The organism is Streptomyces tirandamycinicus (genome assembly GCF_003097515.1).
In the GTDB taxonomy this organism is placed as follows: domain Bacteria; phylum Actinomycetota; class Actinomycetes; order Streptomycetales; family Streptomycetaceae; genus Streptomyces; species Streptomyces tirandamycinicus.
The window spans coordinates 2,413,308-2,469,641 of the sequence record NZ_CP029188.1 but is presented as its reverse complement, the minus strand read 5'-3'; the positions used below and the strand labels follow the sequence as shown (position 1 = coordinate 2,469,641).

General features: G+C 72.9%; 54 protein-coding genes, 3 pseudogenes and 1 riboswitch (2 of these 58 running past the window's edge). Of the genes and pseudogenes, 35 read left to right on the top strand and 22 right to left on the bottom strand.

The genetic code is table 11. The annotated features are described in order from the left end of the window. The 5 genes from DDW44_RS10905 to DDW44_RS10885 all read left to right on the top strand — a co-directional run. Positions 1-726: the 3' portion of an FHA domain-containing protein gene (locus DDW44_RS10905; protein ID WP_199786801.1), read on the top strand. The gene continues 207 nt to the left of window position 1, outside the view; 726 of the gene's 933 nt are visible here — the last part of the coding sequence; the start codon falls outside the window, past its left edge; the stop codon is at positions 724-726. A 13-nt stretch (positions 727-739) separates the two neighbouring features. Next, positions 740-1,477, top strand: coding sequence for a transcriptional regulator FtsR (gene ftsR, locus DDW44_RS10900; protein WP_018891052.1), 738 nt, complete (start codon positions 740-742; stop codon positions 1,475-1,477). A gap of 75 nt (positions 1,478-1,552) precedes the next feature. Further along, positions 1,553-2,026: a bifunctional nuclease family protein gene (locus DDW44_RS10895; RefSeq protein WP_026281837.1), complete on the top strand. Its 474-nt coding sequence runs from the start codon at positions 1,553-1,555 to the stop codon at positions 2,024-2,026. A 226-nt stretch (positions 2,027-2,252) separates the two neighbouring features. Then, a complete protein-coding gene (locus DDW44_RS10890) occupies positions 2,253-2,852 on the top strand; it encodes a MerR family transcriptional regulator (protein WP_411354581.1) in 600 nt (199 codons plus the stop codon). Between the two features lie 64 nt (positions 2,853-2,916). Next, positions 2,917-4,425 (top strand): DNA polymerase IV, encoded by a 1,509-nt coding sequence (locus tag DDW44_RS10885; RefSeq protein WP_108906298.1) that lies wholly within the window; start codon positions 2,917-2,919, stop codon positions 4,423-4,425. Positions 4,426-4,571: 146 nt separating this feature from the next. Here the strand turns inward: DDW44_RS10885 and DDW44_RS33515 are convergent. Then, positions 4,572-4,643: pseudogene (locus DDW44_RS33515) on the bottom strand (PRC-barrel domain-containing protein); the annotation flags it as partial. A gap of 189 nt (positions 4,644-4,832) precedes the next feature. Next, a riboswitch (glycine riboswitch) is annotated at positions 4,833-4,928 on the top strand. A gap of 177 nt (positions 4,929-5,105) precedes the next feature. Between DDW44_RS33515 and gcvP the strand changes: the two are divergent. Further along, complete coding sequence (gene gcvP, locus DDW44_RS10875) at positions 5,106-7,994, top strand: aminomethyl-transferring glycine dehydrogenase (protein WP_108906297.1); 2,889 nt, start codon at positions 5,106-5,108, stop codon at positions 7,992-7,994. Positions 7,995-8,153: 159 nt separating this feature from the next. On the opposite strand, the gene DDW44_RS10870 is transcribed toward gcvP, so the two are convergent. Then, on the bottom strand, positions 8,154-8,351 hold the full coding sequence (locus DDW44_RS10870; protein WP_026165387.1) for a DUF5999 family protein: 198 nt from the start codon (positions 8,349-8,351) through the stop codon (positions 8,154-8,156). 291 nt (positions 8,352-8,642) lie between these two features. Further along, positions 8,643-9,233, bottom strand: a complete 591-nt coding sequence (locus DDW44_RS10865; protein ID WP_017948511.1) for a hypothetical protein — start codon at positions 9,231-9,233, stop codon at positions 8,643-8,645. Between the two features lie 481 nt (positions 9,234-9,714). On the opposite strand from DDW44_RS10865, the gene DDW44_RS10860 reads away from it, so the two are divergent. Next, positions 9,715-11,217: a glutamate-cysteine ligase family protein gene (locus tag DDW44_RS10860; protein ID WP_017948510.1), complete on the top strand. Its 1,503-nt coding sequence runs from the start codon at positions 9,715-9,717 to the stop codon at positions 11,215-11,217. A gap of 85 nt (positions 11,218-11,302) precedes the next feature. Beyond that, on the top strand, positions 11,303-12,106 hold the full coding sequence (locus tag DDW44_RS10855; RefSeq protein ID WP_017948509.1) for a CPBP family intramembrane glutamic endopeptidase: 804 nt from the start codon (positions 11,303-11,305) through the stop codon (positions 12,104-12,106). A 132-nt stretch (positions 12,107-12,238) separates the two neighbouring features. On the opposite strand, the gene DDW44_RS10850 is transcribed toward DDW44_RS10855, so the two are convergent. Continuing rightward, a complete protein-coding gene (locus tag DDW44_RS10850; protein WP_167455485.1) occupies positions 12,239-13,060 on the bottom strand; it encodes a PhzF family phenazine biosynthesis protein in 822 nt (273 codons plus the stop codon). 139 nt (positions 13,061-13,199) lie between these two features. On the opposite strand from DDW44_RS10850, the gene DDW44_RS10845 reads away from it, so the two are divergent. The 3 genes from DDW44_RS10845 (at position 13,200) to DDW44_RS10835 (ending at position 16,478) form a co-directional block, all read left to right on the top strand. Next, a complete protein-coding gene (locus tag DDW44_RS10845) occupies positions 13,200-13,805 on the top strand; it encodes a PadR family transcriptional regulator (RefSeq protein ID WP_026165385.1) in 606 nt (201 codons plus the stop codon). Between the two features lie 371 nt (positions 13,806-14,176). After that, a complete protein-coding gene (locus DDW44_RS10840; RefSeq protein ID WP_244224001.1) occupies positions 14,177-15,241 on the top strand; it encodes an EamA family transporter in 1,065 nt (354 codons plus the stop codon). A 244-nt stretch (positions 15,242-15,485) separates the two neighbouring features. Continuing rightward, positions 15,486-16,478 carry a DMT family transporter gene (locus tag DDW44_RS10835; RefSeq protein WP_108906294.1) on the top strand — a complete coding sequence of 331 codons (993 nt, stop codon included), beginning with the start codon at positions 15,486-15,488 and terminating at the stop codon, positions 16,476-16,478. Between the two features lie 187 nt (positions 16,479-16,665). Here DDW44_RS10835 and DDW44_RS10830 read toward each other — a convergent pair whose 3' ends face one another. Beyond that, the gene (locus DDW44_RS10830; protein WP_108906293.1) at positions 16,666-17,400 is read right to left on the bottom strand and encodes a pyridoxamine 5'-phosphate oxidase family protein; all 735 of its coding nucleotides are present in this window, start codon (positions 17,398-17,400) and stop codon (positions 16,666-16,668) included. 36 nt (positions 17,401-17,436) lie between these two features. Here DDW44_RS10830 and DDW44_RS10825 point away from each other — a divergent pair, with 36 nt between their 5' ends. Further along, positions 17,437-18,771, top strand: a complete 1,335-nt coding sequence (locus tag DDW44_RS10825) for an aminotransferase class I/II-fold pyridoxal phosphate-dependent enzyme (protein WP_108906292.1) — start codon at positions 17,437-17,439, stop codon at positions 18,769-18,771. A 46-nt stretch (positions 18,772-18,817) separates the two neighbouring features. Here the strand turns inward: DDW44_RS10825 and DDW44_RS10820 are convergent, their stop codons facing one another. Beyond that, entirely contained in the window at positions 18,818-19,864 is a 1,047-nt protein-coding gene (locus DDW44_RS10820; RefSeq protein WP_108908800.1) for a DMT family transporter, read from the bottom strand. A gap of 74 nt (positions 19,865-19,938) precedes the next feature. Between DDW44_RS10820 and DDW44_RS10815 the strand changes: the two genes are divergently transcribed. Further along, positions 19,939-20,838: a LysR family transcriptional regulator gene (locus tag DDW44_RS10815; protein WP_017948501.1), complete on the top strand. Its 900-nt coding sequence runs from the start codon at positions 19,939-19,941 to the stop codon at positions 20,836-20,838. A 265-nt stretch (positions 20,839-21,103) separates the two neighbouring features. On the opposite strand, the gene DDW44_RS10810 is transcribed toward DDW44_RS10815, so the two are convergent. Continuing rightward, positions 21,104-21,571 carry a pyridoxamine 5'-phosphate oxidase family protein gene (locus tag DDW44_RS10810; protein ID WP_108906291.1) on the bottom strand — a complete coding sequence of 156 codons (468 nt, stop codon included), beginning with the start codon at positions 21,569-21,571 and terminating at the stop codon, positions 21,104-21,106. Between the two features lie 224 nt (positions 21,572-21,795). Here DDW44_RS10810 and DDW44_RS10805 point away from each other — a divergent pair, with 224 nt between their 5' ends. Next, the gene (locus DDW44_RS10805) at positions 21,796-22,446 is read left to right on the top strand and encodes a cysteine hydrolase family protein (RefSeq protein ID WP_108906290.1); all 651 of its coding nucleotides are present in this window, start codon (positions 21,796-21,798) and stop codon (positions 22,444-22,446) included. 27 nt (positions 22,447-22,473) lie between these two features. Here DDW44_RS10805 and DDW44_RS10800 read toward each other — a convergent pair whose 3' ends face one another. Further along, on the bottom strand, positions 22,474-22,959 hold the full coding sequence (locus DDW44_RS10800; RefSeq protein ID WP_018891068.1) for a Rieske (2Fe-2S) protein: 486 nt from the start codon (positions 22,957-22,959) through the stop codon (positions 22,474-22,476). A gap of 302 nt (positions 22,960-23,261) precedes the next feature. Here DDW44_RS10800 and DDW44_RS10795 point away from each other — a divergent pair, with 302 nt between their 5' ends. The 7 genes from DDW44_RS10795 (at position 23,262) to DDW44_RS10765 (ending at position 29,325) form a co-directional block, all read left to right on the top strand. Next, entirely contained in the window at positions 23,262-24,116 is an 855-nt protein-coding gene (locus tag DDW44_RS10795) for a HipA family kinase (RefSeq protein WP_108906289.1), read from the top strand. Next, positions 24,113-24,508, top strand: coding sequence for a DUF3037 domain-containing protein (locus DDW44_RS10790; protein WP_108906288.1), 396 nt, complete (start codon positions 24,113-24,115; stop codon positions 24,506-24,508). Before DDW44_RS10795 ends, DDW44_RS10790 begins: the two co-directional genes overlap by 4 nt. A 201-nt stretch (positions 24,509-24,709) precedes the next feature. After that, positions 24,710-25,471 carry a 3-oxoacyl-ACP reductase FabG gene (gene fabG, locus DDW44_RS10785; RefSeq protein ID WP_017948464.1) on the top strand — a complete coding sequence of 254 codons (762 nt, stop codon included), beginning with the start codon at positions 24,710-24,712 and terminating at the stop codon, positions 25,469-25,471. A 16-nt stretch (positions 25,472-25,487) separates the two neighbouring features. Beyond that, positions 25,488-26,261, top strand: coding sequence for an SDR family oxidoreductase (locus tag DDW44_RS10780; RefSeq protein ID WP_018891071.1), 774 nt, complete (start codon positions 25,488-25,490; stop codon positions 26,259-26,261). 118 nt (positions 26,262-26,379) lie between these two features. Further along, on the top strand, positions 26,380-27,960 hold the full coding sequence (locus DDW44_RS10775; RefSeq protein WP_108906287.1) for an ABC transporter substrate-binding protein: 1,581 nt from the start codon (positions 26,380-26,382) through the stop codon (positions 27,958-27,960). Between the two features lie 101 nt (positions 27,961-28,061). Continuing rightward, positions 28,062-28,745, top strand: coding sequence for a uracil-DNA glycosylase (gene ung, locus DDW44_RS10770; RefSeq protein ID WP_018891073.1), 684 nt, complete (start codon positions 28,062-28,064; stop codon positions 28,743-28,745). A gap of 109 nt (positions 28,746-28,854) precedes the next feature. Then, on the top strand, positions 28,855-29,325 hold the full coding sequence (locus DDW44_RS10765; RefSeq protein WP_108906286.1) for a hypothetical protein: 471 nt from the start codon (positions 28,855-28,857) through the stop codon (positions 29,323-29,325). 59 nt (positions 29,326-29,384) lie between these two features. Here the strand turns inward: DDW44_RS10765 and DDW44_RS10760 are convergent. Continuing rightward, positions 29,385-29,792 (bottom strand): annotated as a pseudogene (locus tag DDW44_RS10760) (TetR/AcrR family transcriptional regulator); the annotation flags it as partial. Here DDW44_RS10760 and DDW44_RS10755 point away from each other — a divergent pair. After that, positions 29,792-30,373 (top strand): annotated as a pseudogene (locus DDW44_RS10755) (FAD-dependent monooxygenase); the annotation flags it as partial. The pseudogenes DDW44_RS10760 and DDW44_RS10755 sit on opposite strands and share 1 nt — an antisense overlap. Positions 30,374-30,407: 34 nt before the next feature. Then, entirely contained in the window at positions 30,408-31,313 is a 906-nt protein-coding gene (locus DDW44_RS10750; protein WP_208647956.1) for a Gfo/Idh/MocA family protein, read from the top strand. On the opposite strand, the gene lnt is transcribed toward DDW44_RS10750, so the two are convergent. The 7 genes from lnt to DDW44_RS10715 form a co-directional block, all read right to left on the bottom strand. Beyond that, positions 31,237-32,844 carry an apolipoprotein N-acyltransferase gene (gene lnt, locus DDW44_RS10745; protein WP_108906284.1) on the bottom strand — a complete coding sequence of 536 codons (1,608 nt, stop codon included), beginning with the start codon at positions 32,842-32,844 and terminating at the stop codon, positions 31,237-31,239. The genes DDW44_RS10750 and lnt overlap by 77 nt on opposite strands. A 72-nt stretch (positions 32,845-32,916) precedes the next feature. Beyond that, positions 32,917-33,375 carry a nuclear transport factor 2 family protein gene (locus DDW44_RS10740; RefSeq protein WP_170812891.1) on the bottom strand — a complete coding sequence of 153 codons (459 nt, stop codon included), beginning with the start codon at positions 33,373-33,375 and terminating at the stop codon, positions 32,917-32,919. A 132-nt stretch (positions 33,376-33,507) separates the two neighbouring features. Next, the gene (locus DDW44_RS10735) at positions 33,508-35,520 is read right to left on the bottom strand and encodes an APC family permease (protein ID WP_108906283.1); all 2,013 of its coding nucleotides are present in this window, start codon (positions 35,518-35,520) and stop codon (positions 33,508-33,510) included. A gap of 417 nt (positions 35,521-35,937) precedes the next feature. Then, complete coding sequence (locus DDW44_RS10730; protein WP_108906282.1) at positions 35,938-36,336, bottom strand: type II toxin-antitoxin system VapC family toxin; 399 nt, start codon at positions 36,334-36,336, stop codon at positions 35,938-35,940. Further along, a complete protein-coding gene (locus DDW44_RS10725) occupies positions 36,333-36,617 on the bottom strand; it encodes a hypothetical protein (protein WP_108906281.1) in 285 nt (94 codons plus the stop codon). The genes DDW44_RS10730 and DDW44_RS10725 overlap by 4 nt, the downstream gene beginning before the upstream one ends. A 245-nt stretch (positions 36,618-36,862) precedes the next feature. Next, positions 36,863-37,735, bottom strand: coding sequence for an undecaprenyl-diphosphate phosphatase (locus DDW44_RS10720; protein ID WP_027732785.1), 873 nt, complete (start codon positions 37,733-37,735; stop codon positions 36,863-36,865). 344 nt (positions 37,736-38,079) lie between these two features. Continuing rightward, positions 38,080-38,787 (bottom strand): TVP38/TMEM64 family protein, encoded by a 708-nt coding sequence (locus DDW44_RS10715; protein WP_108906280.1) that lies wholly within the window; start codon positions 38,785-38,787, stop codon positions 38,080-38,082. A gap of 491 nt (positions 38,788-39,278) precedes the next feature. Here DDW44_RS10715 and DDW44_RS10710 point away from each other — a divergent pair, with 491 nt between their 5' ends. From DDW44_RS10710 to DDW44_RS10695, 4 genes are all read left to right on the top strand, one after another. Further along, a complete protein-coding gene (locus tag DDW44_RS10710; RefSeq protein WP_108906279.1) occupies positions 39,279-39,524 on the top strand; it encodes a hypothetical protein in 246 nt (81 codons plus the stop codon). A 112-nt stretch (positions 39,525-39,636) separates the two neighbouring features. Next, on the top strand, positions 39,637-40,806 hold the full coding sequence (gene tuf / locus DDW44_RS10705) for an elongation factor Tu (RefSeq protein WP_108906278.1): 1,170 nt from the start codon (positions 39,637-39,639) through the stop codon (positions 40,804-40,806). Positions 40,807-40,872: 66 nt separating this feature from the next. After that, positions 40,873-41,778: a patatin-like phospholipase family protein gene (locus DDW44_RS10700; RefSeq protein ID WP_108906277.1), complete on the top strand. Its 906-nt coding sequence runs from the start codon at positions 40,873-40,875 to the stop codon at positions 41,776-41,778. A gap of 236 nt (positions 41,779-42,014) precedes the next feature. Continuing rightward, positions 42,015-42,860 (top strand): spermidine synthase, encoded by an 846-nt coding sequence (locus DDW44_RS10695; RefSeq protein WP_108906276.1) that lies wholly within the window; start codon positions 42,015-42,017, stop codon positions 42,858-42,860. Positions 42,861-43,048: 188 nt separating this feature from the next. On the opposite strand, the gene DDW44_RS10690 is transcribed toward DDW44_RS10695, so the two are convergent. Next, a complete protein-coding gene (locus tag DDW44_RS10690; protein WP_108906275.1) occupies positions 43,049-44,356 on the bottom strand; it encodes an MFS transporter in 1,308 nt (435 codons plus the stop codon). Between the two features lie 211 nt (positions 44,357-44,567). Continuing rightward, positions 44,568-45,644: a DUF8017 domain-containing protein gene (locus DDW44_RS10685; RefSeq protein ID WP_108906274.1), complete on the bottom strand. Its 1,077-nt coding sequence runs from the start codon at positions 45,642-45,644 to the stop codon at positions 44,568-44,570. Positions 45,645-45,739: 95 nt separating this feature from the next. On the opposite strand from DDW44_RS10685, the gene DDW44_RS10680 reads away from it, so the two are divergent. From DDW44_RS10680 to DDW44_RS10670, 3 genes are all read left to right on the top strand, one after another. Next, positions 45,740-46,195, top strand: coding sequence for a DUF4442 domain-containing protein (locus tag DDW44_RS10680; RefSeq protein WP_208647955.1), 456 nt, complete (start codon positions 45,740-45,742; stop codon positions 46,193-46,195). A gap of 250 nt (positions 46,196-46,445) precedes the next feature. After that, entirely contained in the window at positions 46,446-46,982 is a 537-nt protein-coding gene (locus DDW44_RS10675) for a gamma carbonic anhydrase family protein (RefSeq protein WP_108906272.1), read from the top strand. 448 nt (positions 46,983-47,430) lie between these two features. Continuing rightward, positions 47,431-47,604, top strand: coding sequence for a CsbD family protein (locus tag DDW44_RS10670; RefSeq protein ID WP_017948441.1), 174 nt, complete (start codon positions 47,431-47,433; stop codon positions 47,602-47,604). A gap of 126 nt (positions 47,605-47,730) precedes the next feature. On the opposite strand, the gene DDW44_RS10665 is transcribed toward DDW44_RS10670, so the two are convergent. After that, on the bottom strand, positions 47,731-48,948 hold the full coding sequence (locus DDW44_RS10665; protein WP_108906271.1) for an FUSC family protein: 1,218 nt from the start codon (positions 48,946-48,948) through the stop codon (positions 47,731-47,733). Positions 48,949-49,291: 343 nt separating this feature from the next. On the opposite strand from DDW44_RS10665, the gene DDW44_RS10660 reads away from it, so the two are divergent. Then, positions 49,292-50,029 (top strand): acyltransferase, encoded by a 738-nt coding sequence (locus DDW44_RS10660; protein WP_017948439.1) that lies wholly within the window; start codon positions 49,292-49,294, stop codon positions 50,027-50,029. A gap of 116 nt (positions 50,030-50,145) precedes the next feature. Here the strand turns inward: DDW44_RS10660 and DDW44_RS10655 are convergent, their stop codons facing one another. Continuing rightward, positions 50,146-51,012 (bottom strand): DMT family transporter, encoded by an 867-nt coding sequence (locus DDW44_RS10655; protein WP_108906270.1) that lies wholly within the window; start codon positions 51,010-51,012, stop codon positions 50,146-50,148. A gap of 92 nt (positions 51,013-51,104) precedes the next feature. On the opposite strand from DDW44_RS10655, the gene DDW44_RS10650 reads away from it, so the two are divergent. Further along, entirely contained in the window at positions 51,105-51,677 is a 573-nt protein-coding gene (locus tag DDW44_RS10650) for a helix-turn-helix domain-containing protein (protein WP_108906269.1), read from the top strand. 199 nt (positions 51,678-51,876) lie between these two features. After that, positions 51,877-52,434 (top strand): YbaK/EbsC family protein, encoded by a 558-nt coding sequence (locus DDW44_RS10645; protein WP_108908799.1) that lies wholly within the window; start codon positions 51,877-51,879, stop codon positions 52,432-52,434. Positions 52,435-52,627: 193 nt separating this feature from the next. Here DDW44_RS10645 and DDW44_RS10640 read toward each other — a convergent pair whose 3' ends face one another. Together DDW44_RS10640 and DDW44_RS10635 are read right to left on the bottom strand one after the other, a co-directional pair. Continuing rightward, positions 52,628-53,035, bottom strand: coding sequence for a CoA-binding protein (locus tag DDW44_RS10640; protein WP_108906268.1), 408 nt, complete (start codon positions 53,033-53,035; stop codon positions 52,628-52,630). 219 nt (positions 53,036-53,254) lie between these two features. Further along, positions 53,255-54,451 (bottom strand): IS30 family transposase, encoded by a 1,197-nt coding sequence (locus tag DDW44_RS10635; RefSeq protein ID WP_425275691.1) that lies wholly within the window; start codon positions 54,449-54,451, stop codon positions 53,255-53,257. 413 nt (positions 54,452-54,864) lie between these two features. Between DDW44_RS10635 and DDW44_RS10630 the strand changes: the two genes are divergently transcribed. After that, entirely contained in the window at positions 54,865-55,491 is a 627-nt protein-coding gene (locus DDW44_RS10630; protein ID WP_017948434.1) for a YigZ family protein, read from the top strand. A gap of 256 nt (positions 55,492-55,747) precedes the next feature. Continuing rightward, positions 55,748-56,334: the 5' portion of an exonuclease SbcCD subunit D gene (locus tag DDW44_RS10625; RefSeq protein WP_108906267.1), read on the top strand. It continues 577 nt past the right edge of the window; the window shows 587 of its 1,164 coding nt (coding positions 1-587); its start codon is at positions 55,748-55,750; the stop codon falls past the right edge of the window.

Genomic DNA, 56,334 nt, shown 5'->3' with positions numbered 1-56,334 from the left:
GAGCGCCCGCTCTTCCGGGACGAGATCGCCGGTGGTGACATTCCCGGCGGTCAGGGCGCGTCTGCTGTTGACCCTGCCGGTCCCGGCCGCATAGGTTTCGGGGAACCGTCAACCTCAAGTACGGGTGGAGGGTTTGCCCCGGACCCGTACGCATCCCATGCCCCCGCGGGGCAGCCGCGGCAGGAGGACCTGTCCATGCCGGTGTGTACGCGATGCGGCAACCGCAACGCCGAGACCAGCCGCTTCTGCTCCAACTGCGGCGCGCCGCTGCGGTCCGGAGCTCCGGCGGAACGGGCCTCGGAGACCACCTCGACGATCTCCATCTCGGGGATCGAGGCCTACGAGGCGGAGGCCACGGGGCAGACGCCCCTCCCCTCGCTCTCGCCGGAGGCCCAGGCGGCCGTCGAGGCCCTCCCGCTGGGCTCGGCCCTGCTCGTGGTGCGACGCGGGCCGAACGCGGGCAGCCGCTTCCTCCTGGACAGCGAGCTGACGACGGCGGGCCGCCACCCCCAGAGCGACATCTTCCTGGACGACTTCACCGTCTCGCGCCGCCATGTGGAGTTCCGCAGGGCGGCCGACGGCACCTTCACCGTCACGGACGTCGGCAGCCTCAACGGCACATACGTCAACCGCGAGCCGATCGACTCGGTCGTCCTGGCGAACGGTGACGAAGTTCAGATCGGCAAGTACCGGCTGGTCTTCTACGCGAACCAGCGGGGCATCTGACTCAGGGGCGTCCATGCGGCGAACTCCGGCGGGCGGTGCCGGCCACGGCACCGCCGGTGGCGACCGGCTGGTCAGCATCGGTTCGGTGCTGCACCAGCTGCGGGAAGAGTTTCCCGAAGTCACCATCTCCAAGATCCGTTTTCTGGAGGCCGAGGGGCTCGTCGAGCCGCAACGCACACCGTCCGGCTACCGCAAGTTCAGCCCCGGGGACGTCGAGCGGCTCGCGCAGGTGCTCCGCATGCAGCGGGACCACTATCTGCCGCTGAAGGTCATCCGCGAGCACCTCGACGCCCTGGCGCGGGGGGAACGCCCCCCGCTCCCGTCCCAGGGCGGGCCGGTGGGATCCGGCGAGGCGGGCGAGTGCCGCTCCGAAGGGCCCACGGCGGCGCGCGTAGGGCGGTCGGAGCTGCTCGCGGCCGCGGAGGTCACCGAGGAGAAGCTCGGCGAGTGGGAGGCCTACGGTCTGATCACTCCTTCGGCGGACTCCTCCTACGAAGCCGAGTCCGTGACGGTGGCCAGACTGATCGCCGACCTGGGCAGATTCGGCCTGGAGCCGAGGCATCTGCGGGCGATGAAGGCTGCCGCCGACCGTGAGGCGGGTCTGGTCGAACAAGTGGTCGCACCGCTTCGCCGGCACCGCAACCCGCAGACCAGAGCGCATGCCGAGGCGACCGCGAAGGAGCTGGCGGCGCTCTCCGTCAGGCTGCACTCGGCGCTGGTGCAGACGGCGCTGGGGGTACGTCTGCCCTGAAGGCGGGGCGGACTCGCACCGATCTCGGCGGAACCCGACTACCCAAACCTGCCGGGCACGTCCTAGGGTTGCTGTGTGAACGAGCTCGACGTTGTGGGTGTCCGGGTGGAAATGCCCTCCAACCAGCCGATCGTGCTCCTGCGCGAAGTGGGAGGCGATCGGTACCTCCCCATCTGGATCGGACCGGGTGAGGCGACCGCGATCGCCTTCGCGCAGCAGGGGATGGCACCGGCCAGGCCGCTCACCCACGACCTGTTCAAGGACGTCCTGGAGGCCGTCGGGCAGGAGCTCACCGAGGTGCGGATCACCGACCTGCGGGAGGGCGTCTTCTACGCGGAGCTGGTCTTCGCCAGTGGCGTGGAGGTCAGCGCCAGGCCGTCCGACGCCATAGCGCTGGCGCTGCGCACCGGTACGCCGATCTACGGCAGCGACGGCGTGCTGGACGACGCCGGCATCGCGATCCCGGACGAGCAGGAGGACGAGGTCGAGAAGTTCCGCGAGTTCCTCGACCAGATCTCGCCGGAGGACTTCGGCTCCAGCAGCCAGTGACGTGTGGGCCGGTGCCGCGAGCCGTGCCCACGCGCGGCGTCGCGCCCGGACCGTGGGCGTGGCCGAAACGGTACTCCGCGGGCCATCCGGCCACAATTTCCCCGAAATGGGGCACGCAAAACCACTCTCAGGGTGATTATCACTCGGCGTGCCGAGTGTGGCGATCGTTGACGCGCCCCGGGCGACTCCCTACCGTCGAGAAGGCAGGTCAAGGACGGAGGTCGGCGTGAGAAGCAGCGGCGACGGTACGGCAGCGGGTTCGCACGGGCGCGGTCCCGTGGAGGGCCTGACGTATGCGCTTCACGACGGTGCGCCGGCCGATGCGACGCCCGAGACCGTGGGCTACCGGGGGCCTACCGCGTGCGCGGCGGCGGGCATCACCTACCGGCAGCTCGACTACTGGGCGCGCACCGGTCTGGTCGAACCCAGTGTGCGACCCGCCCACGGCTCGGGCACCCAGCGGCTCTACAGCTTTCGGGACGTCGTCGTCCTCAAGATCGTCAAGCGTTTCCTGGACACCGGGGTCGCCCTGCAGAACATCCGGGCGGCGGTGCGGCATCTGCGGGCCCGCGGCTTCGCGGACCTCGAGCGGATGACCCTGATGAGCGACGGCGCGACGGTGTACGAGTGCTCGTCGCCGGACGAGGTCGTGGACCTCCTCCAGGGCGGGCAGGGCGTGTTCGGGATCGCCGTCGGGGTGGTGTGGCGGGACGTCGAGGCGGCGCTCTCGCAGCTGCACGGGGAGCGTATCGACACCGGTGAGACGCTGATCGGCCACGACCCGGGCGACGAGCTGGCCAGGCGCCGCCGCGAGCGCGCCGGCTGAACCCTCCGAGCGGCTCGTACGTCTGTGCGGGCGATTGTCGGTGCGGTAGGGCAGCATCGAAGCCGTGAGACCCGCGCCCACCATCCTGCATCTGGACATGGATGCGTTCTTCGCCGCCGCGGAGCAGGCGGCGAAGCCGAGTCTGCGCGGCAAGCCGGTCGTCGTCGGCGGTCTGGGGCCGCGCGGCGTGGTCGCCACCGCCTCGTACGAGGCCAGACGGTTCGGTGTGCACTCCGCGATGCCCATGGCGCAGGCGCGAAGGCTGTGCCCGAACGCCGCCTACCTGGTGCCGCGCTTCTCGCTCTACCGGACGGTGAGCGACCAGGTGATGGAGCTGCTGGGCCTGCTCTCACCGCTGGTGGAGCCGCTGAGCCTGGACGAGGCCTTCGTGGACCTGGAGGCGGGTGGGGCGGCCGACGACTCCCGCTCGGCCCGGGAGGCCGGTGAGCGGCTGCGCAGGGACATCCTGGCGGCCACCGGGCTGACGGGTTCGGTGGGACTGGCGGGATCCAAGATGCTGGCGAAGATCGCCTCCGAGCAGGCCAAGCCGGACGGGCTGGTGCTCATCGAGCCGGGCACCGAGCGGGAGCTGCTGGGGCCGATGCCGGTGCGGACGCTGCCGGGGGTGGGGCCGGCGACGGGGGAGCATCTGCGGCGGGCGGGCATGACCACGGTGGCGGATCTGGCCGAGGCGGGCGAGGACGAGCTCGTCAGGCTGCTGGGCAAGGCGCACGGGGGTGCGATCTTCCGTATGGCGATGGGCCGGGACGACCGCCCGGTGGTCGCGGAGCGGGACGCCAAGTCCGTGTCGGTGGAGGACACCTTCGACGTGGACCTGCACGACCGGGTCCGCATCCGGACCGAGGTGGAGCGGCTCGCGGACCGCTGTGTGCACCGGCTGCGCGCCTCCGGGCACTCGGGGCGGACGATCGTGCTGAAGGTGCGGCGGTTCGACTTCTCGACGCTGACCAGGTCGGAGACGCTGCGCGGGCCCACCGACGATCCCGCGGTGGTGCGGGAGGCGGCGACGAGACTGCTGGACGCGGTGGACACCACGGGCGGGGTGCGGCTGCTCGGCGTGGGCGTGAGCGGCCTCGCCGACTACACGCAGGAGGATCTCTTCGCCCAGGCCGCGGCGGGGGACCGGCCCGAGGGGGACCCGGCGGCGGAGCCGTCCCGGCGGCAGGCGCCGGCGGAGGACCGGCCGCCGGACCGGGAGGCCGCCCCGGGTGCCGTGCGGCGCTGGGCCGCCGGCCAGGACGTCCGGCATGCCGACCACGGCGCCGGATGGGTGCAGGGCAGCGGACTGGGGAGGGTCACCGTCCGCTTCGAGGAACCGTGGTCGGCCCTGCCGGGCCGGGTGCGCACGTTCGCCGTGGACGACCCCGGTCTGGAGCCTTCGGACCCGCTGCCGCTGGTGCGGCCGCCGGAGGGTCAGTCGTCAGGGCCCGCGGGCCGCCCGAGGCCGCGGTCCCCGGCGGACCCGGTGCCCGAGTCGGGGCCGTCCCCCTCGCCGCCGGGGGCCGGCGAGGCGGTGGGCCGCTCCGGCGGTGACGGCAGGTCGAGACCGTAGTGGTGGTAGAGCTGCAGCTCCTGCTCGGGGGAGAGATGGCGGCCGACCCCGAAGTCGGGCGCATCCTTGATCAGAGCGCGCTCGAACGGTATGTGGAGGCCGTCGCCCTCGAGCTCGCTGGGCTCGAGGGGGACGAACGCGTCCCGGCTGAACAGCCCGGTCCGTACGGCCGCCCATTCGGGGACGCCCGTCGCGTCGTCGAGGTACACCTCGTCCACGGTCCCGATCCTGGTGCCGTTGCGGTCGAACGCCTTGCGGCCGATCAGGCTGCGCGGATCGATGTCGGTCTGCACGGTCCCTCCAAGCAGGTCGCGCGGGTTCGCTGCACACTACGAAAGTGCACATCCCGGGCGTCGTCCACTCGAAAGTCCCCGGTGAGACCGCGCTGGTACGCTGGCAGCGGCTGCTGACCCCGTGCGGGAGAGCGCCCCGGTGAAAGCCGGAGCCGCCGAAGGAGCAAATCCTCCCCGGAATCTCTCAGGCCCCTGTACCGCACGGACGAGGTCACTCTGGAAAGCAGGGCGGGCGTCGGACGGCATCCGCTCTCACCGACGGTGAAAGCCGGCGCGCCCGAGGGCGCGCCGGTGAAGCTCTCAGGTTGAGATGACAGAGGGGGAGGCCGTCCGGGCACCCGCGCCGTGGTGCCCCTCGCAGGTCGTCACGACCAGGAGGCCTCCGCAATGACCGCCAACCGCATTCCGCTCTCCCGACTGGAGCGAGGCACCCCCTTCGAGCAGCGCCACATCGGCCCCGACACCGAGGCCCAGGCGAAGATGCTGGCGCAGGTCGGCTACGGCTCGCTGGACGAGCTGACCGCCGCCGCCGTGCCGGACGTGATCAAGAGCGCCGGGGCCCTGGGGCTGCCCGGCGCCCGTACCGAGGCCGAGGTGCTCGCCGAGCTGCGCGGCCTCGCCGACCGCAACCAGGTGCTCGCCCCGATGATCGGCCTCGGCTACTACGGGACCTTCACCCCGCCGGTCGTCCTGCGGAACGTGATGGAGAACCCGGCCTGGTACACGGCGTACACGCCGTACCAGCCGGAGATCTCGCAGGGCCGTCTGGAGGCGCTGCTCAACTTCCAGACCATGGTCGCCGACCTGACCGGGCTGCCCACCTCCGGCGCCTCGCTGCTCGACGAGGGCACCGCAGCCGCGGAGGCCATGGCGCTGTCCCGGCGCATCGGCAAGGTCAAGAACGGCGTCTTCCTGGTCGACGCCGACGCACTGCCGCAGACCATCGCCGTGATCGAGACCCGGGCCGAGCCGACCGGCGTCGAGGTCGTCGTGGCCGACCTCGGCGAAGGCATCCCCGCGGAGATCGCCGAGCGCGGCGTCTTCGGCGTCCTGCTCCAGTACCCGGGCGCCTCCGGTGCCGTCCGCGACATCAAGCCGGTCATCGACCAGGCGCACGAGCTCGGCGCGATCGTCACCGTCGCCGCCGACCTGCTGGCGCTGACCCTGCTCACCTCGCCCGGCGAGCTCGGCGCGGACATCGCCGTCGGCACCACCCAGCGCTTCGGCGTCCCCATGGGCTTCGGCGGCCCGCACGCCGGCTACATGGCCGTCCAGGAGAAGCACGCCCGCAGCCTGCCCGGCCGGCTGGTCGGCGTGTCCGTCGACGCCGACGGCAACAAGGCGTACCGCCTCGCGCTGCAGACCCGCGAGCAGCACATCCGCCGCGAGAAGGCCACCAGCAACATCTGCACCGCCCAGGTGCTCCTCGCCGTCATGGCCGGGATGTACGCCGTCTACCACGGCCCCGAGGGCCTGCGGACCATCGCGCGCCGGACCCACCGCTACGCCGCCATCCTCGCCGAGGGGCTGCGCGCCGGCGGCGTCGGGCTGGTGCACGGCACCTTCTTCGACACGCTGACCGCCCGCGTCCCGGGCCGGGCGGCCGAGGTCGTGGCCGCGGCCCGCGCGGGCGGCGTCAACCTGCGCCTCGTCGACGCCGACCATGTGTCGGTCTCCTGCGACGAGACCACCCTGCGGGCCCAGGTGTCCGCCGTCTGGGCGGCCTTCGGCGTCGAGGGCGACATCGACGCGCTCGACGCGACCGCCGAGGACGCCCTGCCGGCGGCGCTGCTGCGCGAGGACGACTACCTCACGCACCCGGTCTTCCACGCGCACCGCTCCGAGACCGCGATGCTCCGCTACCTGCGCCGGCTGGCCGACCGCGACTACGCGCTGGACCGGGGCATGATCCCGCTCGGCTCCTGCACGATGAAGCTGAACGCGACCACCGAGATGGAGCCGGTCACCTGGCCCGAGTTCGCCCAGATCCACCCCTTCGCCCCCGCGGAGCAGGCCGAGGGCTATCTGACCCTGATCCGCGAGCTGGAGGAGCGCCTCGCCGAGGTCACCGGCTACGACAAGGTCTCCATCCAGCCGAACGCCGGGTCCCAGGGCGAGCTGGCCGGCCTCCTCGCCGTCCGCGCGTACCACCGCGCCAACGGCGACGAGCAGCGCACCGTCTGCCTCATCCCGTCGTCCGCGCACGGCACCAACGCCGCCAGCGCGGTGATGGCCGGCATGAAGGTCGTCGTGGTGAAGACCGCCGACGACGGCGAGATCGACGTCGAGGACCTGCGCGCCAGGATCGAGCAGCACCGCGACGAGCTGGCCGTCCTCATGATCACGTACCCGTCGACGCACGGGGTGTTCGAGGAGCACGTCGCCGACATCTGCGCCCGGGTGCACGAGGCCGGCGGCCAGGTGTACGTCGACGGCGCCAACCTGAACGCGCTGGTCGGGCTGGCGAAGCCCGGCGAGTTCGGCGGCGACGTGTCGCACCTCAACCTGCACAAGACGTTCTGCATCCCGCACGGCGGCGGCGGTCCGGGTGTCGGTCCGGTGGCCGTCCGCGAGCATCTCGCGCCCTATCTGCCGAACCACCCGCTCCAGCCCGCCGCCGGGCCCGCCACGGGCGTCGGCCCGATCTCGGCCGCCCCCTGGGGCTCCGCGGGCATCCTGCCGATCTCGTGGGCGTACGTCAGGCTGATGGGCGGTGAGGGCCTGAAGCGCGCCACCCAGGTCGCGGTGCTCGCGGCGAACTACATCGCCAAGCGCCTCGAGCCGCACTACCCGGTGCTGTACACCGGCCCGGCCGGCCTGGTCGCGCACGAGTGCATCGTCGACCTGCGGCCGCTGTCGAAGGCCACCGGTGTGAGTGTCGACGACATCGCCAAGCGCCTCATCGACTACGGCTTCCACGCTCCGACGATGTCGTTCCCGGTGGCCGGCACGCTGATGATCGAGCCCACCGAGAGCGAGGACCTGACCGAGATCGACCGGTTCTGCGACGCGATGATCGCCATTCGTGCGGAGATCGAGAAGATCGCCTCGGGCGAGTGGCCCGCGGAGGACAACCCGCTGCGGAACGCCCCGCACACCGCGGCCGTGCTCGGCGGTGCCTGGGAGCACGCCTACAGCCGCGAGGAGGCCGTCTTCCCGGCCGGAGTCCAGGCGGCGGACAAGTACTGGCCGCCGGTGCGGCGGATCGACGGAGCCTTCGGCGACCGCAACCTGGTCTGCTCCTGCCCGCCGCTTGACGAGTACGAAGGCCAGTAACCCTCCCGGCGGGCTCCGGCGGGTCGCCCGCAGCGGCTCGGGGAACGCGTGAGGGCCGGCTCGGAGATCTCTCCGAGCTGGCCCTCTGCGCTTCCGCGCCGACGTGCACCGGGAGCCGCTGACGGCGGTCCCGGTGCCCGCGCCGGCCGGGCGGCGGCGTCAGGCCGCGGTCACGATGCGTACCGGCCGGTGCGGAGCGATGATCTGCCCGTCCGGGAGCAGCTCGCCCGTGTCCTCGAAGAGCAGTACGCCGTTGCACAGCAGGCTCCAGCCCTGCTCCGGATGGTGCGCCACGAGGCGGGCGGCCTCCCGGTCGGCGGAGTCTGCTGTCGGGCACGGTGGCTGGTGCTGGCACATGGATGGGTTCTTTCGCTGCGATGTGGTGAGAGTCCTGCGGCTCGATGCGGTGCTCATGGCCGCCCCCCGTATCTGTCGTCGATCCCAGTGTTGCCCCACGGGCGTCGGTTCCGCAGGGATTTCACGGCAGCTCGTCCTACCGGTTAATGACGTGTCACCCCGGCGGGCGGTTCAGCTCGACCGCACCGTCCCTTCGGATGGTTCGCACTGGCCGGAGTGGGCTAGTCCATCAGGGTCATGAACATGCCCCGTGACTCGGCGTCACGGGGCATCGGCGTTCGGTGGCTCCGCTCAGGCCGGGAACCCGAGCAGGGGGAGGGGCGTGACCCTCGAGGTCATCACCGGCAGCAGATCGGCGACCCGGTGCGGCCGGTGGGCGGCGATTCCCGGGGGTGCGGGAGCGAGCGGCACGAGCAGGTCGGCGGGGGCCGGCCGGCCTTTCGCCGGATCCGCCTCGCGGTCGCCGTGCAGCCAGAGCGTGAGCATGTACAGCTCCGGGACGGAGAGCAGCCGCGGCTGGTAGCCGCCGGGGAGCGCCTCGGCCTGCTGCAGGGCCCGTTCGGTCGACGCGATGTACGGGCCCTCGAAGAAGTGCGAGAAGGCCCAGCCGTCGGCGGTCAGCATGGTGTCCGCCGCGGCGATGGCGCGGTCGCCGCAGCGGATCAGGAACCGCCAGCCCGCCAGCCGGGTGCGCGGCCTGCGGTCGCCCTGCGGCACCACCTGGTCCAGGACGTGTACGGGAAGGGGGAGTTCGGCGGTGACCGATCCCTGGGCGGAACGGAGGGCGGGAGTGCGCGCCTCGCGGACCGCGGAGGGGGATCCGAGTGCCGTGAGGACGGTGCGCAGCGCGGGCGGGGGAGCCGGGGGGACATGCAGCGGCATGGTGGGTCGCCTCTCACTCAAGAGACAGGGTGATGCGGGGGAGGACACGGGCGGCTGTGTCGGCGTGGGCCTGAGGGGGCCGGATTTCCGTGGCCGGGTGCCGACTTTCTGCCTCGTTCGCGTGAGTTTATACGACGCGTGTTCACTCAGTGTTTCTGCTAGCTGTCCCCGGTATTGCGGTCAAGGTCGAATCAGGCCCTATTTCCCGCGAAGTTCGAGGGGATTTGCGTGAACGCCCCGCCGTCACCTGGTGTGTTACCCCGCGAGTGCCCGGCCGAATCTCGTCGGAGTTTTTCACCACATCCCCGGAACTGGTAAATGCGCGCTGCGTCATGCCGACGGAATGTGCCGCGCGGGCGCCGCACCAGACTAGCGGTCCACCGGTCCCGTGCGGGACGTTACGGATCCCTTCATCTGGGCATTATCGTCCGTGACACGAGCAGCCCGGCCGCGGACTGCCCACTCGAGGAGGGACCCTTCGATGGGGGAGAAGATCGTGGCAGGCGGGTTCGACCTGTCCGATCGGCAAAGGTACCGGAGAAAGCTCCAGCAGTGCCTCGCGGGACTGGGGAGACTCCTGGCGGAGAAGAGGTTCGACCGCCCCCGGAATCTGATGGGGCTGGAGATCGAACTCAATCTCGCGGGCTCCGACGGCCTGCCCCGGATGATGAATGCCGAGGTGCTCGACCGGATTGCCAGCCGTGATTTCCAGACCGAGCTCGGAATGTTCAACCTGGAGGTCAACATTGCGCCGCACCGGCTCGGCGGGCGGGTTCTCGACCAGCTCGCCGAGGAGCTGCGCACCGGCCTGGGGTACGCCCACCGCAAGGCCGCCGAGGTCGACGCCGGAATCGTGATGATCGGCATCCTGCCGACCCTCGACGCCGGTGACCTGGTCTCCGCGAACCTGTCGGACGTCGACCGCTATGTCCTGCTCAACGACCAGATCGTCACCGCCCGGGGCGAGGACTTCACCCTCGACATCGAAGGGGTGGAGCGTCTCAGCTGCACATCGTCCTCGATCGCGCCGGAAGCCGCCTGCACGTCGGTGCAACTGCACCTCCAGGTGACCCCGGGACGGTTCGCCCGGGTGTGGAACGCGGCCCAGGCCGTGGCGGCGGTCCAGATCGCCGTCGGGGCGAACTCCCCGTTCCTGTTCGGCAAGGAGCTCTGGCGCGAGTCCCGGCCGCCGCTGTTCCAGCAGGCCACGGACACCCGGCCGCCCGAGCTCCAGGCCCAGGGCGTGCGGCCCCGGACCTGGTTCGGCGAGCGATGGGTGGGCTCCGCCTACGAGCTCTTCGAGGAGAACCTGCGCTTCTTCCCGGCCCTCCTGCCGATCTGCGACGACGAGGAGCCGCTGCGGGTGCTCGACGACGGCGGCGTGCCGCGGCTGCAGGAACTCGTCCTGCACAACGGCACGGTCTACCGCTGGAACCGGCCCGTCTACGGTCTCGCCGACGGCGTGCCCCATCTGCGCGTCGAGAACCGGGTGCTGCCGGCCGGGCCCACCGTCACCGACGTCGTGGCCAACGCGGCCTTCTACTACGGGCTGGTGCGGGCACTCGCCGAAGAGCCGCGACCGCTGTGGACCCGGATGCCGTTCGAGACCGCCGCCGCGAACTTCGAGAACGCCTGCCGGCACGGTATCGAGGCCGAGCTGGAGTGGCCGCGCCCCGGCCGGGGCGGCGGGCTCACCCGTGTTCCCGCGGTCAAGCTGGTACGGGACGAGCTGCTGCCGCTCGCCGCGGCCGGGCTGGAGGCCTGGAACGTGGAACCCGCGGACCGCGACTTCTACCTGGGGGTCATCGAGGGCCGGTGCCGGCGCCGGGTGAACGGCGCGTCCTGGCAGGTCGACGCCTTCCACCGGGCGCTGGACAGCGGGCTCGACCGGCGGGCCGCCCTCGCCGCGGTCACCCGGCGCTACAGCGTGCTGATGCACGCGGACGAGCCCGTGCACACCTGGCCGGCCGGGCCGGGGGACTGACCGCTCCGCACCGGCCCCCGTCTTCGACCTCCGGCCCGCGGTCGGGCAAGCTGTGACCGCGGGACCGAGGCGAACGGGAGGCAGTGTGCGGGCTGATGCGGGACGGGTAGCGGGATCGGTACCCGACGGGGGGCTGCCGCGCGCGGTCCTCCGGTCCGAGACCCTGATCGTCCTGGCGCTCTCGCTGGGCGCCAGCGCGGTGTCGTCGCTCATCAGCTTCGTCGGGGCGCTGACGAAGCCCGGCGGTCTCAAGGACCAGGCCGCGAACCTCAACAGCTCCTACGCGCCGGGCAGGCCGTGGCTCGACCTGGCCTGGCAGCTGTTCGGGATCGCGACGGCGCTGGTGCCGGTCGTCCTCGTCGCCCATCTGCTGCTGAGGGAAGGCGCCGGCGGGCTGAGGGCCATCGGGTTCGACCGCACCAGGCCGTGGCCCGACCTGGGGCGCGGCGCGCTGCTGGCGGCCGGCATCGGCAGTACGGGGCTGGCGTTCTACCTGGTGGTCAGGGCCGCGGGGGCCAACCTCACGGTGGTCCCGGAGTCGCTGCCCGACGTGTGGTGGAAGTACCCGGTCCTCGTTCTCTCCGCGGTGCAGAACTCCGTGGTCGAGGAGGTCATCGTCGTCGGGTATCTGCTGCGCAGGCTGGACCAGTTGGGCTGGAGCCCGCTGGGCGCGCTCGCCGCCAGCTCGGTGCTCCGCGGCTCGTACCACCTCTACCAGGGGATCGGCGGCTTCGTCGGCAACATGGTCATGGGCGTGGTCTTCGTGCTGCTGTACCGCCGCTGGGGCCGGGTGGGGCCCCTGGTGGTCGCCCACGCGCTCCTCGACATCGTCGCCTTCGTGGGCTACGGACTGCTGGCGGGGAAGGTGGGCTGGCTTCCCACGGCATGAGCCGTTGCCCGGCTTCCAGCGGCATGGGCCGTTGCCCGGCTCCCCGCGGCAATGGGCGTTGCCCGGTCTGCGCCGGGGGGCGTGCGGACCCCGCACGCCCCCACGCGGCCGCGCCGCCCGGCCGCGTCCCGGTCAGGGGCCGACGAGCAGTTCGCCGTCGACGACGGTCACCGCTCCGCCGGTGAGCAGGACGCGGTCGCCGCGCAGCGCCGTCCGCACCAGCCCGGAGCGCGCGGAGGCCTGCAGGCCGGTCAGCTCCGGGCGCCCCAGCCGCGCCGACCAGAACGGCGCGAGGGCCGTGTGCGCGCTGCCGGTGACCGGATCCTCGTCGATGCCGACGTTCGGGAAGAAGCAGCGGGAGACGTAGTCGTACCCGCTGCCCGGGTCCGCGGCCGCCGCCGTCGCGATGATCCCTCGCTGCGCGTGCGCGGCGAGAGCCCTGATGTCGGGCCGCAGACGGCGCACGGTCGCCTCGTCGGCGAGTTCGACCAGGAGGTCGCCGATGTGGTCCGAGGTGTCCAGGACCGAGAGCGGATCGGCCCCGAGCGCCTCGGCGATGCCGTCCGGGGTGTCCACCGCGGTCAGCGACGACACCGGGAAGTCCAGGGTGATCGCACCGTCCTCGTGCACGGTCGCCGTGAGGAGACCGCAGCGTGCGGCGAAGCGCACGGTGCCGCTCGCGGTGCCGGTGCTGTGGAGGACGTGGGCCGTGGCGAGCGTCGCATGCCCGCACATGTCCACCTCGGTGGCCGGTGTGAACCAGCGCAGTGCCCAGTCCGCCTCGCCGCCGGCGGGCAGCGGGTGGGCGAAGGCCGTCTCCGACAGGTTCATCTCCGTCGCCACCTGCTGGAGCCAGCCGTCGTCGGGGAAGGCGCCGGTGCCGAGCAGCAGCACTCCGGCGGGATTGCCCGAGAAGGGGCGGTCGGTGAAGGCGTCCACGATTCGAATCCGCATGGCGCCGACCGTAGGGCTCCGGTGAGGCCGCGGACCAAGGCCAATCGCCGGAATCTGGACCGGTCGGCGATTGTCAGGCGACGCATTCCGATATATCGTTGAAGCATCGCGACGGATCGACGATGGAAGGAGCGTAGCGATGCGTTCACATGGACACGGCTTCGGATCCGGACCCGGGGAGAGCCACTGCGGGCCCGGACATCGAGGCCGGGGTGAGTACGAGGGCCGCCGGGCCGCCTTCGGTCCCTTCGGGCCCGGCTTCGGCGGGCCCCCGTGGGGCGGCGGCCGCGGCCGCGGCCGGGGGAGGGCGCGCCGCGGTGATGTGCGCGCCTCGATCCTGGCCCTGCTGAAGGACCGCCCGATGCACGGGTACGAGATGATCCAGGAGATCGGCGAACGCAGCGGCGGGGCCTGGAAGCCCAGCCCCGGCTCGGTCTATCCCACGCTCCAGCTGCTGGAGGACGAGGGGCTGATCGCCAGCCGGAGCGACGGGGGCAAGAAGCTCTTCACGCTCACCGACGCCGGGCGGGCCGAGGCGGATTCGGTCCCCGACGCTCCCTGGGAGGAGGCCGGCCGAGGGATCGACTGGGACTCCGTGAACGAGATACGGCAGGCCGGATTCGGGCTCATGGAGGCCTTCGGCCAGGTCTGGAAGACGGGCACCGCGGATCAGCGGCAGAAGGCGATCGCGGTGATCGGCGAGGCGCGCAAGAAGCTGTACCTGATCCTGGCCGACGAGGACTGACGGCCCGTCCGCCCGGCCGCGGCGGGTGCCGGGCGGTGGACGACCGCCGCCCGGCCGGGACCGCGGCGCCGGCGACGGGGCCCGCCCGCGCCGGGCGCGGGCGGGAAGGCCCACGGCCGACGCCGGCGGTCCGCCCCGGCTGGGCGCCCGTGGTCGCGGCGGTCCGCCGTCCCAAGTCGGCATCAGCCGGCATCAGTCGGCATCAGTCGGCATCAGTCGGCATCAGTCGGCAGCGCTGAAGGCGATTTCGGTGCCCGGGATCCCGCCGGTCGGGCGCGTCCGCCCCGGAGTGATCGGCAACCGGATCGGTGAGCCGTCTCAACAGGTGTCATGGATGTGACGCTCCTGACGCCGGCTGCCATGATGTGCCGATGCACGCGTCTCGGGAAAGGAACGCCGGGCTGGGACTGGCCTTGGCCTCGGCGTTCGCCTTCGGTGGTTCAGGTGTGGCGGCGAAGCCGCTCATCGAAGCAGGGCTCGACCCCCTGCATGTGGTGTGGATCCGGGTGGCCGGCGCCGCCCTCGTCATGCTGCCGGTCGCCTGGCGCCACCGCGATCTGCTGATACGCAAGCCGGCGCTGCTCGCCGGCTTCGGCATGCTCGCGGTCGCCGGTGTCCAGGCCTGCTACTTCGCCGCCATCTCCCGCATCCCCGTGGGCGTGGCCCTGCTCATCGAGTACCTGGCCCCCGCTCTCGTCCTCGCCTGGGTCCGCTTCGTCCAGCGCCGACCGGTCACCCGCGCCGCCGCCGCCGGTGTCGTCCTCGCCGTCGGCGGTCTCGCCTGCGTCGTCGAGGTCTGGTCGGGCCTCGGCTTCGACCCGATCGGCGTGCTGCTGGCGCTCGGGGCGGCCTGCTGCCAGGTCGGCTACTTCGTCCTGTCCGGCCAGGGTGCCGACGGCGACGACGCGGCCGACCCGCTCGGCGTCATCGCGTACGGACTGCTCGTCGGCGCACTCGTGCTCACCGTCGTCGCCCGCCCGTGGGAGGCCGACTGGCAGGTGCTCGCGGGAGGCGCGGCCGTCGCCGGCACCGTCGTCCCCGCTGCCGTGCTGGTCGGGTGGATCGTCCTGGTCGCCACCGTCGTCGCCTACGTCACCGGCGTCGTGGCCGTCCGCAGGCTCTCGCCGCAGGTCGCCGGAGTCGTCGCGTGCCTGGAGGCCGTGATCGCGACGGTACTGGCCTGGGTGCTGCTGCGCGAGCATCTCTCCGCACCCCAGATCGTCGGCGGCGCCGTGGTGCTCGTCGGCGCGTTCATCGCCCAGTCGTCCACCCCGAAGGCCGCGTCCGGGCCGGTGGCGGGCGGCGCCGGCGCCGTGACCGGGGCGGCCGAGGGGGACGTGGCGCCCAAGGGCGGCGTGGTGGCAGAGGGGGATGTGCCGCCCGAGGGGGATGTGGTGGCCGAGGGCGACGTGGCGTCCGAGCGGGCGACCGTCTAGGGTGGCGATCATGCATTCGACCGTTCTGCCGCCGCCCGCCGCCTAGCGCGGGCGGTTCTCCGCTGACGAAGACCTGGTCCGGGGTGCCGGTGTCCCCCGGACGGTTCGTCGCTGCCCGCGTGTGGAGTCCAGCGGCCGACCGACTGTCTTCCGGCCCGTCGTGGGACGCGTTCCCCACCCCTCGAGACCCCTCGAGGGACGGGCCCCGGGATCGATTCCCGGACACCCAGCACGGAGTACCCACGTGTCGAATCCTTCATCGGCTGCCGTCGCCGGCCTGCCCGTCGGGCGCAGCCTGCTCTACCTCGTCGTGGCCGGTGTGGCCTGGGGGACCGCCGGGGCGGCCGCCTCACTGGTCTTCGAGGCCAGTGATCTGGGCCCGCTCGCCCTGTCCTTCTGGCGCTGCCTGGGCGGGCTGCTGCTGCTCGCGGGCGTGCTCGCGCTGCGCGGGCGCCGGTCGGTGCGGACCGGCGCCGCCGTCGCGGCCGGGCCCGAGACGCGCCGCCGCAGAGTGCTCCGCATCCTCGCCACCGGCACCTGCCTGACCGTCTTTCAGAGCGCCTACTTCGCCGCCGTCGAGCAGACCGGTCTCGCGGTGGGCACGGTCGTCACCCTGGGCGCCGGTCCCGTACTGATCGCCCTCGGTGCCAGGCTCACCCTGGGGGAGCGGCTCGGGCGCGGCGGTCTCGCCGCCGTCGCGGGGGCGCTGACCGGGCTCGTGGTGCTGGTCCTGGGCGGCGGGAGCAGCGGCACGGTAGTGCCGCTGGGCGTGCTGCTGGCGGTCGTCTCGGCGGCGGGCTACGCGGCTGTCACCCTGATCACCCGCAGGCTGGGCCGGGACGGAGCCGGTCCCGATCCCCTGTCGACGACCATGTGGACGTTCGTCGTCGGTGCCGTCGGACTGCTGCCGCTGGCGCTCGCGGAAGGGCTGATGCCGCACACCGCGGAGCCGCTGCGGGTGCTGGGGCTGCTGGTGTACGTGGCCGCGGTGCCCACGGCGCTCGCCTACGCGCTGTACTTCGCGGGTGCGGCGGTCGTCCGGGCCGCCACGGTTTCAGTGATCATGCTTCTGGAGCCGGTGAGCGCGGCGGTCCTGGCGGTGACCGCGCTGAACGAACGGCTGACATCGGCCACGGTGGCGGGTACCGCCCTCCTGCTGACGGCCGTCGTCGGGCTGGCCTGGCAGGAGTCCCGGCCGGAGGCGCGGCGGCGCGAAGCCGTGGACGCGCTGACCTGACTCGGGGCACCGTGCCGCCCGGCCCCGCGACGGGCCCGGAACCGGCCGGTTCCGGGCCCGTGGGGTGGCCGCGGCCGGGGCGTGCACCGCCGCGGCCCCCGGCCGTCCTGCCCCCGGCCGTCCTGCCCCCGGCCGTCCTGCCCCCGGCCGTCCTGCCCCCGGCCGTCCTGCCCCCTGCCCCCGGCCGCTACGACGCGGAGAGGTAGGCGGGCAGCGTCACCGACGGTGCCAGGTCGTCCGCGGGGACCGGTGCGCCGTAGCCCCGTACCAGCGGGACGACTCCGGTCCAGTACGGCAGCGCCAGGTCCTCGGGGTCGTCGACCGGACCGCCCGTGCGGACCTTCGCGGAGACCTCGTCCAGATCCAGCCGGAGCACGGCGGTCGCGGCGAGTTCCTTGGCGTTGGCCGGGCGCGAGTCGGCGGAGCGCCCGGGGACGACATGGTCGACCAGGGCGTCGAGTGCGGTGCGCTTCTCCTCCGGGTCGGTGACCTGGTACGCGGTCCCGTGGACCACCACCGACCGGTAGTTGATCGAGTGGTGGAACGCCGAGCGGGCCAGCACCAGGCCGTCGACATGGGTGACGGTCAGACAGACGTCCAGACCGGGAGCGGCCCGACCGGCCTCACCCGCCTGACCTGCCTGACCGGCCTCACCTGGGTGAACTGCCTGGCCTGCCTGACCGGCCATGCGCAGCGGGCGGGATCCGGTCGAGCCGTGCACGTACAGCGTGTCACCGACCCGGCCGTAGAGCGTCGGCAGGACCACGGGCGCCCCGTCGCGGACGAAGCCGAGATGGCAGACGGAGGTCTCGTCGAGGATCGCGTGCACCAGTTCGCGGTCGTGGGAGGCGCGCTCCCGCGCCCGAGTGGGAACGGTCCGGTCGGTGGCCCGGTAGGAGGGCGGCGCCTGCGGCGGTGTCATTGGACATCTCCATTGCACTAGTGCATACTGTTCTTTGTGCTAGTAGACTATGGCATCGAAGGCCGCGGCGCATCGGAGATCGCGGCCAGCATCGAGCGCGGCGTCGCGTCGGGGCGCCTCGCGCCCGGGCAACTGCTCCCGCCCATGCGGAAGTTGGCGGCCTCCCTGGGTGTCAACCCGAACACCGTCGCCGCCGCGTACCGGACCCTGCGCGACCGCGGCGTGATCGAGACGGCAGGCCGCAACGGCAGCCGGGTGCGGGAACGGCCGGCCAGTACGGCGCGCGGCTCGCTCACGATCGACGCCCCGCCCGGCGTACGGCAGATCTCCGAGGGCAACCCGGACACGGCCCTGCTGCCCCCGCTCCACGACGCCTTCGCGGCGGCGGCACGCCACCACGACGCGCGGCCGGTGCTTTACGGGCAGTCCCCCGTCGACCCCGAGCTGGCGCGGCTGGCCCGGGCCGCACTGGACGCGGACGGCGTGCCGGACGGCCCGGTCGCCGTCACCTCCGGGTCGCTCGACGCCGTCGAGCGCGTGTTCCACGCCCATCTGCGGCCCGGGGACGCGGTGGCCGTGGAGGACCCCGCCTGGGCGAGTCTGCTGGACCTGGTCCCGGCACTCGGACTGCGGCCGGTTCCGGTCCCCGTCGACGACGACGGCCCGCGCCCCGAAGCCGTGGAACGGGCGCTGCACCGCGGGGCGAGGGCCCTGATCGTGACCGACCGGGCCCAGAACCCCACGGGTGCCGTGGTCTCCGCGTCGCGCGCCGGCGAGCTCCGCGACGTGCTCGGCCGGTATCCGCGGACCCTGCTCGTGGAGGACGACCACGGCTACGCCATCGTCGGCACGCCGCTCCATCCCCTGGCCGGTGTCACGGACCACTGGGTGCTCGTACGGTCGGTCGCCAAGGCGTACGGGCCCGATCTCAGGCTCGCCGTGCTCACCGGGGACCGCGTCACCCTCGACCGGGTCCAGGGGAGGCAGGCGCTCGGCCCCGGCTGGGTCAGCCGGCTGACCCAGCGCGCAGTCGTGGAGCTGTGGACCTCCGGGGCCGTCGACCCGGTGGCCGTGGCGGCCGCCTACGGGGACCGGCGTGACGCACTGCTGGGAGCGCTGGCCGAGCGCGGTGTCGGGGCACACGGGCGCAGCGGGATGAACGTGTGGGTGCCCGTGGCCGACGAGACGGGAACGGTGGCCCGCCTGCTGCACGCTGGCTGGGCCGTCGCGCCCGGGGCCCGCTTCCGCATCGCGTCGCCACCGGCGGTGCGGCTCACGGTGTCGGGCCTGACGGCCCGTGACATCGGCGTGCTCGCCGACGCGGTGGCCGCCGCGGCCGCGCCGCCCGTACAGCCGCGCAGCTACGGCTGAGCGGCCGTACGGCCGGTCCCGCCGGAACGCCTTCGCGGCCCTTCGGTCAGGGCCGCCCCGGGCGCGCCCGCGGTCGCCCGAGGCCCTTCCCCGACGGTGCCCGCCCGGCCCTGCCCTGGGTGAGCGCGGCGCCCGCCAGCACGATCAGGGCACCGACGGGGGTGTTCCAGCCCAGCCGCTCGCCGAGCAGTGTGACTCCCGCGACGGTCGCGATGACCGGGATGAAGTACGTGACCATCGTCGCGGTCGTGGGCCCGACCTCGGCCACCAGCCCGTACTGCAGCAGCATGGCGACACCGGTGCCCAGGGCGCCCAGCGCGACCACCGCGAGCAGCGGAACCACCGGGAACGCGCTCGGCGCGCTCGTGAACAGCGGTGTCACCACCGCCAGCTGGAGGGTCGCCAGCGTCAACTGCGCCCCCGTCAGGGACAGGTGGGAGGAGGACGAGCCCGCGAGCGTACGGCGCACGTATATCCAGCCGACCGGGTAGCTCAGCGAGGCGAGCAGGGCCATCGCCGTCCCGCCGACATCGAGCCCGGAGAAGCCCTGCCAGGCGCCCAGCACGGTGAGCACACCGAGGAACCCGATGCCCAGACCGGCGACACGGCGGCGGGTGGGCCGGTCCTCGGACAGTGCCACCAGCGACAGCGCCATGCCCCACAGCGGGGACGTGGCGTTGCAGATCCCGGCCAGCGTCGAGGGGATGGTCAGCTCCGCGTAGGCGAAGAGCGAGAACGGCAGCGCGTTGAGGAAGAAGGCCGCGACGGTCAGATGCGCCCAGGTGCGTGCGCCGCGCGGCAGCCGCTCCCGACGTACCGCCATCGCGGCGGCCAGCACCGCCGTACCGAACAGCAGCCGGCCGAAGGTGACCTGGAACGGTGCGTAGCCCTCCGTGCCGACCTTGATGAGCAGGAAGCTGAAGCCCCAGATCAGGGCGAGGGCGGCGAACCTCAGACGCCAGCCGACGGCCGGGTGCCCGCGGCCGGTGGAGGGCGGGGCCGCGGGGGTCGCTGGGGGAGAGGCGGGCGCGGAGGGCGCGGTCGCGGACCCCGTGGCGGGATCCGTGCCGGACGGCGGCGTGACGGTGGTCATGGCCTCCACCCTGGGGCCCCTTTCCTCTTAGAACAAGCGAGACTTCTTTCAGTCGTTCGATTAGCATTGCTTACATGTTGAATTTGGAGCGCCTGCGGACCCTGGACGCCCTGGCCCGGCACGGTTCCGTCAGCGCCGCTGCCGACGGGCTGCATGTCACGACCTCGGCCGTGTCGCAGCAGATGGCCAAGCTGGAGCGCGAGGTGGGCCAGCAGCTCCTGGCCAGGAACGGGCGCGGGGTGCGCCTCACGGACGCCGGGCGCCTGCTCGCGGACCACGCCGCCCGGATCCTGTCGCAGGTCGAGCTCGCCCAGTCCGACATCGAGGCGCAGCGCGGCCGGGCCGTCGGCGAGGTGCGGCTCGGGGCGTTCCCGACGGCCGCCCGGGGGCTCTTTCCCGCGGCGCTCACGGCCCTGCGCGCCGACCACCCCGACCTGCGGGTGCGCACCAGCGAACTGGAGCCCGAGTACGCCCTGCGCGAGGTGGTCCGGGGTGATCTCGACCTGGCGGTGGCGCTGGACTGGAGCAACAAGCGGCTCCCCGTCCCGGGCGGACTCGCGCGCGAGCCGCTGCTCGACGACGCCGCCGACGTGGCCATGCCCGCGGACCACCCGCTCGCCGGGCGGGCGCACGTGGACCTGGAGGACTTCGCCGACGACGACTGGGTCTCCTGGCCCGAGGGCGAGTTCTGCTACGAGTGGCTGGTGTTCACCCTGCGCGCCAAGGGCATCGAACCCCGTATCGTCCATCTCGCCGGCGAACACCACACCCAGCTGGCCCTGATCGCGGCGGGTCTCGGCGTCTGTGTCACGCCGAGGCTGGGCCGGGGGCCGGTCCCCGACGGGGTCAGCCTCGTCCCGGTGCGTCAGAAGGTGCGGCGGCACATCTACGCGGTCTGGCGTACGGACGCGGACCGCAGGCCCTCGATCCGCGCGGCGCTGGCGGCGCTGCGGTCGGCCGCGGCGGCGGCCTGACCCCCGCCGGGTGCGGGCCGCGCCGCCCGTGGCCGCGCGTGCCGTGGGTAGGGGAGTGGTGGCCGCGTCCCTGCCGGGCCGCGGGCGGCGGCCCTTCACCGGCCCCACCAGCCCCCACCGGCCCCACCAGCCCCCACCGGCCTCACCAGCCCCTCGGGCGGCCACAGCCCCCTCGGGCCGCCACCGGCTGCCCCTCACCGGCCGCCCTCACCGGCTCGGGCGCGTCGCCGGGCGCGTCACCGGGCGCCAGGGCGGCGCCCGGGGCTCACCACCCGGTCAGCTTGCGGAAGTCCCACGACACGACCGCCTCCGGCGTGAGCCGCAGCCACCCGTGCCGGCCGTCGTGCGGCATCGAGTCCAGGCCGAAGTTCTTGCGGGCGAACAGCCGCTCGGGGACGTCGAGTTCCGGGCAGGGTTCGCCGGTGCGGGGGGCTTCGCCCACGAAGACCGCGGTGCCGGACAGTTCCACTCCGCGCAGCTCGCCGTACTCCTCCCCGGCGTCCACCACGACCGCGATCCGCGGATCGCGGCGCAGCTCGGACCACCGCCGGCTGCGGGTGATGGAGTACAGCCACAGCGACGTACCGTCCCACGCGAACCAGAGGGCGCTGACGTGGGGCGCGCCCTGGGGCGAGACCGTCGCCACCCGGCAGGTGCGCTGCCCGCTGAGGAAGGCGTCCACTTCGGCGGGCGACATCATGATGCGCCGGCCCCGGCGCTGTGCGGCGGCCATCGGCGCCCCTTCCCGCGAGCCGCCGGGCAACGGCAGCCAACTGATGTGGTGTCAGAAATCATGGACGCTCTTCCGCCGTGGCGCAATGCCCGTTACCGTCGCGCCCCGGTCACCCGGAACATCCCGGGGCCCGCGCCACCGTCCGCCGCCCGTCGCCGCTGCCCGCCCCCGCGGGGTGGGCCGTCGTCGGTGCACCGGGCGAACAGGTACGGAAGGTGAAGTGAATGCCTCGACCCGAACAGCTGGCGGCGCAGCTCGATCCGTCCGGCGCGGTGCTGCTCACCGTCGAATGCCAGCAGGGCGTCGTCGGCCGGGACAGCGCCCTGCCGGAACTGGCTGCGCAGGCACGGTCGTCGGGAGCCCTGGAGAACGTCGCCCGGCTCGTGGACGTGGCCCACGCGGCCGGGGTGCAGGTCCTGCACGCCGTGGCGGAGCGGCGTCCCGACGGGCGCGGGGCCGGCAGCAACGCCCCACTGCTCCGTGCCGCCGGGCGGCTGCCGGTGCAGCAGCACTCGGGCAGCAGCGCGGTCCGCGTCGCCGAACCCATCGAGGTCGCGGACGAGGACATCGTCGTGCGCCGGCTCCACGGCCTGTCCCCGATCGCCGGCACGGGGGTGGACGCGCTGCTGCGCAATCTGGGCTGCCGCACACTGGTGGTCACGGGCGTCTCGGCCAACGTGGCGATACCGAACGCCGTCTTCGACGCGGTCAACCTCGGCTACACCGCGGTCGTTCCCGCGGACGCGATCGCGGGGGTGCCCCCCGAGTACACCCCCGCGATGATCAGGAACACGCTCGCCCTCGTCGCCACCGTCACCACCACCGACGACGTGCTCGCGTGCTGGCGGGCGCCGCGCCGGGCCGCACGCACCTGAGCGCGCGGCCCGACCGGGCGCCCGCCGTCAGGCGAGCCTGATCGAGTCGCCCTCCACCACGATCTCCGCGGGGGGCAGCGGGGCGGTGGCCGGGCCGCTCTTCACACTGCCGTCGCCCGCGTCGAAGTTGCTGTTGTGGCAGGGGCAGTTGATCAGGCCGTCGGCGACGTTCTTGACCGCGCAGCCCTGGTGCGTGCACTTGGACGAGAAGGCCCTGAACTCACCCGCCCTCGGCTGCGTCACCACGATGTCGCCGATGACCTTGCCGCCGCCCTCCGGGATGTCGGCGACACCGGCGATGACCTTGCCGCCGCCTCCGCCCGTCGTGCCGCCCGTCGTGCCGCCGGTTGAACCGGCGGTCGTGCCGCCGTCCGCGGGACTCGCCGTCCCGCTGTCCGCCCCCTCCGATCCGCCGCACGCCGTCAGCGCCGCGGCGAGCCCGGCACCGCCGGCGGCCGTGAATACGGTACGACGCGCCACTGCGGTGCGCGACGGTCCCTGCGTTCCGGTCATGCCGCTCCCTTTCCACGGTCGGCCCTCGTACCGGGCCGTTCGTGTTGTTCTACGGGACCGGGCCGCCGGTCGTTCATCGGGCACGCCGGAACGCCGCGAAGTGACCCCGGGTGCCCCTCTCCGTCACCACGGCAGCTCCGCTGCACGCCACGGCCCGGCGTCCGGGCGGGCCCGCCCCCGGGCGTCGCGCAACGCCCCGGCGTCCGTGGGCCGCCCAGGGCTGATGGGGCATGACTCCCCGGATGCGGGCCTCTTGCCCGTTCCGTGGATTGCCAGGGGAGCGGGCCGGATAGCCTGGCAAGATGCTCTCAGAAGTGATCGCGACCCGCTATGTCACGCCTCTGCGTGAGGGCGGTTCGCTCCCGGGCATCGTCGAGGCCGACGACCTGGGCACCTACGTCATGAAGTTCACCGGGGCCGGGCAGGGGCGCAAGACCCTGGTGGCCGAGGTCGTCTGCGGCGGGCTCGGGCGCAGGCTCGGGCTGCGCGTCCCCGAGCTGGTCCGGATGCAGCTCGACCCGGTCATCGGTCTCTCCGAGCCCGACCAGGAGGTGCAGGAGCTGCTCAAGGCCAGCGGCGGGCTGAACCTCGGGATGGACTTCCTGCCGGGCTCGATCGGCTTCGACCCGCTCGCCTACGCGGTGGACTCCGCGGAGGCGGGCCGCGTCGTCTGGTTCGACGCGTTGATCAACAACGTGGACCGCTCCTGGCGGAACCCCAACATGCTCGTGTGGCACGGCGACCTGTGGCTCATCGACCATGGTGCCACCATGATCTGGCACCACAACTGGCCGGGCGCGGCGGCCTCCGCCGCGAAGCCCTACGACGCCTCCGACCACGCCCTGGCGCCGTTCCGGCCCGATGTCGAGGGCGCGGCCGCCGCGCTGGCACCGCTGGTCACCCGCGATCTGCTGACCGAGGTGACCGCGGACGTCCCCGACGAGTGGCTCGTGGACGAGCCCGGATTCGACTCCACCGACGCGGTCCGCCGCGCCTATGTCGAGGCCCTGCTGCCGCGGGCGGCCACGATCCACGAGCGCATCACCCTGAACGCGCCCACCGGGCCCCGGCCGTCCCAGGCCCCGGGCTGGCTCACCGGGCACCTCGGCTCCTGGCCGCACACCACCGCACAGAGCGCGAAGGACGGTGGCCGATGACCGGGCAGAACCCGACGCGGGACGTGTTCGAGTACGCGCTGCTGCGCGTCGTCCCGAGGGTCGACCGCGGTGAGTGCTTCAACGCGGGCGTGGTGGTCTACTGCCGTGCCCGGTCCTTCGTGGCCGCCCGTACCGAGCTGGACGAGACCAAGCTGAGGGCGCTGGACCCGGGGGCGGACGTCACCGGCGTGCGGGCGGCGCTGCGCGCCGTGGAGGGGGTCTGCCGCGGCGGGGAGGAGGCCGGGCAGGCGGCTCGGGACGACGCGGGCCGGCGCTTCCGGTGGCTGATCGCCCCGCGCTCCACCGTGGTCCAGCCGGGTCCCGTCCACACCGGGCTGACCGCCGATCCGGAGGCCGAGGTGGAGCGGCTGCTGGACGCCCTGGTGCGCTGAACGAGCGCATCGGGGGCGGCGCGTGACCGGCGGGCACCCGGTGTGCCGTTGACACCGGGTGCCAGGGCTTCTAGCGTCTCGACTGCTGAAGGTACTAAGCGGTCGCTCACCCTTCGGGGGGAGTCGACGGGCCGTGCCGGGCGAGCCGTATCCACCGGGCGAGCCGAATCCAAGCGATCCCAGGGCGAGGAGAACCAAACCATGTCCACCAACGAGCAGCGCGTCGCCATCGTGACGGGGGCGGCGCGCGGCATCGGCGCCGCCACCGCCGTGCGCCTGGCGGCCGACGGCCGCGCCGTGGCCGTACTCGACCTCGACGAGGCGGCGTGCAAGGACACCGTCGAGAAGATCACCGCCATGGGCGGCAAGGCGATCGCCGTCGGCTGCGACGTCTCGGACTCCGCCCAGGTCGAGGCGGCCGTGGCGCGGGTCGCGGCCGAGCTCGGCGCGCCGACCGTCCTCGTCAACAACGCTGGCGTGCTCCGCGACAACCTGCTGTTCAAGATGAGTGAGTCCGACTGGGACATCGTGATGAACGTGCACCTCAAGGGCGCGTTCCTGATGGCCAAGGCATGCCAGAAGCACATGGTGGACGCCGGCTTCGGCCGTATCGTCTCCCTCTCCTCCAGTTCCGCGCTGGGCAACCGCGGCCAGGCGAACTACTCGGCGGTCAAGGCCGGCCTGCAGGGCTTCACCAAGACCCTCGCCAAGGAGCTCGGCAAGTTCGGCGTCACCGCCAACGCCGTCGCTCCCGGGTTCATCGTCACCGAGATGACCGCCCAGACCGCCGCCCGGGTCGGCATGGGCTTCGAGGAGTTCCAGGCGGCGGCCGCCACGCAGATCCCCGTCCAGCGGGTCGGCCGCCCGGAGGACGTCGCCAACGCGATCGCGTTCTTCACGGGCGACGACGCCGGATTCGTCTCGGGCCAGGTCATGTACGTGGCCGGCGGCCCGCTCAACTGAACGGGAGGGGACTGGGATGACCGCACAGGAACGAGAGCTTCCGCCGCTGTCCGGCAAGGTGGCGCTGGTGACGGGCGGGAGCCGTGGCATCGGCTACGGCGTCGCCGAGGCGCTGGTCGCCCGCGGCGACCGGGTGTGCATCACCGGCCGCGGTGAGGACGCGCTGAAGGAGGCCGTGGAGAGCCTCGGCGCGGACCGGGTGATCGCCGTCGCGGGCAAGGCCCACGACGAGGCGCACCAGGCCGCCGCCGTGGAGCGGGTGATGGAGGCGTTCGGGCGGGTCGACTTCCTCGTGAACAACGCCGGCACCAATCCGGTCTTCGGGCCCATCGCGGAGCTGGACCTGGGTGTCGCCCGCAAGGTCTACGAGACGAACGTGATCTCGGCGCTGGGGTTCGCCCAGCAGACCTGGAAGGCCTGGCAGAAGGAGCACGGCGGCGCGATCGTGAACATCGCGTCCATCGCGGGGCTCTCCGCGTCCCCGTTCATCGGGGCGTACGGCATGAGCAAGGCGGCCATGGTCAATCTGACCCTCCAGCTGGCGCACGAGTTCGCGCCCGCCGTGCGGGTCAACGCCATCGCCCCCGCCGTGATCAAGACGAAGTTCGCCGAGGCGCTGTACGAGGGCCGGGAGGCCGAGGCGGCGGCCGTCTATCCGATGGGCCGGCTCGGCGTCCCGGCGGACATCGGCGGTGCCGTGGCCTTCCTCACTTCGGACCAATCGGACTGGGTCACGGGGCAGACACTCGTGGTCGACGGCGGTATTTTCCTCAAAGCCGGAGTCCACTGAGTCGATTTCCTCCTGAATGGCCAAGAATCGCCTCAAGTGCCCCGCCGGACCACCTCGTTGTCCCGGTGGGGCGCTGCGGTATTGTTCGCCGACCCATGGCTGAACGAGGAGCGTGCACGTGTTCAACCGGACGATGCTGCGGGCGGCTGCAGCCCTTGCGTCCATGTCCCTGGTGACGGGATGCAGTCTGTTTTCGGACGATGACGCCGATAGGGCGCAGCCCGTAGTGGTCGGCACGACCAGCGCCCCCAGCACACTCGACCCCGCCGCCGCCTGGGACAGCTCGTGGGAGCTGTACCGGAATGTCTTCCAGACGCTCCTGAGCTTCCCCACGGCGAGCACCGCGCCGCAGCCGGACGCCGCGGAGCAGTGCAAGTTCACCGACCCCACCAACACCGAGCTGCGCTGCACCCTCCGCGAGGGACTGACCTTCTCCAACGGGCACACGCTGGACGCGGCCGCCGTCAAGCACTCGATCGACCGCATCCGCACCATCGACGTGAACGGCGGGCCCAACGGTCTGCTCGGCTCGCTGAAGGAGATACGCACCGAAGGGCCGCGCACCGTCACCTTCAAGCTGACCAAGCCGGACGCCACGTTCCCCTTCGTGCTCGCCACTCCCGCGATGTCCCTGGTCGACCCGGCCGAGTACCCCGCGGACAAGCTGCGGGAGGACGGCGGGCTCACCGGATCGGGCCCGTACGTCCTGGAGTCCTACGAGGAGGGCTCGAAGGCCGAGCTCAGGAAGAACACCAGCTACAACGGGTTCGCGGACCGTAAGAACGACGCCGTCACGATCCGCTATTTCGCACAGTCCGAGGCCATGGTCTCGGCGCTCAAGCGGAAGGAGATCGACGCCACCTACCGAGGCCTCACCGCGGAGGAAGTCGTCGATCTCCAGGAGAAGAAGGAGGCCAACGAGGGCCTCCAGCTCGTCGAGACGACCGGTGCCGACATCAGGTACCTGGTGTTCAACCCCAAGGACCCCTCCGTCCGCGAGGTCGAGGTGCGCCAGGCGATCGCCCAGCTGATCGATCGCGGCGAGCTCATCAACAAGGTGTACCGGGGCACGGCCGAGCCGCTGTACTCCATGGTTCCCAAGGGCATCGCGGGCCACGCGACCAGCTTCTTCGACAGGTACGGCGACCCCAGCGCGGCAAAGGCGCGGGACATCCTCGAGGAAGCGGGCGTCGAGACGCCGGTCAAGCTCGACCTCTGGTTCACCACCGACCGTTACGGCTCCGCCACCGCCGACGAGTTCGCCGAGATCAAGCGGCAGCTGGAGCAGTCCCAGCTGTTCCAGGTCACGATCCAGGGCAAGCCCTGGAAGGAGTTCCAGCAGGGCTACCAGAAGGGCAGCTACCCCGTCTTCGGCCGAGGGTGGTTCCCCGACTTCCCCGACCCGGACAACTTCGTCGCGCCGTTCGTCGGCAAGGACAACGTGCTGGGCACGCCGTACGAGAGCACGGAGATCACTCAGCAGCTGCTCCCGCAGACCCGCCGGCAGAGCGACCGTGGTGCGGTGTCCAAGCAGTTCGAACGGGCGCAGACGATCCTCCTGGACGACGTCCGGCTGCTGCCGCTGTGGCAGGGCAAGACGTACGTGGCGACGAAGGAGGAGATCGCCGGCGCCGAGCGCGCCCTCGACCCCCAGACGGTCATGCAGCTCTGGGTGCTGCACCGCCAGACCAGCTGGTAGCGGCAGGCCGCCCGCCGGGCCGCCCTCACCGGCGGGCGCGCTGTCAGTGCCCGAGGGTAGGTTCGGTGTCGGTAACTGATCGCACACCGGAGGTTGTTGACGTGACCGACACCGACATGCTGCCCGCGTCGTGGCGCGGCGTCCTCGGCGAGGAGCTCCAGAAGCCGTACTTCAAGGAGCTCGTCGACTTCGTCGAGGACGAGCGCGCCCGGGGGCCGGTGTACCCGCCGCGCGAGGAGGTCTTCGCGGCGCTGGACGCCACGCCCTACGACCGGGTGAAGGTGCTGGTCCTCGGGCAGGACCCGTACCACGGGGAAGGTCAGGGGCATGGTCTGTGCTTCTCCGTGCGTCCCGGTGTCAAGGTGCCGCCCTCGCTGCGGAACATCTACAAGGAGATGGCGGAGGAGCTCGGTCTGCCGGTACCGGACAACGGCTATCTGATGCCGTGGGCCGAGCAGGGCGTGCTGCTGCTCAACGCGGTGCTGACGGTGCGCGCCGGCGAGGCGAACTCGCACAAGGGCAAGGGCTGGGAGAAGTTCACCGACGCGGTGATCCGCGCGGTCGCCTCACGGCCGGACCCGGCGGTCTTCGTGCTCTGGGGCAACTACGCCCAGAAGAAGCTGCCGCTGATCGACGACACGCGCCATGTCGTGGTGAAGGGCGCGCACCCCTCCCCGCTGTCCGCGAAGCGGTTCCTCGGGTCGCGCCCGTTCACCCGGATCAACGAGGCGGTGGCCGCGCAGGGCCACGAGCCCATCGACTGGCGCATCCCCGACCTGGGCTGACGGTCGGCGCACCCGGCTGACAGGTTCGGGCCGCCGCCCGAGCCTGTGCCGGATCGCCGCCGGTGGCGGCTAGCGTCTGAACGACGGGTCGAGGGGCTGGAGGGCCGCAGTGGTGGAGCAGCAGGGGACGTCGGGCGACGCGGTCACGACCAGGATCGGGCAGGCGATCATGCTGCTCCACGGCGGGGACCGGGAGGAGGCGCGCAACCGGTTCTCCGCGCTGTGGGAGCAGCTGGGGCAGGACGGCGACCTGCTGCACCGCTGCACCCTCGCCCACTATCTGGCGGACACCCAGGACGATCCCGGCGACGAGCTCGCCTGGGACCTCAGGGCCCTCGCGGCCGCCGAGGCGCTCGGCGAGCGGCCGGAGCGGCCGGGGGCCGAGGTGGCCGCCCGCGGGCTCTATCCGTCGCTCCACCTGAACCTGGCCGCCGACTATCTGAAACTCCATCGCCCCGAGGCCGCCCGGGCCCATCTGGACCAGGCCAGGGCGGCCTCGGTGGCCCTCGGGGACGACGGGTACGGCAACGGCGTGCGCGCGGCCATCGACCGGCTGGACCGCCGGCTGTCCGGTCTCTGACGGCTGTCGGATCTCCGGCCCGGTGGGCGGTCCGTTCTCTGGCGGGCGGGCGGCCGGACTCACGGCCCGAGCATGCCGCCGATCAGCTCGGCGAAGCCCCTCCTCAGCTCGTCCCTGCCCGGTACGGAGGCGTGGTGGGAACCGACGGCGCAGGAGAACATCAGCCCCTCGCACCAGGCCACCAGCGAGAGCGCGTGCCGCTCCGGCTCCGCCGATCCCGCTCCGGCCATCAGCTCCACCAGCGGCTCGCGGAACGCGGCCCCCGCGCGGTCGTAGAAGACCCGCAGCTCCGGGCGGCGGGTGGCCTCGAGGGCCAGTTCGTAGCGGCAGACCAGCAGCCGGCGGTGATCGGTCAGATAGCGGTGCAGGGCGAGGGCGAGCGCGTCGGTCAGCTCTGCCGTGCCGCCGCGCGGCGAGGGCATCCGGGCGGGTGTGAGCACCCGGGCCTCGCGCTCGGCCAGCCTGCGCCTATGCCGCGGCCGTCACCCCCGCCGGCGGTCACGCCGCCGACGGCGAGAAGGCCGAACTGCTGCGCCGCTTCGGCGACTGGCACGACCCCGTCCCGGCGATCATCGCGGCCGCCGAACCCGGCGGTGTGCTCCGCCACGACGTCCACCACATGGCCGAGCCGCTGCCCGCCCATCACCACGGCCGGGTCGCCCTGCTCGGCGACGCGGCCCACGCCATGCAGCCCACCCTCGGCCAGGGCGGCAACCAGGCCGTCGAGGACGCGATCGTCCTGGCCCACCACGTCGGCGGCGGGGACGACGTCGTGGGGCGGCTCCCCGCGTACACGAGGGACCGGCTGCCGCGCACCACGGCCGTCGTGCGCCAGGCCACCAGGACGGGCCGGATGGCCCTGCTCGGCGGAGCCGGCGCCGTGGCCGTGCGCGACGCCCTCATCAGAGGCGTCTCCCGGCTGGGGCCCGGCATCGTCCTGCGCGGTTTCGACGGCATCGCCGACTGGCGGCCGCCCGGGGGGACGTATGCTGCCGGGGCGGATCGCACGACGGCACTTGCGGCGGCACCGGAGGCGGCACCGCGCTGACGGCGTACAGGACAGGGCGGACCGGGAGGCCCGGATGAAGGTCGGCTGCATCGGGCTCGGGGACATCGCGCAGAAGGGCTATCTGCCGGTCCTCACCACCCGGCCGGGCGTCGAACTGCATCTGCAGACCCGGACCACGGCCACCCTCGACCGGGTCGCCGCGGCCCACCGCATCCCCGGCCGCCAGTGCCACACCACCCTGGACTCCCTCCTCGCCGCCGGGCTCGACGCCGCGTTCGTCCACGCCCCGACCGACGCCCATCCGGGGATCGTCACCCGGCTGCTGGAGGCCGGCGTCCCCACCTACGTCGACAAGCCCCTCGCCTACGAACTCGACGACTCGCAGCGGCTGGTGGAGCTCTCGGAGCGGGCGGGCACGGGCCTCGCGGTCGGCTTCAACCGCCGGTTCGCCCCCGCGTACGCGCAGTGCCTGGAGCACCCCCGCGATCTGATCCTGATGCGCAAGAACCGGGTCGGCCTCCCCGAGGACCCCCGCACCCTCGTGCTCGACGACTTCATCCACGTCGCCGACACCCTGCGCTTCCTGCTCCCCGGGCCCGTCGAGCACACCGCCGTGCGGGCCCGGGTCCGCGACGGGCTCATGCACCACGTGGTCCTGCAACTGTCGGGGGACGGGTTCACCGCCGTCGGCATGATGAACCGGATGAGCGGCTCCGCCGAGGAGATCCTCGAGGTCTCCGGACAGGACGCCAAACGCGAGGTCCTCAACCTCGCGGAGGTCGTCGACCACAAGGGCCAGCCGTCCGTGCGGCGCCGGGGCGACTGGGTACCCGTCGCCCGGCAGCGCGGTATCGAGCAGGCCGTGCTGGCCTTCCTCGACGCCGTCCGCGGAGAGAGGTTCCTCAGTGCCCGCGACGCGCTGGCGACCCACGAGCTGTGCGAGCGGGTGGTGCGGGAGGCGCTGGAGCAGGCCTCCTGAGGGCACGCAGGCCCTCCGCCCCGCAGAACACCACCAGCACCGCCAGCGCACCGTACACCGCCCAGTCCCCGAACCGGACGTACGGCGTCGTACCCCGGGCGAGCGGGATCTCGTAGACGGCCGCGGTGCTCTCGTCCGTGCCGAGCCGCGGCCCCAGCGGCTCCCCGTCCGGCCCGTGCACCGCGCTCACCCCCGTCAACGTGGCGTGCACCATCGGCCGGCCCGTCTCCGCGGCCCGCAGCGCCGCCAGCGAGGCGTGCTGCGCCGGCGCCCAGCTGTCCTGGAACGTGGACGTGGCGGACTGCGCCACCAGAAGCTCGGCGCCGCTCCCGGCCAGGCTTCGGCTCATGTCGGGGAACGCCGACTCGAAGCACACCAGCGGCCCCACCCTCAGCCCCGGGCGGTCCGCGTCCGCCGGCAGCGCCATCACCACCTGGCGGCCGCCCCGCATCCGGTCCTCGCCCGCGGCCTCGCCCACCGACGTGACCCAGCCGAGGACCGAGCGGAACGGGACGTACTCGCCGAAGGGGACCAGCCGCATCTTGTCGTAGCGGTCCCCGGTCGGACCGCCGGGACCCACCAGCACACTGCTCTTGAAGATGCCCGGCCGGTCCGAGCGCCGGGCGTCCACGTTCACCAGCACTTCGGCGCCCACCTCCCGCGACAGCGCGGCGAGCCGTGCCGCCAGGTCGCGCCGCGCCGCCAGATCCGCGCCGACACTGCTCTCCCCCCACACCACGAGGTCCAGCCGCTGCCCCGCCAGCCGCCGGGTCAGCTCCTCACTCAGGGCGAACCGCCGCTCCGCGCCGCCGAGGCCGTTGACGACCCCCGGCTGGACGACCGCCACCCGGACCACCCCGCCCGGCCGGTCCGGCCCCGGCGCCCACAGCCACACCGCGCCCACGGCCAGGGCGCACCCGCACAGGGCCGCGACCGCGGGAATCCGCGCCGGGGGCACGGCCACCAGCACGGCCACCGCGGTGTTCACCGCCACCACCAGCAACGTCACCAGCCACACGCCGCCCAGCGAGGCGAGCCGCAGCGCCGGCGGGACCTGCCACTGGCTCGCGCCCAGCAGTCCCCACGGGCCGCCCAACCCCTCCCAGGAGCGGACCAGTTCGATCGCCAGCCAGCCCGAGGGGACGACGGCGACCGCCACCGCCGCCCGCCCGGCGCGGGGACGGCCGCCCAGCACCCGGTGGACCAGCAGCCCCCACGGGGCCCACAGCAGTCCGAGCAGGGCCGCCAGGACGACGATGAAGACATGCAGGTTCGGCATCAGCCAGTGGTGCACGGCGAGCATGAAGCCGGTGCCGCCGAGCCAGCCGTCCAGCGCGGCCCGGCGGGCCGAGGCGGCGGTACGGACGAGCAGCAGCCACGGCACGAGGGCGACGAACGCGAACCACCACAGCCCCGGGTCGGGGAACGCGAGCGCGGGCAGCGCGCCCGCCGCCACCGCGGCCGCGCCCCGCCACCACGGCGACGACAACGGCCGCCGCGGCTGCTCCCGCCGGCCCACCGGAATCCGCATGCAGCGCCTCCACGAGAGCGGTGTCTGCCTCCAGTGTGGAGGAGCGGCCGGGCCCGGGACAGGCCATGTCGATCATTCGGCCGCGCGGAGGGCCGCGGCACGCCGCCACTTCTCCCGGACGGCGACCGAGCGCAGCCGCCAGCCGTCGTCACCGCGCGCCAGGCCGAACGCGTACCGGCCGCCGGCCAGGAAGCCGTCGCCGGACTCCAGCCGCATCGGGCTGACGTAGTCCGCCTGCACGTCCGCCCGGTCTCCCGGGTACCCGTCCACCTCCCGCAGTCGCACCCGCCGGTTCACGATCAGGTGCTGGCGCACCGGGAACGGCCGCATCGTCTCCGCGAGCCAGTCCGCCACCTCGGCGGCGGGCCCCTCGACGCCACCGGCACCGCGGTAGTCGGCGCGTCCGTCGTCGGTGAACAGCGCCCGGTAGGCGGTCCAGTCGCCGTCGTCCACGGCCACCGCGTACCGGGTGACCACCTCGTCGACGGCCAGCCGGTCCATCACGGTCGCGAGATCCACACGCTGCGTCATCGGCCAAGTGTCGGGCAGCGGGCCCGCCACGCCAAGAGGACCGGCCGCCGAGGACCGGCCGCCGACGACCGGCCGCCGACGACCGGCCCGGTCGGTTGCCTGCGGTCGGAGCCGGGCCGCGCCGAGGACCGGTCAGCGCCTGGGGGGCGGTACCGGTTCGCCGCGGCGCACCGCTCCGGGGGCGCGGGCGGCGGGACGGTCGGCGCGGGCGGCGGACTGCAGCTGCCAGGGGACGCTCGTCACCATCACCCCGGGTGTGAACAGCAACCGGCTCTTCAGCCACAGCGCGGACTGGTTGTGCAGCAGGTTCTCCCACCAGTGGCCCACGACGTACTCGGGGATGAACACGGAGACGACGTCCCTCGGGCTCTCCCGCCGGATCGAACGCACGTACGCCAGTGCGGGTTTGGTGATCTCCCGGTAGGGCGAGTCGAGGATCTTCAGCGGCACGTCGATCCCCGCCTCCTCCCACTGCCGCCGGAGTTCCCGGGCGTCGTCCCGGTCGACGGCCACGGTCACCGCCTCCAGCCGGTCCGGGCGGGTGGCCCGGGCGTACGCCAGGGCCCGCAGCGTCGCCTTGTGCAGCCGGGAGACCAGGACCACGGTGATGACCCGGGAGGGCGGCGCGAGTTCCCTGCCCGGGTCGGTGACGGCCAGCTCCGCGGACGTGGCGTCGTAGTGCCTGCGGATGCTGCGCATCGCCACCCACAGCACCACGGCCGCGAGGACCGCCAGCCAGGCGCCCTCGGTGAACTTGGTGACCAGCACGATCACCAGGACGAGCGCCGTGATGGCCGCGCCCGTCCCGTTGACGATCCGCGAGGTGCGGTGGCGGCGGCGCAGCGCCGGGTCCGTCTCGGTGCGCAGTTCGCGGGACCAGTGCCGGACCATGCCGCTCTGGCAGAGCGTGAACGAGGTGAACACGCCGAGGATGTACAGGTGGATGAGGCTGGTGACGTTCGCCCCGTACGCCCACAGCAGCGCTCCCGCGACGACGGCGAGCGCCAGGATGCCGTTGGAGAAGGCGAGCCGGTCACCCCGGTTGTGCAACTGGCGGGGCAGGTAGCGGTGCTGCGCGAGGATCGAGGCGAGCAGCGGGAATCCGTTGAAGGCGGTGTTGGCGGCGAGGATCAGGACGAGGGCGGTGGCGGCCTGGACGTAGTAGAAGCCGAAGCTGCTCTCCCCGCCGAACACGGAGGCGGCCAGTTGCGCGATGACGGTGCGCTGCGTGTAGTTCTCGCAGTCGGGCAGCCCCGTCAGCCGGCAGGCGTCGTCGGCGATGCGGACGTCGGCGACGATCGCCAGCGTGGTGACACCGGCGAACATCGCGACGGCGATGAGTCCCATCACGGCCATGGTGGTCGCCGCGTTGCGCGGCTTCGGCTTGCGGAACGCCGGCACGCCGTTGGAGATCGCCTCGACACCGGTGAGGGCCGTGCAGCCGCTGGAGAACGCCCGCAGGACCAGCATCACCAGGGCGAGGCCGACGAGATCGACCTCGGCGGGGTCCGGCTCGATCCCGTACTGCGCGGTCGCCGCCACCGGGGGATCGCCCAGGAGGTAGCGCAGCAGTCCCGTCCCGCACATCAGCAGCACGCCGGTGACGAACAGGTACGTCGGCGCGGCGAAGGTACGGCCGGACTCGCGCACCCCGCGCAGGTTGGCGGCGGTCAGCAGGCCGACGAAGACCAGCGCCATCGGCACCCGGTGCTCCGCCAGCGAGGGCACCGCCGAGATGATGTTGTCCACTCCGGAGGCCACGGAGACGGCCACTGTCATGACATAGTCGACCAGCAGCGCCGCGGCGACCACGAGACCGGCCGAGGGCCCCAGGTTGGCCGAGGCGACCTCGTAGGAGCCGCCGCCGCTCGGGTAGGCGTGCACCACCTGGCGGTACGACAGCACGACGACGACCATCAGGAACACGACCGCGGCCGCGATCCACGGGGTGAAGTGCAGATAGGCCAGCCCGCCCAGGGTGAGGACCAGCAGGATCTCCTGGGTCGCGTAGGCCACCGAGGAGAGCGGGTCGGAGGCGAAGATCGGCAGCGCCAGCCGTTTGGGCAGCAGCGTCTCGCCGAGTTCCTCGCTCCGCAGCGCCCGGCCCAGGACCAGCCGCTTGAGGAACGCCGTCACGTGGGACACGGCGTGAGGTTATGCGGGGGACCCGCTGCCGCCTCGCGCCGCCGCGCCGTGACGCGGCGGCGCGGCGGGCCGTCGTGGGCCGGCCGGGGGACCGGCGGGGCGGCCTGTTCGCCGCGCCGGGGACGGCCGAGGGCGTCCGGGGCTCCCGCCGGACGTCAGCCCGCGGACTCGCCCGCGTGCGGGCTCAGCACGTCGGTGAAGCTTCCCCGTGATCTTGGACACCCGACCTGAGAGATGACTCCGCCCTGGCGTCGGCGATACCGGCGCAGGATGGGGCGGCCGAGCTTCCGGCTCGTGCGTTACGCCGATGACTTCATCGTGCTCGTGCACAGGACGAAGCTCGAGGCAGAAGCGCTCAAGGCAGAGATCGGCGCGCTGCTGGCCCGCCGCCGAACCACGCGGGTGCAGCGGCGGGGATCAGATCTTCTCGGCGGTCACACGGATGTGGTCGGTGGTGAGCGTGGTGATGTCCTCGACGTCGGACGTCAGGATGGTGACGCGGCCCGGCTGGGCGATTGCGGTGGCGCAGAGCATGGCGTCGATGGCGTACTTGTGACCGTGCAGCCCGGCCGCGCGCAGCAGGCCTGCGGCGGACCGGGCGAGGGCCTGGGTGACCGGCTCGACTCGCAGCCGGGACAGCGTCCACTTCAGCGCGGCCTCGTTGATGCGGGGATGGATCACCTCGACGAGGACCGCGGCCGAGGTGATCACCGGAAAGTCGGCGTCGCGGGCGGCGGTGAGCCACTCGTGGACTTCACGGTCGCGCTGCACGGCCTTGGCCAGGCCCTCACTGTCCAGGATCAGAGTGCCGCTCACGCGGCCGCCCCGGCATCGGAGGAGGTGCCGCCGGTGAGCTTCGCCCGCTTGGCGGCTACTGCCTCCGGGTCGGCGGGGCCGAGGTTCTTGTCGAAGTCGGCGATCAGCTCGTCCAGGTTGACCCGCTCGATCTGCCGCTGCGCGGCCTTCTCCAAGAAGGCGGACACACCCCGCTTGCCGACCCGCTCACGGATCGCTTGCAGGGTGCCGGCCGTGAGGGAGACGGAGATGCCGCTGGTGGGGCCGTCGCCGGGCGGAAAGTCGGTGTCGTCGTCAGCCATGGGACATGTATAGCATTTCGAATGCTATACGGAGAGCTCTTTGCCGGTCGATCCCGGAGGCCCCCTGGGGGGCCTGGTGTGCGTCGAGAGTGTGCATGTGGCGCGCAGTGCGCGCGCAATGCATTGATCTTGAATCCGATTTGCGTCTCCCGGTCTCCTGAGTGGGAGACGAGTGAGAGATGATCACGGCGTGATGCTGCAATCAGGCGCCAGGAAATGCCGGATACCGCCCTGTGTGGCCCGGTTTAGCCGCCCGATTCGCCCGCGTGCGGGCTCAGCACGTCGGTGCCGACCAGCACGAAGATCACGATGCCGAGGATGATCCGGTACACGACGAAGGGCATGAAGCTCTTGGTCGTGATGAACTTCATGAACCAGGCGATGACCGCGTAGCCGACGGCGAAGGCGATGACCGTCGCGAAGACGGTCGGCCCCCAGGAGACATGCCCCTCGCCCGCCTCCTTCAGCTCGAAGACGCCCGAGGCGAGCACGGCCGGGATCGCCAGCAGGAACGAGTAGCGGGCCGCCGCCTCGCGGGTGTAGCCCATCAGCAGACCGCCGCTGATCGTGGCGCCGGACCGGGAGACTCCCGGGATCAGTGCCATGGCCTGGCACATACCGAAGATCAGGCCGTCCTTGACGGACAGGTCACGCAGCGACTTCCGCTCCCGCACCACGCGGTGCTTGCCGCCCGTCTCGTCGCGGGCCGCCAGGCGGTCCGCCACACCGAGGACGATGCCCATGACGATGAGCATGGTGGCGGTCAGGCGCAGATCGCGGAACGGTCCCTCGATCTGGTCCTTGAGCGTGATGCCGAGCAGCCCGATCGGGATGGATCCGACGATCACCAGCCAGCCCATCTGGGCGTCGTGGTCCCGGCGCATCGCCTTGTCCGTCAGCGAGCGGAACCATGCGCTGACGATGCGGGCGATGTCCTTGCGGAAGTAGATGAGTACCGCCGCCTCGGTGCCGATCTGGGTGATCGCGGTGAACGCGGCACCCGGGTCGTGCCAGCCGGCGAAGGCGGCCGTCAGGCGCAGATGCGCGCTGGAGGAGATGGGGAGGAACTCCGTCAGCCCCTGGACGAGCCCGAGGATGAGTGATTCGAACCACGACATGAAAGCTAAGCCGTCCAAGCACTGGTCAGGTCGGAACGTACGGTACGGGCCGCGATCATGCGCCCATCGCGTGGCAGCGTAGCGTCAGCGGGTTCCGGGGTGACGGGCGGGTTGCCCCGGCGGCGGCCGGGCACGTCCGGGAGCCGTTTCCGCACGGTCCCCGAGCCGTCCGGAGCCGCCCCCGCATCGTCCCTGAGCCGTTCATAGCCGTTCATGGCCGTTCGCAGCCGCTCCGAGCCGTTCGGTGGCCGCCGCGCGGGCGGGCTGTGGGCGGGGCGGCGCCGGTGTGCGCCCGCGCGGACCCGGTGTCGGCGGAAGGCCGCCGGCCTCCGCCGCTCCCGCGCTCAGGCGCCGCGGGTGAGCCGGTGGCGCTTGCACCAGGCGACAGCGGCCCCGACGAGCGCCGAGACGGCGATGAAGCCCGCCGAGGCGAGGAAGACGGGCGACGTCGGCGACGCCGCGCTGCTGCCGGCGATCACGTACGCCGCGGTGTTCGGGACCGAGCCGAGGCCGGTGGCCAGCAGGAAGGGGAGGTACCCCATCCGGGACACCGCGGCACAGTAGTTGGATGCGGCGAACGGGATGCCCGGGAACAGCCGCAGTGCGAGCACCGAGCGGAACCCGTGCCGGCTCAACTGGCCGTCCGCCGCCTTGAGCCAGCGGCCGCGCAGCAGCGGACGCAGCGCCTCCTGGCCCAGGTACCGCCCCAGGGTGAAGGCCAGGCCCGCGCCCAGCACGGTGCCGGCGATCGCCGCCGCCAGACCCGCGTGCGAGCCGAACAGGGCGCCGGCCGCCAGGTTCAGCAGGGGACGCGGGACGAAGGCCGCGGTGCACAGCCCGTAGGCCACGGCGAAGAGCGCCACCGCCGTGGCGCCGCCGACCTGTGGGGGCCACCCCGTCGTCAGCAGTCTCTGCGGCTCGTACGCCACGACCGCCGACGCCGCGCACGCCAGGACGGCCACCAGCAGAGCGAGGCGGGACCAGGGGGACACGAGGACCCGGCCGACGCGCAGAGCGAAACCGTCGCGCGGCCCGGGGACGGGGTCGAGCATCCGGGTAGTGTACCTGCCCTCCATGGACGCTGCCGGAGAGCGAGATGGCCCGGAGAGGCCAGGTCAACGGCTTCCGGACCGCCGTCGCACGCCCGGTCTGCCCGATACGCGTGAGATGGCGGGCGATCCCGGGCCGGTGACCGGTTTCACGGATCCGGGACCTCGATCCGGCTTCTCCATCGGCCTGTCCGTCGCCGCGGTGGGACCCGCCATCGGCATGGCCGCGCCGGTCCGGCCCATCAGGTCCGGGGACAGGCTCCTGCCGGCAAGCGGGCTCTGCGCCGGGGCCTTCGGCCACCATGTGATCTTCAATCTCATGCACCGACGGTCCGACGGTCGGCCGGTCCGTCGGTGGCCGCAGCCACGCTCCTGCCTTCCGCTCCTGCCTTCCGCCGTCCGGGGCAGGGACCGGGGCGCCCCGGCCGCCGGGCCAACTGGGGCCCGCTGAAAACCATTCGACGGCCGTACCCGCCGTCGGCGAGTATCGACGCATGTTCCGGCAGACCTTCCCCACAGCGCCGTCCGCAGTCGCGGACGCGCCGAAGGCTGCCCACTTCCCCGCTCTCGCGGCCGTCTCCACAGTCCTCGCCGTCTCCGCTGTCCTCGCCGTCTCCTCCGTCAGCGCCCTCTCCGCGGCTCTCGCCGACGCGACGGCCACGGCAGCCGCCGTCGAGGCCGCCACGGCCTCCGTCGCCCCGGCTGCCGCGGCGGCGCCCGCCGGCGGCGCCCGAAGCTGACTCTCCCCGGATCGTCCGGCGGACCCCGCAGGGGGAGAGTCGGTACGGCCCAGGGGTCCCCCTCCGCGAAACGGAGTCACCTTTCGAGTTCCGGGAAGGAACCGCCACAGCCATGCCCAAGACGGCATACGTGCGCACCAAGCCGCACCTCAACATCGGCACCATGGGCCATGTCGACCACGGCAAGACCACCCTGACCGCGGCCATCACCAAGGTCCTCAGCGAGCGCGGGACCGGCACCTTCGTGCCCTTCGACAGGATCGACCGCGCCCCCGAGGAGGCCGCCCGCGGCATCACCATCAACATCGCGCACGTCGAGTACGAGACCGACACCCGGCACTACGCCCACATCGACATGCCCGGGCACGCCGACTACGTCAAGAACATGGTCACCGGCGCCGCCCAGCTCGACGGGGCGATCCTCGTGGTCTCCGCGCTGGACGGGATCATGCCGCAGACCGCCGAGCACGTCCTGCTGGCCCGCCAGGTCGGCGTCGACCACATCGTCGTCGCCCTCAACAAGGCCGACGCGGGCGACCCCGAGCTGACCGACCTCGTCGAACTGGAGGTGCGCGAGCTGCTCACCGCGCACGGGTACGGCGGGGACGCGGTACCGGTCGTGCGGGTCTCCGGCCTCCGGGCACTGGAGGGCGACCCGCGCTGGACGGCCGCCGTGGAAGCACTGCTCGACGCCGTCGACACCTATGTGCCGATGCCGGTCCGCTACACCGACGCCCCGTTCCTCCTACCGGTGGAGAACGTCCTCACCATCACCGGCCGGGGCACCGTCGTCACCGGGGCGGTCGAGCGGGGCACCGTGCGCGTCGGCGACCGGGTGGAACTGCTCGGGGCCGGCACGACCACGGTCGTCACCGGTCTGGAGACGTTCGGCAAGCCGATGGACTCCGCCGAGGCCGGGGACAACGTGGCCCTGCTGCTGCGGGGCGTGCCGCGCGACGCGGTCCGCCGCGGCCATGTGGTGGCCGCGCCCGGCAGTGTGACACCGAGCCGCCGGTTCACCGCACAGGTGTACGTGCTGTCGGGCCGTGAGGGAGGGCGGACGACGGCGATCAGCACCGGCTACCGGCCGCAGTTCTACATCCGGACGGCGGACGTCGTCGGGGACGTGGACCTGGGCGGGGCGGCGGTCGCCCGGCCCGGCGACACCGTCCACATGACGGTCGAGCTGGGACGGGACGTGCCGTTGGAGCCCGGGCTGGGCTTCGCGATCCGCGAGGGCGGCCGGACCGTCGGAGCGGGCACCGTCACCGCTCTGGTCTGACCCGGGGGTTCCGCCGCCCGCCCACCGCGGGCGGCGAAACCGCCCCGTACACGTCACACTGCATCCATGGCGGACATGGATCACGCGGGCGTGGACACGGGAACGGACGGGGACGGGGCGTCGGGGCACCGGGGAACCGCCCTGGTGCTCGGGGGCGGCGGGCTCGCGGGCATCGGCTGGGAGGTCGGCATCCTGCACGGCCTCGCCGAGGCCGGGGCGGATGTCTCCGGGGCCGATCTGATCGTCGGCACGTCGGCGGGATCCGTGGTCGGCGCCCAGCTCTCCTCGGGGCTGCTCACCCTTCCGGAGCTGTATGAGCGTCAGCTCGCGGATCCCGAGGGCGAGGTACCCGCCGGAATGGGCCCCACCGTGCTCGCCCGCTACGTCTGGGGGGTGCTCCGTTCCCGCGACGCCGAGGCGTACGGCGCGCGCATGGGACGCCTCGCGCTGTCCGCCCGCACCGAGCCCGAGGAGGCCCGCCGCGCCGTCTTCGCCGCACGGCTCCTCACCCACGATTGGCCGCCGGCGCGCCGCCTCGTCGTCACCGCGGTGGACGCCGTCACCGGACGGCTCCGCGCGTTCGACCGGAGCAGTGGGGTGGGGCTGCTCGACGCCGTCGGCGCCAGTTGCGCCGTTCCCGGAGTCTGGCCGCCCGTCACCATCGACGGGCGCCGCTTCATCGACGGCGGGGTGCGCTCGTCCACGAACGCGGACCTCGCGGCCGGATACGGCACGGTGGTCATCGTCGCGCCCATCTCCGTCGGTGGTGGACCCGTGCCGTCCGCCCGAGCCCAGGCGTCCCGGCTCGCCGCCGCCGGAGCCCGCGTCGTGCTGATCACCCCGGACCGCGCGGCCCGGAGGGCCTTCGGGCGCAACGTCCTGGACCCCGCGCGCCGGGCGCCCTCCGCGCGCGCCGGGCGCGCCCAGGCCGTCGCCCACGCGGACGCCGTGCGGGCGGTTCTGCCGGTCTGAGCCCGGGCGCGCCCAGGCCGTCGCCCACGCGGACGCCGTGCGGGCGGTTCTGCCGCTCCGGGCCGGGGCGCCGCGGTACGGGCCATTCCGCCGGTCCGGGCCGATGCGCCGCCGGTCTTCTGAGGCCGGTTCCTGCTCCGGTTCCGGCCCTGGTACCGGCCCTGGTTCCTGCTCCGGTTCCGGCCCCGGGGCCTCCCCGCCGTTCGCCGTCCCGCCCGGGGGCGGACAATGGGCAGGTGGACGACCCCATTCCCGTCGAGCGCGCCGTGGACCACGGAACCGCCAGGCTCCTGCCCGACATCGACCGGCCCCGGGCCTGGCTGCTCACCGTGGAGGGAGCTCCGCAGTCGTACGTCGACCTGGACGACCCCACGCATCTGGAGTTCGAGTACGCCCGGCGGCTCGCCCACGTCCTCGACGGCAGGGCGGAGGAGAGCGAGCCGCTCGACGTCCTGCACCTCGGCGGCGGGGCTCTCACCCTGCCCCGCTATGTCGCGGCCACCCGCCCCGGCTCACGGCAGGACGTGGTGGAGGCCGACCGCGGTCTGCTGTCACTCGTCGCCGAGCGGCTGCCACTGCCGTCCGGCTCGGGGATAACCGTGCACGCGGAGGACGCGCGTGCCTGGCTTGAGCGGGCGCCCGAGGACTCGGCCGATGTGCTGATCGCCGATGTGTTCGGAGGCTCGCGCGTCCCGGCGCACCTCACCTCCCGGGAGTACGCCGGGGCCGCCGACCGTGCCCTCCGCCCCGGAGGGGTCTACGCGGCGAATCTCGCCGACAGCGCCCCGTTCGCCTTCCTGCGCTCGCAACTGGCCACCTTCGCGGCCGTGTTCCCGGAGCTCGCCCTGATCGCCGAGCCGGGCGTGCTGCGCGGACGCCGTTTCGGCAACGCGGTCCTGCTGGCCTCGCACACCCCCATCGACGTCGTCGGACTCGCGCGCCGGACGGCGTCCGACGTCTTCCCGGCCCGGGTGGAGTACGGCGACGGTCTGCGGCGCTTCATGGGCGGTGCCCGGCCGGTGGGCGACGAGGACGCGACCGGTTCCCCCGAGCCGCCGGAGGGCTCGTTCGGCATCGGCTGACGCCGAGCCGTGCCGATCGGGCCGCGGCGCCGATCGGGCCGCGGCGCCGGGCGTCCGGGGCGTGCCGGCGGGCCGGGGCCGCGTCGCCAAGGGCAGGGTCCCGACTGCCCCGAGAGGCGTCGGGACAGGGCCGAGTCCCGGGCGGGGCAGCGCGAAGTCCCGGGCGGGACAGTGCACAGAGCAGGGGGTCAGGGGGTCTCCCGCGGCTGGAGGTCGGTCGCCGCGCCGGCGGCCGGGGCCGGGGCCGGTCCACGCGCGGCCACGTGCCTCGTACGGCGCGTCAGATTCCGTACGTCCGGGACCAGCAGCACCAGCGCCGTCACCACGACGATCAGCGCCGCGCAGCCCCACAGGGCCGTCTGGCGGCCGAAGAGACTCTCCGCCGGGCCCGCCAGAGCCGTCGACAGCGGCAGCATCGCGGTCGAACCGAACCAGTCGTACGCGGAGACCCTGGACAGCTTCTCCTCCGGGATCTCCTGGTGCAGTGCGGTCATCCAGGCCACGCCGAACACCTCGATCGCGACACCGCTGACGAACATCACCGCGATCAGCACGCCGATCTGCACCGGGACGGCCAGCGCCGCCGACGGCAGCGCCAGCGGGAACACGCACAGCGTGCCGACGAACAGCAGCCGGCGGGGCTTCCAGCGCATCATCAGCAGCGCCCCGCCGAGCGTGCCGGCGCCGAACGCGGCGAGGGCCAGACCCCACGGGCGGGCTCCGCCCAGCGACTCCTCGGCGACCAGCGGCCCGTACACGGCGTCGGCGGCACCGACGACCGCGACCACCACCGAGAACTGCGCCACGATCGACCACAGCCAGGGGCGGCCCGTGACCTCCTTCCAGCCGTCCCGCAGGTCGGCGAGCAGCCCCCCGCCCGGGGGCCGAGCCGGAATGTGACCGACGTCGAGGAACGCCCGGAGCGCACCGGCGACCGCGAAGGCGGCGGCGTCGACGGCGAGCACCCAGCCGGGGCCGACCGCGGCGATCATGGCCCCGCCGAGCGCCGCGCCGCCGATGCCCGCGCCGTGCATGGCCATCCGGAAGAGCGCGAACGCCCGGCCGGCCTGCTCCCCGTCGACGCTGGACATCAGCATGCCCTCGGCGGCGGGGTTGAAGAACGCCTGCCCGATGCCGCACAGCGCGGTGAGCAGCATCATCTGCCACAGCTGCGGATCGCCCGCCAGCACCAGTGCGGCGAAGGCCGCCTGGGACACGCAGTTGAGGGCGTTGGCGGCCACCATCACGCGGTGCCGCGGCAGCCGGTCGGCGATCGCCCCTCCGATGAGCAGGAACAGCACCAGCGGGAGGGTGCGGGCCGTCGCGACGAGGCCCACGTCGCCGCCGTCGCCGCCGGACTCCAGCACCGCGAACGCCGCGGCGATCAGGGCGCCGTGCGAGCCGAGGTTGGTGACGACCGCGGCGGCGGTCAGCAGGGAGTAGTTGCGGCCGGCCCATTCGGGACGGCGGCGGAGGAGCGGCGTACGGGAAGTCACCCGGGGACTATCGCCGCAGCCGCCCCCGCCTGCCAAACCGGTTTCGCCGCCACCCGCGCCTGGCGCCCTGCGGTGCCGTCACCCGCCTGCCGGCCGGCGGTCCCGTGACCCCTCCCGGCGACCGGCGGTGCCGTGACCCCGCCTGCCGAGCTGTGGTGCCGCCACGTCGCCTGTCTACCGGCGGTGTCGCAGTCCGCCCGCAGGGCCGGTCTCAGGACGACGGGACCTCCGCCAGCCGGACGGTGCCCAGGATCCGCCGGATCGTCGTGTCCGGGATCTCCCCGTCGACGCCCTTGGCCGCGTAGAGCACCCAGGAGGCGAAGTCACCCTTGGCGTTCTTGAAGGAGAAGGCGATCGCCTTGCCGTCGCTGTCGCACTTGCCGTCCTTCTTCACCCCGATCGCGGTCGCCGTCGAGACATGGCCGCTGAGCCCCGACGCGGTCGTGTACGGCTTCGCCTCGGTGACCTTGACCGTCCCCTTCGGCTCCGTCTGCGCGTACGCGGCCCAGACCCAGTTGCCCGCCTCGTTGTACGCGGCTTCGGCGGTGTTCCTGGCGCCCTGGCCACCCTTGGTGCCGGTCGCGCCCAGCCCGGAGTCCTCCACCCGGCCGTCGAGGTCGGAGTCGACCGAGCACCACTTGCTCTTGAAGTAGGCCGGGGCGGTCATCATGACCACGGGCGAACCGTCGCCCTTCTTCTCGTCCTCGAAGCCGGTGGCCACGCCGGTGCCGGCGACCTCCCAGCCCTCCGGCACGTCGAACTGCGTTCCGTGCTTGGGGTTGGTGACGACCTTCCAGCCCGGGATCGCCGGCTCGGCGGCGCCGGAGCCGTCGCGCGGGTTGGCGGCGGGGGAGGAGGCCTCGGCGGGCTGCGACGACGAGCCGGCCGGCTTGTCCCGGTCGGCCGCGTTCGGGTCCTCGCCGTCGTCCCGCAGTACCAGGACGCCGGTGATCACGGCAGCGGCGACCACGGCGGTGGCGGCGACGATCGCGACGGCGACCGTCTTCTTCCGGTCCGGGGAGGGACCGCCGGGCTGCGGCGGTCCGGGGACGCCGTACTGCGGCGCGGTCGGCTGCTGGTACGGGCCGGGGTAGTGATGACCGGCCTGCGGGTGGGCCGGCTGCTGGTGATGGCCGGGTTGCTGGTGATGGCCGGGCTGCTGCGGGTAGCCCGGTTGCTGGTAGGGGTTCGGCTGCTGGTACCCCGGCTGCCTGTAAGGGTTCTGGTCCTGCGGATTCCGGTCCTGCGGGTTCTGCTCGCCCCCGGGCGGCTGCTGTCCTGGCCACATGGCGAGCAACCATAGAGGTGCCGGTGCCCGGTGGTCCGTCCGCCCCTGACGAGGGGATGGCCAAGTCGTGCTACTCGTGGGTAACATCCGGTCCCATGAGTGCAGACCAGATGTCCGTGGGCGAGCTGCTCGCCGCCACGGTCCCGATGGCCAGGACCCTGAACCTGGAGTTCCTGGAGACCTCCGCCGAGCGTGCCGTCGTCCGGTTGCCGGACCAGGCCGACTACCACAACCACGTGGGTGGGCCGCACGCCGGTGCGATGTTCACGCTGGCCGAGTCCGCCAGCGGCGCGATCGTGCTCGCCGCCTTCGGTGAGCAGCTGTCCCGGGCCGTTCCGCTCGCGGTGAAGGCCGAGATCGCCTACCGGAAACTCGCCAAGGGCGTCGTCACCGCCACCGCGACCCTCGGGCGCCCCGCGGCGGAGGTCCTCGCGGAACTGGACGCCGGGGGGCGCCCCGAGTTCCCCGTGGCCGTCCACATCACCCGCGAGTCCGACGACGCGGTGACCGGTGAGATGACTGTCGTCTGGACTCTGCGCCCGAACGGCTGACCCGCCCGCGGGCGTCGGTCCGGAACCGTCCCCGTGCCGGCCGCCGGGCATGCCGGGACGGCTCTCGCTTCGGACGGCTCTCGCTTCGGACGGTCTGCCCGGCGTGCGCCGCCGGGGGGCGCACGCCGGGCAGACCGGGGCACGCGCCGCGTCCCCCGTGCAGCGGCGATCACCCCGGCGGACGGTCCCGCCGTGGGATCGCCTACGGTGCACCTGAGGGCGGCACGGCGGCTGGGGTGAGGAGAGGGCGATGGCGGAGCATGAGCGGGCAATGATCTCGGCGGTCGGCGGCAAGGAGCCGCGGATCTCCCCGGAGGCGTTCACCGCGCCCACGTCCGTCGTGATCGGCGACGTCACCATGGCGGCCGGCGCGAGCGTCTGGTACCACACCGTGCTGCGCGCCGACTGCGGCCCGATCGTCGTCGGCGCCGACAGCAACATCCAGGACAACTGCACCGTCCACGTCGACCCCGGCTTCCCCGTGACCATCGGCGAACGCGTCTCCGTGGGCCACAACGCCGTGATCCACGGCTGCACCGTCGAGGACGACGTGCTCGTCGGCATGGGCGCCACCGTCCTCAACGGCGCCCACATCGGCGCCGGGTCCCTCGTGGCGGCGCAGGCACTCGTAACGCAGGGCATGCGCGTGCCGCCGGGCTCCCTCGTCGCCGGGGTCCCGGCCAGGATCAAGCGGGAGCTGACGGACGAGGAGCGCGAGGGCGTCAGACTCAACGCCGCGATGTACCTGGAGCTGTCGAAGGGCCACCGGGCGGCGGCCGAGGGCTGACACGCCGGCAGTCGGGCCGTTCGGCTCGTCCGGCGGTCTCCGGCAGGGCGGCAGGGCGGCTGGGCGGCGACGGGGCCGCGGCGGCACAGTGCGACGGTGCGGCCGAAGCGCGTATGCCCCGCTCCGTACGGGTACCCGGCTGTGCGAAGGATCCGCAGGACCCGGAAGGCGCAGTCATGACCAACTCGAAGGAACCGCCCCCGGACGGGCCCGAACCGGTGCCGAGCGGCCCCGATCCCGTACCCCGGGATCCCCGCCCGTCCGCGCCGTCGCCCGGCTCGGCCCCGCCCACCGATCCCGAACCGGGCACCCACCCGGCGCCGGAGCCGCCGGACTGATGCCCGGTCCCTCGTCCGCCCCTGTGCCGAGCGTCACCGATTGCGGACCCTGCGTGAGGAGCGCAAGGTGGATGTGCCAGTCCACCCCCCACTCCGAAGGGACAACCGACATGGGCAAGGCAAAGGCCAAGGCGAAGCAGGCCAAGGGCAAGATGAAGGAAAGCGCCGGCAAGGCCATGGGCGACCGCGGGATGCAGGCCGAAGGCCGTGGCGAGCAGATGGCGGGCAAGGCCCAGGAGGCCGCGCACGACGCCGGTGAGCGAATGAGGAAGTCCGGCCGCTGAGCCGGAGCCCGCGCCGCTCATGCCAATGGCGGCCGCACCGCACGTCCGTGCCGGTGCGGCCGCCCCGGCGCGTCCCGAACCCACGGAGGCCGCGGCGCCTCGGCTCGCCCCGGCCTACCCCTGGCCTCACTCTTCGTTGCGCCCCAGGCCGCGGCGGACCCGGACCTTGACGTCGTCGAGCCACTTGCGGCGCGTCAGACGCTCGCGCGTGTGCCGGTCGAGTTCCTCGATGAGGCGTTCGGACCGCTTCTCGACATCCAGTTCGTCGAGGATCCGGTCGGCCTCTGCCAGCAGTGCCCCGTGCAGCTGCCAGTTCCGCTGGTCGTCGCGGAGGTCGTCGAGGAGCATCGCGGCGACGCGGTCCCGGCAGGCGTGGCCCTCGGCGAGTTCCTCGGAGAGCCGGGCCTCGGCGTCCGCACCGGTGACGGACATCTGGGTGGTGATCAGTGCGGTGAAGGCCCCGATGGCATCCGACAGATGACCGAACAGGTCCTGCAGCCCCCTGGTCGCGGCGGGCGAGAAGATGGTGCCGGTGGGCTGTGTCTTCGCCAGGTCCGTGAGCGTCCGGCAGGAGACCCGGAGGATCACCGCGCAGATCTCCAGGGTGTCCAGCCCGGTCCGGAGCACGATCCGGGAGAGGACCGGCTCCTTGACCCGTGGATTGAGCCGCAGGCTCTCCTCCGCCTGCCGCAGCGCCGCGTCCACCTGCACGATGTCGTGGTCGAGCCGGCGGGCCTCGTGCAGCCTGGCGGCCGCCCGCGCCACCGGGGTGTGCTGGCCGAGTTCCTCGGCGATGTGCGCCAGCAGGCCGCGCATCCGCCCCGACAGGTCGTTGATCGCCGCGCTGGCGTCGCTCACCCAGACGGGCGGTACGAAGAGGACGTTGAAGAGCAGCCCCACCACAGCACCGATCAGGGTCTCCAGCACCCGGTCCCAGGCCGTCTCCGTCACCTGCGTCACACCGAGGACGAGCATGGCGCTGATCGCCACTTCGGGCACGAACTCGCCGACCTTCACGAACCGCCCGATGACCAGCGAGGCGAGGATCACCAGGCCCAGGCTCCACCAGCTCAGTCCCACCAGGGCGCTGAAACCGATCGCGATCAGCACGCCCGCCACGACCGAGTTCACCCGCCGGATACCGGTGGTGAGCGTCGAGTAGAGCGTGACCTGGACGACGAGCAGCGCCGTCAGCGGTGCGGTCAGGGGTACCGGCTCGCCGCTCAGCTGGAGGGCGATGACGTAGGAGATGACCGCGGCGGCGGTGGATCGCACCGTCTGGACGACCGCCGGTTCCCGATGACGCCGCACCAGATCACGGAACGGTTCGCTGGCTGCTGCCACCCTGGTCCCTTCTCATCGTCTCATCGTCTCCTTCGTCTCTTCGCTTCGTCTCTTCGCTTCGTCTCGTTGTCTCTTCGCTTCGCGTCCGTCCGTGTGCCGGGCTCCCCCGGGTGGCCGCGTGGTCACCTGTCCGCGTTCCCGCACGTCCGCGTTCCCGCGTCTCCCCGTCCGGCTCCTCGTGGACGCTCGGGTCTCCCACCCCAGACTGCCGTCTGGGCCACCCCTCGCAATTCCACCGCGGCTCCCTCGCGATTCCACCCGATTCCACGCGCCGCACGGCGTGGGGTGAAGGTCACAGCGCACGTCCCGGGTTGCCCGCGTCCGGGCCCACTAACGTGGCCTGGTGCCGAAAAACCGAAACACGTTCCTCCCACTGGCCTCCTGGTGGCGGCGTCTGGTGTCGCGGGCCGTGCACGGCGGCTGGCGCTGGGCGCGGGAGGCCGGTGCGGTGACCGCGGAGCGGCCAGGCCCGCTGCGCTTCCGGGCCATCGGCACCGGTACCCGGCTGGCGTTCCCGCAGGGAACGGTGTTCGGGGAGGCGTGGATCGAACTCGGCGAGCACTGCATCATCGCCGAGCAGGTGACGCTGACCGCGGGCATGATGCCCGGTCTCGACCTCGGGCCCGACCCGATCCTCACCCTCGGCGACGGTGTGGTGCTCGGCCGCGGCAGTCATGTCATCGCCGACACGCGGGTGAGGATCGGCTCCGACACGTACTGCGGCCCGTACGTCTACATCACCTCGACCAACCACAGCTACGACGACCCCTGCACACCGGTCGGGAAGCAGTGGCCGCGCGCCGAGCCCGTGGAGATCGGGCCCGGTTGCTGGCTGGGCACGGGCGCCGTGATCCTGCCCGGAGCCCGCCTCGGGCGCAATGTCGTGGTCGCGGCGGGGGCCGTCGTCCGCGGCGAGGTGCCGGACCACGCCGTGGTCGCCGGTGCGCCCGCCCGGGTGGTCCGCAGCTGGGACCCGGTGGAGGGCTGGCAGCCTCCGATGCGGACGCCCGCGCCCCTGCCGATCCCGGAGGGTGTGACACCGGAGCAACTGGTCGCCCTCGCCGACCTCGACGAACGCTGAGCGGCCGGTGGCCGGGCGCCGGCCTCGACGTACGCCGAGCGGCCGATGGCCCGGAGCCGGCCTCGACGTACGCCGAGCGGCCGATGGCCCGGCGTGACCGGGCCCGCGGGCAGCGGTCAGCCCGTCGCCAGCAGGACCGTGCCGACGAGCGCCAGCCCGGCGCCGGCGGCCTGGACGGCGCGCAGCCGCTCCTTGAGCACGCCGCGCGCGGCCAGGGCGGTGACCACGGGGTAGAGCGAGGCGAGTACCGCCGCGACCGCGACCGGGCCCTGCTGCGCGGCGATGGCGTACGTGCCGTTGGCGGCCACGTCCGCCAGGCCCACGAAGGCGAGGGCCGGCAGCGAGCGGACGATCAGGCCCGGGTCCCCGTCCTCCGGGAGCACGCGGCCGCCCCGCCTCACCGAGACGTACAGCGCCGCGCCGCCCACCAGGACGTTCGTCACGCGTTGCACGAACAGTGCCAGGAACAGGCCGGTGATCGTGGTCGACGCCTCGGCGATGAGTGCCATCACGGAGCCGAACCCGAAGGCGGCGAGCAGGGTCAGCAGGATCGCCTGGCGCTGCACCGGCGCGCCCCGCAGTTCCGGGCCGCCCGCGAGCAGGACGCCCGCGACGGCGACGCCGATACCGGCGAACTGCAGCACCCCGGGCCGCTCACCGAGGAGCAGCCCCACGGAGACGGGCACGACGACCCCGAGCGATCCCAGGGGGGAGACGACGCCCATGGGGCCGAGGGCCAGCGCCTTGTAGAAGCTCAGCATCGCCACCGGACCGACGACACCGGCGGCCACCGCGTACCAGAGCAGGGGGCCCGCCTCGCTCCAGGCGCCGGTGACCGCGACGATCGCGCCGAGGACGGCCACGGCGATCGTCTGCGAGACCACCACGACCGTCAGCGCGGGGGTGCGTCGCGTCAGCAGCCCGCCGCCGAAGTCGGCCAGCCCCCACAGGAGACTGGTGGCCAGGGCGAACAGGGCTGTCATCGATGCCTCGCAGTACAGTTCGGTGAACGATCGGGTGCACCACACCGTAGTACAACAGGTTGAACTAGTCTATTAAAAATATTGGACGGAATGTGTCGGACCTCGAACAGCTCACGCAGTCGCTCGCCCGCAACCTGAAGCGCTGGCGCGGCGAGCGGGGCTTCACGCTCGATGCCCTCGCCGCCCGTTCGGGCGTCAGCCGCGGCATGATCATCCAGATCGAGCAGGCGCGTACCAATCCGAGCGTGGGCACGACGGTCAAACTCGCCGACGCGCTCGGGGTCAGCATCACCACGCTCCTCGACTACGAGCAGGGACCACAGGTCCAGCTCGTGCCGCGGGAGCAGGCCGTACGGATGTGGTCCACCCCCGGCGGCAGCTCGACCACTCTGCTCGTCGGCACCGAGGCCCGTGGGCCGCTGGAACTCTGGGCCTGGACGCTGACGCCGGGGGAGGAGAGTGCCTCCGATCCCCACCCCGACGGGACCGTCGAGCTGCTGCACGTCACCTCCGGGGAGCTCACCCTTATCGTCGAGGGGCAGCCGTACACCGTGCCGGCCGGAACCTCGGCCACCTACGAGGCGAACGTGCCGCACGTCTACCGGAACGCGGGCACCGAGACGGTCGAGATGACCATGGCGGTCTCCATCCCGCCTGCCCGCTGAGACGACCGGATCGCCGCGGCACCCCCTCCCAGGAGACCGGGACGGTGGGCGGGCCGCGGGAACCCCGTGCGCTGGGACCGGGACGGTGGGCGGGTCGCGGAACCGCGTGCGCTGGGACGGGGTCGGTCAGCCGGCCGCGGGAAACCCCTCCGGCGAGACGCCGGGCCGGGTGAACCCCGTCGGCTGTAGCGTGCTGCTCATGCGCGCACCCATCGGAGACTTCGACGAGGCCCGCCCCGCACCCGAGTGCCTCGACCTCCTCACCGCCCCGGTCGCCGACGCCGTGCGGGCCTGGCACGGCGACGTCCCGGCCCGCCAACTGCTGTACGTCGACACCGACCCGGCCATCGCGGACACCGCCGTGTTCGTCGAGCACCACGGCGCCGACCTCCTCACCACCTCGGCCAACTGCGTCGTCGTGGCCGGCAGGCGCGGCAATGCGTCGACCCTTGCCGCGTGCCTGGTCCTGTCCCGTACCCGGGTCGACGTCAACGGCGTGGTGCGCAGGCAACTCGGCGTCCGCAAGGCGTCGTTCGCCCCCATGGAGACCGCTACGGGCGAGACCGGCATGGAGTACGGCGGGATCACCCCGATCGGCCTGCCCGCCGACTGGCCGCTGCTCGTCGACTCCGCGGTCGTCGACACCGAGTGGGTGCTGATCGGCAGCGGCCGCCGCCGCGGCAAGCTGATCGTGCCGGGGAAGGTCTTCGCCGGGCTCCCGGGCGCCGTGGTGCTCGACGGTCTCGGCACCGCCTGAGGGCTCCGGCGATCAGTGGGCGAGGCGCTCGCCGCACGTCGCCCGCACCACCCCGCTGAACGGCGCCCTCACCCCGCTGAACGGCACCCGATCACCCGGCTGAACGGCACCCCTGCACACGGCGGGAGCGCACCCGGCTGAACCGCACCCGAGCACCTGGCGGGAGCGCGCCCGGCCTTACGGCGGGACCGCTTCAGTCAAGCAGCGGGAGTTCGATCGCCGGGCAGCGGTCCATGACCATCTCGAGGCCCGCGGCGCGGGTCCGCTCGTACGCCTCCTCGTCGACGACGCCCAACTGGAACCACACCGCCCGGGCGCCCTTGGCCACGGCCTGGTCGGCGACCGAGCCGGCCAGGGTGCTGTTGACGAAGACGTCCACGACGTCGACGTCGAACGGAACGGCGTCGAGGGACGGATAGCCCGGCTCCCCGTGGACCGTCTCGGCCTTCGGGTGCACCGGCACGATGCGTTTGCCGTAGTGCTGCAGCACCCGCGCGACCCCGTAGGCGGCGCGCCGCTCGTTCGAGGAGAGGCCGACGACCGCCCAGGTGTCGCCGAGATCGTTGAGGATCCTGCGGACGCTGTCCGTCTCGCTTTGCACGTGCTGCCTCCCTGGTCGGTATCCCGCCGCGGAGCCGGCCTCCCGCCGGGGAGCCGGGCTGCCGCCGCAGTGTGGGGAACGGCCGAGGGTCTCCCGGCATTCCCGCTGGAGGCGGGGAGGCCGCGGACGGGCTGCGTCCGCATCGCGCCCGGGCCCGCACGCGCCCGGGCCCGCACGCGCCCGCTTGGGTTCAAGGGGTCGTCGCAACACCGCTTGGTTTCAGGTGGTGAGTAGATCACGTAGTCGCTCGGCTGGGGTATCCCAGCCGAGCGTCTTGCGTGGGCGGCCGTTGAGTTCCTGAGCGACGTGTTCGAGGTCTTCGGGACTGTGGACGCTCAGGTCGGTGCCCTTGGGGAAGTACTGCCGCAGCAGCCCGTTCGTGTTCTCGTTCGAGCCGCGTTGCCAGGGCGAGGCCGGGTCGCAGAAGTAGACGGGCATGCCGGTGGCCATGGTGAACTGCTTGTGGCGTGCCATCTCGCTGCCCTGGTCCCAGGTGAGGGAGCCGCGCAGGTGGGCGGGCAGGGTCTGGATCGTGGTGACGAGGCCGTCGCGGACGGTCTCGGCGTCGTGGGCTCCGCCCGGCAGGTGGACCAGCATGGTGTAACGGGTGCTGCGTTCGACCAGGGTGGCGATAGCGGAGCGCCCGCCTGCGCCGATGATCAGGTCGCCTTCCCAGTGCCCGGGCACGGCCCGGTCCTCGACGGCGGCGGGGCGGTCGCTGATCATGATCATCGGGTCGGTGAACCGCGGCGTGCGCCGCTGGGGATCCCGGCGTGGTTTGCGGCGGGTCCGGCCGGAGCGGATGGCTGTCTGCACTTCCCGTTTCAGGCCGCCGCGGGCCTGGAAGTACAGCGCCTGGTAGATCGTTTCCACGCTCACCCGCATGCTCTCGTCGTCGGGATGTTCCCTGCGTAGAGCGTGGCAGATCTGCTGCGGTGACCACCGCCTGCGCAGGTGGTCCTGGACGAAGCGGCGCAGCCGTCCCTCGCGCAGCAGCTTGCGCTCCTTGGGCCGGGGCCTGCGCGCTGCCGCCGCCCGGTGGGCCGCGTAGGGCTGGTAGCCCCCGCTGCCGGAGTTGGTGTCGATCTCCCGCTTGACCGTGCTCGCCGGCCGTCCCAGAGCACGCCCGATCGCCCGCAGTGACTGACCCGCCGCGCGCAGATCACGGATCTGCTCGCGTTCGGCGAGCGTCAGGAACCTGGGGTGGAGTTGCTTGTCCAGGGCCGCCAGGCCCACCGATGGTGCGGTCACGCCGCCCATCGTGACGGTCCCCGCCGCGTAGTCGACACGGCGGCCGTCGGCATAGGTCCTTGTCGTTGCGGTCTTCTTGACGCCCTGGTCCCAGTCCCGGGCCGTGCGCTCGTTCACACCGACGCGCCTCGCCGCCACGGACTGCGCGACGCCCTCGGCCCGCAGCCGCTCGTACTCGTCCCGCCGCGGATGCCGCCGTGGCAGGCGCACCGAACACCGGCCGGTCTGCCGTGCCCAGCCGAAGGCGGTGTTCCGGTTCACCCCCAGCTCACGCGCCACCACGGTCACGCTCCCCACGACGTCCAGCCGCGCAAGGAAACGCTCCCTCACCCCCGCAAGATCAGCCCGCTCAACGACCACGGTCCTCGCAACTCCCACAGATCGCGGGTGTTGCGAGGACCGTTAGAACCCAAGCCGGGCCCGCACGCGCCCGGGCCCCGCGACGGCCGCCACCGCGAGCCGCGGCGACCGGTGCCTTCGGCGCGTCATGGCGGCGGCCCCATGCCTCCCTGTCCCGCCCCCCGGGCGGCGCCCGGCCCACCGGCCGTGCGGGCCGGGCGGCGGCATAGGGTGGCGGGATGCAGGAGCAGTACCGGACGGTCGCCCGCGAGGGCGTGCACGAGACCGAGATCAACCGATCGCGCTTCATCTGCGCGCTCGCCCCGGCCGCGACCGAGCGGGAGGCGCAGGACTTCGTCGCGCACGTCCGCCGGGTGCACCCGACCGCCACCCACAACTGCTTCGCGTACGTCATCGGCGCCGACGCCGCCGTCCAGAAGGCGAGCGACGACGGCGAGCCCGGCGGCACGGCCGGGGTGCCGATGCTGCAGATGCTGCTCCGCCGTGACGTCCGCTACGCCGTGGCCGTGGTCACCCGCTACTACGGCGGGGTGAAGCTCGGCGCGGGCGGGCTCATCCGCGCCTACGGCGGTGCGGTCGGCGAGGCCCTGGACGCGCTCGGCACCGTGACCCGGCAGCGCTTCCGGCTCGCCACCGTCACCGTCGACCACCAGCGCGCCGGCAAGGTGGAGAACGATCTGCGCGCGACCGGCCGGGAGGTGCGGGACGTGCGGTACGGGGAGTCGGTGACGATCGAGATCGGCCTGCCGGACTCCGAGGTGGACGCCTTCCGCGCCTGGCTCGCGGACATCACCGCGGGCACGGCCCTGCTGGAGCTCGGTGGTGAGGCGTACGGCGACGCCTGAGGCTGAAACTGCGACGGCGACGGCGACGGGGTCGGGGGCTGGGAAAGAGACTGGGACGGGGGCTGGGAAAGGAACGGACGGGTCGTCGGCCCCGGGCCGAGGGAACCGCTCCCGGAATCGGGTGAAAACCGAGGCTCCGGGGGAAGCGGGCGACCACCGGCGCTAACGTGGTCGGTGCCGTCCGGCGGGCCTCGCGCCCCGGCCGGGCACCGGCTACCGGGCCGGGAGGGGACACGATCAGGTCGGAGCCGTTTTCTTGAGATTTCTGCACACGTCGGACTGGCACTTGGGACGTTCGTTCCACCGGGTGAGCCTGCTCGGCGCACAGAAGGCCTTCCTCGACCACCTGGTCGCCACGGCGCACGCACACGACGTGGACGCCGTACTGGTGGCGGGCGACGTCTACGACAGGGCCGTACCGCCCCTGGCCGCCGTGGAGTTGTTCGACGACGTGCTGCACCGGCTCGCCGACGCGGGCGTGCCCACCGTGATGATCTCCGGCAACCACGACTCGGCCCGCCGGCTCGGAGTGGCCTCCGGACTGATCGAGCGCGCCGGGATCCACCTGCGCACCGACCCCGCCGGCTGCGCCACCCCCGTGGTGCTGCGGGACGGGCACGGCGAGGTCGCGTTCTACGGTCTGCCCTACCTGGAACCGGCCCTGGTACGCGACGAGTTCGGCACGGCGGCGGGCCACGAGGCGGTCCTCGGCGCGGCGATGGAGCGGGTGCGGGCGGACCTCGCGCAACGTGCGCCGGGCACCCGCTCCGTCGTCCTCGCACACGCCTTCGTCGCGGGCGGCGAACCGAGCGACAGCGAGCGGGACATCACCGTCGGCGGTGT

Coding starts and splice junctions, on each gene's coding strand:
- ftsR (WP_018891052.1), top strand. CDS start 740: ATGCGGCGAACTCCGGCGGGCGGTGCCGGCCACGGCACCGCCGGTGGC.
- gcvP (WP_108906297.1), top strand. CDS start 5,106: ATGACCGCCAACCGCATTCCGCTCTCCCGACTGGAGCGAGGCACCCCC.
- DDW44_RS10870 (WP_026165387.1), bottom strand. CDS start 8,351: ATGTGCCAGCACCAGCCACCGTGCCCGACAGCAGACTCCGCCGACCGG.
- DDW44_RS10865 (WP_017948511.1), bottom strand. CDS start 9,233: ATGCCGCTGCATGTCCCCCCGGCTCCCCCGCCCGCGCTGCGCACCGTC.
- DDW44_RS10860 (WP_017948510.1), top strand. CDS start 9,715: ATGGGGGAGAAGATCGTGGCAGGCGGGTTCGACCTGTCCGATCGGCAA.
- DDW44_RS10850 (WP_167455485.1), bottom strand. CDS start 13,060: ATGCGGATTCGAATCGTGGACGCCTTCACCGACCGCCCCTTCTCGGGC.
- DDW44_RS10845 (WP_026165385.1), top strand. CDS start 13,200: ATGCGTTCACATGGACACGGCTTCGGATCCGGACCCGGGGAGAGCCAC.
- DDW44_RS10840 (WP_244224001.1), top strand. CDS start 14,177: ATGCACGCGTCTCGGGAAAGGAACGCCGGGCTGGGACTGGCCTTGGCC.
- DDW44_RS10830 (WP_108906293.1), bottom strand. CDS start 17,400: ATGACACCGCCGCAGGCGCCGCCCTCCTACCGGGCCACCGACCGGACC.
- DDW44_RS10820 (WP_108908800.1), bottom strand. CDS start 19,864: ATGACCACCGTCACGCCGCCGTCCGGCACGGATCCCGCCACGGGGTCC.
- DDW44_RS10815 (WP_017948501.1), top strand. CDS start 19,939: ATGTTGAATTTGGAGCGCCTGCGGACCCTGGACGCCCTGGCCCGGCAC.
- DDW44_RS10810 (WP_108906291.1), bottom strand. CDS start 21,571: ATGGCCGCCGCACAGCGCCGGGGCCGGCGCATCATGATGTCGCCCGCC.
- DDW44_RS10805 (WP_108906290.1), top strand. CDS start 21,796: ATGCCTCGACCCGAACAGCTGGCGGCGCAGCTCGATCCGTCCGGCGCG.
- DDW44_RS10800 (WP_018891068.1), bottom strand. CDS start 22,959: ATGACCGGAACGCAGGGACCGTCGCGCACCGCAGTGGCGCGTCGTACC.
- DDW44_RS10795 (WP_108906289.1), top strand. CDS start 23,262: ATGCTCTCAGAAGTGATCGCGACCCGCTATGTCACGCCTCTGCGTGAG.
- DDW44_RS10790 (WP_108906288.1), top strand. CDS start 24,113: ATGACCGGGCAGAACCCGACGCGGGACGTGTTCGAGTACGCGCTGCTG.
- fabG (WP_017948464.1), top strand. CDS start 24,710: ATGTCCACCAACGAGCAGCGCGTCGCCATCGTGACGGGGGCGGCGCGC.
- DDW44_RS10780 (WP_018891071.1), top strand. CDS start 25,488: ATGACCGCACAGGAACGAGAGCTTCCGCCGCTGTCCGGCAAGGTGGCG.
- DDW44_RS10750 (WP_208647956.1), top strand. CDS start 30,408: ATGAAGGTCGGCTGCATCGGGCTCGGGGACATCGCGCAGAAGGGCTAT.
- lnt (WP_108906284.1), bottom strand. CDS start 32,844: ATGCGGATTCCGGTGGGCCGGCGGGAGCAGCCGCGGCGGCCGTTGTCG.
- DDW44_RS10740 (WP_170812891.1), bottom strand. CDS start 33,375: ATGACGCAGCGTGTGGATCTCGCGACCGTGATGGACCGGCTGGCCGTC.
- DDW44_RS10725 (WP_108906281.1), bottom strand. CDS start 36,617: ATGGCTGACGACGACACCGACTTTCCGCCCGGCGACGGCCCCACCAGC.
- DDW44_RS10720 (WP_027732785.1), bottom strand. CDS start 37,735: ATGTCGTGGTTCGAATCACTCATCCTCGGGCTCGTCCAGGGGCTGACG.
- DDW44_RS10715 (WP_108906280.1), bottom strand. CDS start 38,787: ATGCTCGACCCCGTCCCCGGGCCGCGCGACGGTTTCGCTCTGCGCGTC.
- DDW44_RS10710 (WP_108906279.1), top strand. CDS start 39,279: ATGTTCCGGCAGACCTTCCCCACAGCGCCGTCCGCAGTCGCGGACGCG.
- tuf (WP_108906278.1), top strand. CDS start 39,637: ATGCCCAAGACGGCATACGTGCGCACCAAGCCGCACCTCAACATCGGC.
- DDW44_RS10700 (WP_108906277.1), top strand. CDS start 40,873: ATGGCGGACATGGATCACGCGGGCGTGGACACGGGAACGGACGGGGAC.
- DDW44_RS10685 (WP_108906274.1), bottom strand. CDS start 45,644: ATGTGGCCAGGACAGCAGCCGCCCGGGGGCGAGCAGAACCCGCAGGAC.
- DDW44_RS10680 (WP_208647955.1), top strand. CDS start 45,740: ATGAGTGCAGACCAGATGTCCGTGGGCGAGCTGCTCGCCGCCACGGTC.
- DDW44_RS10675 (WP_108906272.1), top strand. CDS start 46,446: ATGGCGGAGCATGAGCGGGCAATGATCTCGGCGGTCGGCGGCAAGGAG.
- DDW44_RS10670 (WP_017948441.1), top strand. CDS start 47,431: ATGGGCAAGGCAAAGGCCAAGGCGAAGCAGGCCAAGGGCAAGATGAAG.
- DDW44_RS10655 (WP_108906270.1), bottom strand. CDS start 51,012: ATGACAGCCCTGTTCGCCCTGGCCACCAGTCTCCTGTGGGGGCTGGCC.
- DDW44_RS10645 (WP_108908799.1), top strand. CDS start 51,877: ATGCGCGCACCCATCGGAGACTTCGACGAGGCCCGCCCCGCACCCGAG.
- DDW44_RS10630 (WP_017948434.1), top strand. CDS start 54,865: ATGCAGGAGCAGTACCGGACGGTCGCCCGCGAGGGCGTGCACGAGACC.